Annotated in this window: 52 protein-coding genes (2 of these 52 only partly in view); 12 read left to right on the forward strand and 40 right to left on the reverse strand. The window is 61.3% G+C overall.

The annotated features are described in order from the left end of the window. A protein-coding gene (gene tssH / locus P3T20_RS13420; protein ID WP_429287076.1) for a type VI secretion system ATPase TssH crosses the window boundary here: on the forward strand, positions 1-393 show its 3' portion. It extends 2,352 nt beyond the left edge of the window; only the last 393 of its 2,745 coding nucleotides appear in the window; the start codon falls outside the window, past its left edge; the stop codon is at positions 391-393. 132 nt (positions 394-525) lie between these two features. Here tssH and P3T20_RS13425 read toward each other — a convergent pair whose 3' ends face one another. The 4 genes from P3T20_RS13425 to P3T20_RS13440 all read right to left on the reverse strand — a co-directional run bounded on the left by P3T20_RS13425 (position 526) and on the right by P3T20_RS13440 (position 4,636). After that, on the reverse strand, positions 526-1,344 hold the full coding sequence (locus P3T20_RS13425) for an ABC transporter permease subunit (RefSeq protein ID WP_074264359.1): 819 nt from the start codon (positions 1,342-1,344) through the stop codon (positions 526-528). Further along, positions 1,344-2,273 (reverse strand): ABC transporter permease subunit, encoded by a 930-nt coding sequence (locus tag P3T20_RS13430; RefSeq protein ID WP_074264358.1) that lies wholly within the window; start codon positions 2,271-2,273, stop codon positions 1,344-1,346. Before P3T20_RS13430 ends, P3T20_RS13425 begins: the two co-directional genes overlap by 1 nt. Then, the gene (locus tag P3T20_RS13435; RefSeq protein WP_429287077.1) at positions 2,270-3,436 is read right to left on the reverse strand and encodes an ABC transporter ATP-binding protein; all 1,167 of its coding nucleotides are present in this window, start codon (positions 3,434-3,436) and stop codon (positions 2,270-2,272) included. Before P3T20_RS13435 ends, P3T20_RS13430 begins: the two co-directional genes overlap by 4 nt. Positions 3,437-3,535: 99 nt before the next feature. Continuing rightward, entirely contained in the window at positions 3,536-4,636 is a 1,101-nt protein-coding gene (locus tag P3T20_RS13440; protein ID WP_074264356.1) for a polyamine ABC transporter substrate-binding protein, read from the reverse strand. Between the two features lie 422 nt (positions 4,637-5,058). On the opposite strand from P3T20_RS13440, the gene P3T20_RS13445 reads away from it, so the two are divergent. Continuing rightward, positions 5,059-5,262: a DUF1289 domain-containing protein gene (locus P3T20_RS13445; RefSeq protein ID WP_074264355.1), complete on the forward strand. Its 204-nt coding sequence runs from the start codon at positions 5,059-5,061 to the stop codon at positions 5,260-5,262. 81 nt (positions 5,263-5,343) lie between these two features. On the opposite strand, the gene P3T20_RS13450 is transcribed toward P3T20_RS13445, so the two are convergent. The 7 genes from P3T20_RS13450 to P3T20_RS13480 all read right to left on the reverse strand — a co-directional run bounded on the left by P3T20_RS13450 (position 5,344) and on the right by P3T20_RS13480 (position 13,109). Next, positions 5,344-6,000: an OmpW/AlkL family protein gene (locus P3T20_RS13450; protein WP_429287078.1), complete on the reverse strand. Its 657-nt coding sequence runs from the start codon at positions 5,998-6,000 to the stop codon at positions 5,344-5,346. A gap of 69 nt (positions 6,001-6,069) precedes the next feature. Beyond that, the gene (locus P3T20_RS13455; RefSeq protein WP_429287079.1) at positions 6,070-7,260 is read right to left on the reverse strand and encodes an NAD(P)H-dependent flavin oxidoreductase; all 1,191 of its coding nucleotides are present in this window, start codon (positions 7,258-7,260) and stop codon (positions 6,070-6,072) included. 28 nt (positions 7,261-7,288) lie between these two features. Continuing rightward, a complete protein-coding gene (cyoD, locus tag P3T20_RS13460) occupies positions 7,289-7,621 on the reverse strand; it encodes a cytochrome o ubiquinol oxidase subunit IV (RefSeq protein WP_429287080.1) in 333 nt (110 codons plus the stop codon). After that, positions 7,622-8,230, reverse strand: a complete 609-nt coding sequence (cyoC, locus tag P3T20_RS13465; protein ID WP_074264352.1) for a cytochrome o ubiquinol oxidase subunit III — start codon at positions 8,228-8,230, stop codon at positions 7,622-7,624. It abuts the gene before it with no gap. Continuing rightward, entirely contained in the window at positions 8,230-10,239 is a 2,010-nt protein-coding gene (cyoB, locus tag P3T20_RS13470) for a cytochrome o ubiquinol oxidase subunit I (RefSeq protein WP_429287081.1), read from the reverse strand. Before cyoB ends, cyoC begins: the two co-directional genes overlap by 1 nt. 3 nt (positions 10,240-10,242) lie before the next feature. Then, positions 10,243-11,136: a ubiquinol oxidase subunit II gene (cyoA, locus tag P3T20_RS13475; protein WP_429287167.1), complete on the reverse strand. Its 894-nt coding sequence runs from the start codon at positions 11,134-11,136 to the stop codon at positions 10,243-10,245. 380 nt (positions 11,137-11,516) lie between these two features. Continuing rightward, positions 11,517-13,109: an ABC-F family ATPase gene (locus P3T20_RS13480; protein ID WP_074266035.1), complete on the reverse strand. Its 1,593-nt coding sequence runs from the start codon at positions 13,107-13,109 to the stop codon at positions 11,517-11,519. Positions 13,110-13,309: 200 nt separating this feature from the next. Here P3T20_RS13480 and P3T20_RS13485 point away from each other — a divergent pair, with 200 nt between their 5' ends. Beyond that, a complete protein-coding gene (locus P3T20_RS13485) occupies positions 13,310-13,516 on the forward strand; it encodes a dodecin (protein WP_074264349.1) in 207 nt (68 codons plus the stop codon). Positions 13,517-13,652: 136 nt separating this feature from the next. Here the strand turns inward: P3T20_RS13485 and P3T20_RS13490 are convergent, their stop codons facing one another. The 4 genes from P3T20_RS13490 to P3T20_RS13505 all read right to left on the reverse strand — a co-directional run bounded on the left by P3T20_RS13490 (position 13,653) and on the right by P3T20_RS13505 (position 18,650). Continuing rightward, the gene (locus tag P3T20_RS13490) at positions 13,653-14,747 is read right to left on the reverse strand and encodes a BMP family ABC transporter substrate-binding protein (RefSeq protein ID WP_074264348.1); all 1,095 of its coding nucleotides are present in this window, start codon (positions 14,745-14,747) and stop codon (positions 13,653-13,655) included. Between the two features lie 116 nt (positions 14,748-14,863). Further along, positions 14,864-15,793, reverse strand: a complete 930-nt coding sequence (locus P3T20_RS13495) for an ABC transporter permease (RefSeq protein WP_074264347.1) — start codon at positions 15,791-15,793, stop codon at positions 14,864-14,866. Between the two features lie 29 nt (positions 15,794-15,822). Then, positions 15,823-16,929: an ABC transporter permease gene (locus P3T20_RS13500; RefSeq protein WP_074264346.1), complete on the reverse strand. Its 1,107-nt coding sequence runs from the start codon at positions 16,927-16,929 to the stop codon at positions 15,823-15,825. Between the two features lie 119 nt (positions 16,930-17,048). After that, the gene (locus P3T20_RS13505) at positions 17,049-18,650 is read right to left on the reverse strand and encodes an ABC transporter ATP-binding protein (protein ID WP_074264345.1); all 1,602 of its coding nucleotides are present in this window, start codon (positions 18,648-18,650) and stop codon (positions 17,049-17,051) included. A gap of 254 nt (positions 18,651-18,904) precedes the next feature. On the opposite strand from P3T20_RS13505, the gene P3T20_RS13510 reads away from it, so the two are divergent. Next, entirely contained in the window at positions 18,905-19,837 is a 933-nt protein-coding gene (locus P3T20_RS13510; RefSeq protein WP_012433318.1) for a LysR substrate-binding domain-containing protein, read from the forward strand. A 96-nt stretch (positions 19,838-19,933) separates the two neighbouring features. Here P3T20_RS13510 and P3T20_RS13515 read toward each other — a convergent pair whose 3' ends face one another. Beyond that, the gene (locus P3T20_RS13515) at positions 19,934-21,340 is read right to left on the reverse strand and encodes an 8-oxoguanine deaminase (protein WP_074264344.1); all 1,407 of its coding nucleotides are present in this window, start codon (positions 21,338-21,340) and stop codon (positions 19,934-19,936) included. Positions 21,341-21,947: 607 nt separating this feature from the next. Here P3T20_RS13515 and uraH point away from each other — a divergent pair. The 4 genes from uraH to P3T20_RS13535 all read left to right on the forward strand — a co-directional run bounded on the left by uraH (position 21,948) and on the right by P3T20_RS13535 (position 25,730). Continuing rightward, positions 21,948-22,301 carry a hydroxyisourate hydrolase gene (gene uraH, locus P3T20_RS13520; RefSeq protein ID WP_074264343.1) on the forward strand — a complete coding sequence of 118 codons (354 nt, stop codon included), beginning with the start codon at positions 21,948-21,950 and terminating at the stop codon, positions 22,299-22,301. A 328-nt stretch (positions 22,302-22,629) separates the two neighbouring features. Then, a complete protein-coding gene (locus tag P3T20_RS13525; RefSeq protein ID WP_074264342.1) occupies positions 22,630-23,823 on the forward strand; it encodes a urate hydroxylase PuuD in 1,194 nt (397 codons plus the stop codon). Between the two features lie 276 nt (positions 23,824-24,099). Continuing rightward, positions 24,100-24,369 (forward strand): helix-turn-helix transcriptional regulator, encoded by a 270-nt coding sequence (locus P3T20_RS13530; RefSeq protein ID WP_074264341.1) that lies wholly within the window; start codon positions 24,100-24,102, stop codon positions 24,367-24,369. Then, the gene (locus P3T20_RS13535) at positions 24,366-25,730 is read left to right on the forward strand and encodes a type II toxin-antitoxin system HipA family toxin (RefSeq protein ID WP_429287082.1); all 1,365 of its coding nucleotides are present in this window, start codon (positions 24,366-24,368) and stop codon (positions 25,728-25,730) included. The genes P3T20_RS13530 and P3T20_RS13535 overlap by 4 nt, the downstream gene beginning before the upstream one ends. Before the next feature lie 94 nt (positions 25,731-25,824). On the opposite strand, the gene P3T20_RS13540 is transcribed toward P3T20_RS13535, so the two are convergent. The 10 genes from P3T20_RS13540 to P3T20_RS13585 all read right to left on the reverse strand — a co-directional run bounded on the left by P3T20_RS13540 (position 25,825) and on the right by P3T20_RS13585 (position 34,926). Continuing rightward, entirely contained in the window at positions 25,825-26,337 is a 513-nt protein-coding gene (locus P3T20_RS13540) for an ureidoglycolate lyase (protein ID WP_429287083.1), read from the reverse strand. Continuing rightward, positions 26,337-27,347 (reverse strand): allantoicase, encoded by a 1,011-nt coding sequence (gene alc, locus P3T20_RS13545; RefSeq protein ID WP_429287084.1) that lies wholly within the window; start codon positions 27,345-27,347, stop codon positions 26,337-26,339. The genes P3T20_RS13540 and alc overlap by 1 nt, the downstream gene beginning before the upstream one ends. Positions 27,348-27,447: 100 nt before the next feature. Then, complete coding sequence (gene uraD, locus P3T20_RS13550) at positions 27,448-27,969, reverse strand: 2-oxo-4-hydroxy-4-carboxy-5-ureidoimidazoline decarboxylase (protein WP_429287085.1); 522 nt, start codon at positions 27,967-27,969, stop codon at positions 27,448-27,450. Next, positions 27,966-28,916 (reverse strand): allantoinase PuuE, encoded by a 951-nt coding sequence (gene puuE, locus P3T20_RS13555; protein ID WP_429287086.1) that lies wholly within the window; start codon positions 28,914-28,916, stop codon positions 27,966-27,968. Before puuE ends, uraD begins: the two co-directional genes overlap by 4 nt. A 226-nt stretch (positions 28,917-29,142) precedes the next feature. Further along, on the reverse strand, positions 29,143-29,916 hold the full coding sequence (locus P3T20_RS13560) for an aspartate/glutamate racemase family protein (protein WP_074264335.1): 774 nt from the start codon (positions 29,914-29,916) through the stop codon (positions 29,143-29,145). A gap of 23 nt (positions 29,917-29,939) precedes the next feature. Beyond that, a complete protein-coding gene (locus tag P3T20_RS13565) occupies positions 29,940-31,433 on the reverse strand; it encodes an NCS1 family nucleobase:cation symporter-1 (protein ID WP_074264334.1) in 1,494 nt (497 codons plus the stop codon). Positions 31,434-31,809: 376 nt separating this feature from the next. Then, positions 31,810-32,526, reverse strand: a complete 717-nt coding sequence (locus tag P3T20_RS13570; RefSeq protein ID WP_429287087.1) for a GntR family transcriptional regulator — start codon at positions 32,524-32,526, stop codon at positions 31,810-31,812. A 316-nt stretch (positions 32,527-32,842) separates the two neighbouring features. Beyond that, on the reverse strand, positions 32,843-33,769 hold the full coding sequence (gene ldcA / locus P3T20_RS13575) for a muramoyltetrapeptide carboxypeptidase (RefSeq protein WP_429287088.1): 927 nt from the start codon (positions 33,767-33,769) through the stop codon (positions 32,843-32,845). A 30-nt stretch (positions 33,770-33,799) separates the two neighbouring features. Next, positions 33,800-34,516 (reverse strand): tRNA adenosine(34) deaminase TadA, encoded by a 717-nt coding sequence (tadA, locus tag P3T20_RS13580; protein WP_429287089.1) that lies wholly within the window; start codon positions 34,514-34,516, stop codon positions 33,800-33,802. Next, the gene (locus P3T20_RS13585) at positions 34,513-34,926 is read right to left on the reverse strand and encodes a DnaJ family domain-containing protein (protein ID WP_429287090.1); all 414 of its coding nucleotides are present in this window, start codon (positions 34,924-34,926) and stop codon (positions 34,513-34,515) included. Before P3T20_RS13585 ends, tadA begins: the two co-directional genes overlap by 4 nt. 595 nt (positions 34,927-35,521) lie before the next feature. On the opposite strand from P3T20_RS13585, the gene P3T20_RS13590 reads away from it, so the two are divergent. Further along, positions 35,522-36,898: a hypothetical protein gene (locus tag P3T20_RS13590; RefSeq protein WP_429287091.1), complete on the forward strand. Its 1,377-nt coding sequence runs from the start codon at positions 35,522-35,524 to the stop codon at positions 36,896-36,898. Beyond that, positions 36,899-37,990 (forward strand): phosphoserine transaminase, encoded by a 1,092-nt coding sequence (locus tag P3T20_RS13595; protein WP_429287092.1) that lies wholly within the window; start codon positions 36,899-36,901, stop codon positions 37,988-37,990. Positions 37,991-38,054: 64 nt separating this feature from the next. On the opposite strand, the gene P3T20_RS13600 is transcribed toward P3T20_RS13595, so the two are convergent. From P3T20_RS13600 to P3T20_RS13610, 3 genes are all read right to left on the reverse strand, one after another. Beyond that, complete coding sequence (locus tag P3T20_RS13600) at positions 38,055-38,516, reverse strand: hypothetical protein (RefSeq protein WP_429287093.1); 462 nt, start codon at positions 38,514-38,516, stop codon at positions 38,055-38,057. A gap of 76 nt (positions 38,517-38,592) precedes the next feature. Then, the gene (locus P3T20_RS13605; protein ID WP_429287094.1) at positions 38,593-39,255 is read right to left on the reverse strand and encodes an HAD family hydrolase; all 663 of its coding nucleotides are present in this window, start codon (positions 39,253-39,255) and stop codon (positions 38,593-38,595) included. Positions 39,256-39,420: 165 nt separating this feature from the next. Next, the gene (locus P3T20_RS13610) at positions 39,421-40,530 is read right to left on the reverse strand and encodes a nitrilase-related carbon-nitrogen hydrolase (protein ID WP_429287095.1); all 1,110 of its coding nucleotides are present in this window, start codon (positions 40,528-40,530) and stop codon (positions 39,421-39,423) included. Positions 40,531-40,623: 93 nt separating this feature from the next. On the opposite strand from P3T20_RS13610, the gene P3T20_RS13615 reads away from it, so the two are divergent. Continuing rightward, the gene (locus tag P3T20_RS13615; protein WP_429287096.1) at positions 40,624-41,502 is read left to right on the forward strand and encodes a LysR family transcriptional regulator; all 879 of its coding nucleotides are present in this window, start codon (positions 40,624-40,626) and stop codon (positions 41,500-41,502) included. Positions 41,503-41,564: 62 nt separating this feature from the next. Here P3T20_RS13615 and P3T20_RS13620 read toward each other — a convergent pair whose 3' ends face one another. The 6 genes from P3T20_RS13620 to P3T20_RS13645 form a co-directional block, all read right to left on the reverse strand. Then, positions 41,565-42,782 carry a PepSY-associated TM helix domain-containing protein gene (locus tag P3T20_RS13620; RefSeq protein ID WP_429287097.1) on the reverse strand — a complete coding sequence of 406 codons (1,218 nt, stop codon included), beginning with the start codon at positions 42,780-42,782 and terminating at the stop codon, positions 41,565-41,567. An 88-nt stretch (positions 42,783-42,870) separates the two neighbouring features. Beyond that, positions 42,871-45,051: a TonB-dependent siderophore receptor gene (locus tag P3T20_RS13625; RefSeq protein WP_429287098.1), complete on the reverse strand. Its 2,181-nt coding sequence runs from the start codon at positions 45,049-45,051 to the stop codon at positions 42,871-42,873. Positions 45,052-45,339: 288 nt separating this feature from the next. After that, positions 45,340-46,098, reverse strand: a complete 759-nt coding sequence (locus tag P3T20_RS13630) for an OmpW/AlkL family protein (protein WP_429287099.1) — start codon at positions 46,096-46,098, stop codon at positions 45,340-45,342. Positions 46,099-46,172: 74 nt separating this feature from the next. Further along, the gene (locus P3T20_RS13635; RefSeq protein ID WP_429287100.1) at positions 46,173-47,963 is read right to left on the reverse strand and encodes an acyl-CoA dehydrogenase C-terminal domain-containing protein; all 1,791 of its coding nucleotides are present in this window, start codon (positions 47,961-47,963) and stop codon (positions 46,173-46,175) included. A gap of 14 nt (positions 47,964-47,977) precedes the next feature. Beyond that, entirely contained in the window at positions 47,978-48,925 is a 948-nt protein-coding gene (locus tag P3T20_RS13640) for an electron transfer flavoprotein subunit alpha/FixB family protein (RefSeq protein WP_429287101.1), read from the reverse strand. Positions 48,926-48,941: 16 nt separating this feature from the next. Further along, a complete protein-coding gene (locus P3T20_RS13645) occupies positions 48,942-49,691 on the reverse strand; it encodes an electron transfer flavoprotein subunit beta/FixA family protein (RefSeq protein ID WP_429287102.1) in 750 nt (249 codons plus the stop codon). Between the two features lie 388 nt (positions 49,692-50,079). On the opposite strand from P3T20_RS13645, the gene P3T20_RS13650 reads away from it, so the two are divergent. Further along, positions 50,080-52,833: a LuxR C-terminal-related transcriptional regulator gene (locus P3T20_RS13650; RefSeq protein ID WP_429287103.1), complete on the forward strand. Its 2,754-nt coding sequence runs from the start codon at positions 50,080-50,082 to the stop codon at positions 52,831-52,833. 32 nt (positions 52,834-52,865) lie between these two features. On the opposite strand, the gene P3T20_RS13655 is transcribed toward P3T20_RS13650, so the two are convergent. The 5 genes from P3T20_RS13655 to P3T20_RS13675 form a co-directional block, all read right to left on the reverse strand. Continuing rightward, a complete protein-coding gene (locus tag P3T20_RS13655; RefSeq protein ID WP_429287168.1) occupies positions 52,866-54,146 on the reverse strand; it encodes a DUF445 domain-containing protein in 1,281 nt (426 codons plus the stop codon). Between the two features lie 5 nt (positions 54,147-54,151). After that, the gene (gene phaZ, locus P3T20_RS13660; RefSeq protein ID WP_429287104.1) at positions 54,152-54,994 is read right to left on the reverse strand and encodes a poly(3-hydroxyalkanoate) depolymerase; all 843 of its coding nucleotides are present in this window, start codon (positions 54,992-54,994) and stop codon (positions 54,152-54,154) included. 79 nt (positions 54,995-55,073) lie between these two features. Next, the gene (locus P3T20_RS13665) at positions 55,074-55,496 is read right to left on the reverse strand and encodes a phasin family protein (protein WP_429287105.1); all 423 of its coding nucleotides are present in this window, start codon (positions 55,494-55,496) and stop codon (positions 55,074-55,076) included. A gap of 59 nt (positions 55,497-55,555) precedes the next feature. Next, positions 55,556-57,283, reverse strand: coding sequence for an alpha/beta fold hydrolase (locus P3T20_RS13670; protein ID WP_429287106.1), 1,728 nt, complete (start codon positions 57,281-57,283; stop codon positions 55,556-55,558). 47 nt (positions 57,284-57,330) lie between these two features. Then, a protein-coding gene (locus tag P3T20_RS13675) for a MaoC family dehydratase (RefSeq protein ID WP_429287107.1) crosses the window boundary here: on the reverse strand, positions 57,331-57,494 show its 3' portion. The gene runs 301 nt beyond the window's last position; the window shows 164 of its 465 coding nt (coding positions 302-465); its start codon lies off the right edge, out of view — the gene reads right to left on this strand; the stop codon is at positions 57,331-57,333.

Genomic DNA, 57,494 nt, shown 5'->3' on the forward strand with positions numbered 1-57,494 from the left:
CTGCTTGCCCGCTTCCAGACGCTGGTCTACCGGCCGCTCGATGCTACAGCGCTCGCATCGATCGTGCGGCTGAAGGTTGAGAAGGTCGCCGAACGTCTGCACCGTCTTTACGACATCGAGCTTACGTGCGACGACGCGTTGACCGGGGCGCTCGCGCAGCTTTGCCTCGCACGCGAATCCGGTGCACGCAATGTCGACGCGTTCCTCAACCAGCGCATCCTGCCTGCTGTTTCGCGCGAGCTTCTGACGCGGATGGCCGGAGGCTCGCTACCGGTTGAGTGCCGACTGTCGATAGCCGCCGACGAAAGCCTCGTCATTGACTTCCTGGATCGCCACAACGCACCGTCTTCTGCCAACGCAACCGCTGACAATCTGGCTATGGTCGCTAAGTGAAGGAGTATGTGACGCCAGTCGGCCCTTCGCTGTACTTTTTGGGCCGCCTGGCTGCATGTGCGCATGCGTATTGAGCGTGAGCGTGAGCGTTACGCCAAACGAAAAGACGTCGCGCAAGACAAACCCAAAAAATCAAACCGCCAAAGCCACCCTCTTCCTCTCGCTCCGCTGCATAAAATAATTAGCAACCACGACCCCAACAGTCACAAAAGCAATAAACAGCGTAGCAAGCGCGTTCATCTCAGGATTAAGCCCCAACCGAACGCGAGAAAAAACCACCAGCGGCAAAGTCGTCGACCCAGGCCCCGACAAAAACGCCGACAAAACCAGATCGTCGATAGACAAAGTAAACGACAGCAACCACCCAGCCACAAGCGCCTGCGAAATCAGCGGCAATGTAATAAAGAAAAACACCCGCAACGGCGTAGCTCCGAGATCGAGCGCTGCCTCTTCCAGCGACGGATGCAACTCCCTCACCCGCGACTGCACAATGATCGCCACATAAGAAATACACAACATCACGTGCCCGATCCAGATCGTGAGCAACCCACGCCCGGCAGGCCATCCCAGCCATTTAGCCATTTCGATGAACAGCAGCAGCAGCGAAATCCCCTGAATCACCTCGGGAATCACCAGCGGTGCATTGATCATGCCGGTGTACAAAGTGAAGCCGCGAAACCGCCCCATCCGCGCCAGCACAAACCCCGCCCATGTGCCGATAAACACCGATGCAAACGCCGTCAACAATCCAATCTGCAACGACAACCACGCCGCCGAGATCAGTTCATCGTCGCCCAGCAGCGCCGCATACCAGCGCGTCGAAAAATGCGTCCACACGGTCACCAGTTGCGATTCGTTGAACGAATACACCACCAGGCTCACAATCGGGATGTATAGAAACAAAAACCCAATCCCGAGCGCGAAAATCTGCAAGAACCTGTTCGGCTTCATCAGCGCCTTTCCTCCAGCGCCTTCGCCTGCGCATACTGAAACAGCGCCATCGGCACCAGCAGCAGCAATACCATCGCGCATGTCACCGCGGATGCCATCGGCCAGTCGGCATTGTCGAAGAACTCATTCCACATCACCCGGCCAATCATCAGCGTATTCGCCCCGCCCAGCAATTCCGGAATCACATACTCACCCACCGCCGGAATGAACACCAGCAGACAGCCCGCAATAATCCCGTTTTTGGACAATGGCAACGTTATCTGCCAGAACGCCTTCCAGGGTTTTGCGCCAAGGTCATAAGCCGCTTCCAGCAGCGTCATGTCCATTTTCACAAGGTGCGCGTACAGCGGCATCACCAGAAACGGCAAGTACGAATACACCATGCCGATATAAACCGCGGTATTCGTGTGATACAACTCAATCGGCGTATGAATCAGGCCAATCGACATCAGAAAGTTATTCAGCAAGCCATTATTCTTCAGGATGCCGATCCATGCGTACACGCGAATCAGAAACGACGTCCAGAACGGCAGCATCACCGCCATCATCAGAATATTGCGCGTGGCCGGGTTCGAGCGAGCGATGTAATACGCCATCGGGTAGCCCAGCAACAGGCACAGCAGCGTCGACACTGCCGCCACCACCACGGAATTCACATACGTCGCAAAGTAAAGGCTGTCCGTTAGCAGGAACGCGTAGTGCGACAGGTCCAGCGCAATATGCAGCACGCCGTCCTGGAAACTCGTCAGCTCGGTGTACGGCGGAATGCCCAGCTGCAGGTCGGCGAAGCTGATCTTCACCACCAGCAGGAACGGGACAAGGAAAAACATCAGCAGCCAGATGAACGGTCCGGCCACGACGGCGGTGCGGCCGGTCAGGCCAAAGCGCCGCACCGGCCACGACGCAAATGAACTCAGCGCGCTTTTCATGACGTCAGCACCACTCCCGCGGAAGCGCTCCAGCGCACGTACACTTCGTCGCCCCACGTCGGCGATTCGATTTCGGAAAGCGCGAGGCTCGTGACGTTCGCCACCACCATCTTGCCGCTCTCGAGCTTCACGTGGTACAGCGAATAGCCGCCCATGTACGCGATATTCGTGACGACGCCCTTGCCCCAGTTGTACGCGCCCTCAGGTGGCTTGCGCGTGAGCGCGATGCGCTCGGGCCGCACGGAAATCGTCAGCGGCATGCCAAGCGGCCCGGTGATGCCGTGATTCACATAGAGGCGAACCGGCAGATCGGAGGTTTCGACGAACACGTGATCCGGTTCGTCCTCGACTACCGTGCCGTCGAACAGATTGGTCGAGCCGATAAACTCGGCCGAAAAGCGGCTGTTCGGATACTCATACACTTCGTGCGGCGTGCCGAGCTGGACGATCTCGCCTTCGCTCATCACCGCGAGCCGGGCGGCCATCGTCATCGCCTCTTCCTGATCGTGGGTGACCATGATGCAGGTGACGCCGACCTTGTCGAGGATGTTGACCAGCTCGATCTGCGTGCGCTGGCGAATCTGCTTGTCGAGCGCGGACATTGGCTCGTCGAGCAGCAACAGCTTGGGCCGCTTGACGAGGCTGCGCGCCAGCGCCGCCCGCTGCTGCTGTCCGCCCGAAAGCTGATGCGGTTTGCGCTTGGCAAAGCGCCCCATCTGCACGAGATCGAGCACTGCCTGTACGCGCTCCTGCAGTTCGGCCTTCGGCACGCTCTCCTGCTTCAGGCCGAAGGCCACGTTCGCCTCGACGGTCATATGCGGAAACAGCGCATACGACTGGAACATCATGTTGACCGGGCGCCGATACGGCGGCATCTGCGCGAGGTCTTCGCCGTCGATCAGGATCTTGCCCGAAGTCACGGTCTCGAGTCCCGCCAGCATGCGCAGGAGCGTGGACTTGCCGCAACCGGAACTGCCCAGCAATGCGAACAGCTCGCCCTTCTTCACCGACAGGTTGACCTGCTTGACCGCAACCGTCTCGCCAAACTTCTTGACGACATCGACGATCTGCACGAAGTTTTCCGCTGCATCGCCCGCAGCGGCATAGCTGCCCGGAGGCAGCGTGCCGGCCGCCGCCAGCACACCCGACTGGTCACTGCTCATAATGTGGTACTTCGCTCCTGCATTTGACGAACAAAGCCCCCGGTGAACGCCGGGGGCTTGGTGGACATGCCTTGCTATCGACCATTCAATCCGCAGACTTTAACGGCCGGACTTGAATTCAGTCCAGAGCCGCGTCTGCAGCCGCTGGATTTCCGGCGGCAGCGGCTTCAGCAGGAACAGCGTCTTGATGACTTCAGGCGGCGGATAGACGGCCGGATCGTTCGCCACGTCCTTGTCCACATATTTGCGCGATTCGAGGTTCGCGCTCGGGTAGTAGACCTCGTTGGTGATCGCGGCGTGGACCTGCGGCGTCTCGATGTAATTGATCCATTCGAGCGCCGCTTCCTTGTTCTTCGCGTCCTTCGGAATCGCCATCACGTCGAACCAGACCGGTGCGCCACCCTTCGGAATGTAATACTCGATCTTGTACGGCTTCTTCGCCTCGACCGCGCGGTGCTTCGCGATCACCACGTCGCCCGACCAGCCGTAGGCGAAGCAGACGTCGCCGCCGACCAGGTCGTTGATGTAGCCCGACGAGTTGAACTGCGTGATGTACGGGCGGATCTTCTTCATCATGTCGAGCGCGGCACGATAGTCCGCCGGGTTCGTGCTCATCGGATCCTTGCCGATGTAATGCAGCGCCGCCGCGAACATCTGGTCAGGAGCGTCGAGCACCGAGACGCCGCACGCCTTCAGCTTCGAAATGTTTTCGGGTTTGAACAGAATGTCCCAGTTGTCGAGCGGGACGTTCTTGCCGAGGATCTGCTGGACTTTGGTGACGTTGTAACCGAGACCCGTCGTACCGTAGGCCCACGGGTCGGCGTATTTGTTGCCCGGATCGGCGCCGGCGACGAGCGCCATCAGCGAAGGATCGAGGTATTTCTGGTTAGGCAGCTTCGATTTGTCCAACGGAGCGAAAATGCCCGCGGCAATCTGCTTGCCGGCGTAGTTGCTGGTCGGCACCACGATGTCATAGCCGGAATTGCCGGTCAGCAATTTGGCCTGCAGCGTGTCGTCGCTGTCGTAGTTGTCGTATTTGACCTGAACGCCGGTCTGCTTGGTGAAGTTCGGGATCGTGTCCTTGGCGATGTAATCGGACCAGTTATACACGTTCAATTGCGTATCTTTTGCGCCGGCCGTAAGCCACGGCGTAGCACACAGCATCAGCGCTGCGAGTTGACGCACTACCAGTTTTTTCATCCCGTTCTCCGATCCGTCGGCCTCGGCCGACCGTCCACTCCACGTGCCGCAGCGCACCGCCCGCGGCTCTCCTGAAAAACCCGAAAACTACCACTAATTATTGCGCGCTTCAAAAAAACCGCGAAGCTGTCGCGCAAAGGGTACAGCGCAGCCGGTTCGCGCGGACGCGCCAGCCTGTTCGTTCGATACAAAATTGCGCGCAATTTTAGCGGGTTATGGCCGCCTGTCCACCGGGAAAAAAAGACCGTCCGCGGGTGGTTTGCCATGCACGGGTTTCGACAGGAAGTGAAGTCTATTTGTAAGGAAGTGTGGCGCAGGGATACGACGATGCCAAGGGCGACGGTGTGGAGGCACGTTCAGAGGGAATCCGCAGCATCGGTTAACATAGCAGTACCTCCCTGCTTCTCGTCCCAAGGTTTTGAATGGCTTCGAATCTCCACGCTCTTCCAGACAGCCCGTGCATCGGCGTCTGCTCTACGCTCTTCGACGAAGTCTGCAAGGGCTGCGGGCGCACAGCTACCGAGGTTTCCAACTGGGTTTTCCTGAGCGACGAGGAAAAACGCGCGGTGTGGGTGCGCATCGAACAGGAAGGCACCGCGATGCGTTTCAAATACGACAAGCTGTGACAGCGAGACGGCCCGGTTCATGACAGTTCTGCAAGAAACGGGCGCGGCATGAAAAAACGCCGGGAAACCCCGGCGTCCTCATCAGAAGCGCATCCCGACACCGAGTCCCACCACGACTGGATCGATGTCCAGCCGGCCCAGCGATGCCCCGCCGAGCGAGGCATCGGTTCTCATCCAGATTTTCTTGATGTCCGCATTGACGAACAACGACTTCGTGATCTGCACGTCGACGCCGGCCTGCACAGCCGGCCCGAAGCTGTGGTTGGTGATCGAAATCGGCTGGCCGTTCACGTTCAGCCCGTTGTTGTAGAAATACGTGTAGTTCATGCCTGCGCCGAGGTACGGCCGGATGCGCCCCTGGTGGTTGAAGTGATATTGCAACAGCAGCGTGGGCGGCAGCACGTTCACCCCGCCCAGATTGCCGAGGCTCGACGTCAGTTGATGCCGCGACGTCCCCAGAATCAGTTCGACGCCCAGATAGTCGCGGATCATGTAGGTCAGATCCAGTTCCGGCACGATCGCATTGTTGACGTTTACGTTCAGCGCCGACAAGGTGTTGTTCGTTGATACGTTCGGAATGATGCTGATGGCCCGCAAGCGCACGAGCACGTCGCCCGCGTGAATGCCGTTCATCTCGTCGCCGCTCTCAGCGCGGGCCTGAGACGCCGCGAGTCCCATGCCCAGCAGACACGATACGATGACCGCGGCTTTGATTCGATTGCTGATGCTGTGCTTCATTCTGTTCCCCGTTTGGTTGATGATTGCGGGGATTGTCGAAGCTTGAAGCGTCAGTCGCGTTGACCAGCGTCAACCGAGCGAATACGCCCATCGCCCTGCGACAGCAGGTCGCGCCGAACCCGTCAGCAGCAACTCGATCAGGTCGCGTACGCTGCGAATGGCCGTGCCAAACGGCAATGTCTCGCGGCCGCGGAAGAACAGGCCATTGGCCACATCACCGCGCAACGCCGCGGCGAGTCGCGTATCGATACAGAAGTGTCCGAACTTTTCGATGCCGTCGCGCAGACCGCACACGCTCAGACACTCGAGCGCCGTCGGACACGCGTTCTTGAGCGTGCCGATCTTGTCGCGAATGCGTGTCTCGTTGCGCAGGTAACGCATCAGCCAGGGCGTTTTCACGGCGCGCGCCGGCAGCCCCGTGACGCTGACGAATTCGACGATGTCTTCAGGGGTCGCTTCAGCAAGCACACGTTTGAAGTTGGGATGCGCGTCACCCTCTTCCGTGACGGCAAACGGGGTGCCAAGCTGCACACCGTTGGCGCCCGCCGTGAGGCACGTCCGCACGGCCTCGTGGCTATTGATGCCGCCCGCGACGATCAACGGCACATCCCGCCGGTTCAGGCCGAGCGACGCAAACACCGGTTCCAGTTCCTCGAACACTCTCGCGAAATCGAAGCGCCCGTCCTGCATGTCCGCCAGATTCGTTACGCCGAGGTGGCCACCGGCGTGGGCAGGATGCTCGATCACGATCGCGTCGGGCAAGCGTCCCTTCTTCATCCACTTCCTGAGCACGAGCGCAATGCCACGGGCGTCGGACAGAATCGGGATCAAGGCGATATCGTGATCTCGCGTCATATCGGGCAAGTCGAGTGGCAGACCGGCACCCATGACGATCGCATCCGCGCCGCTTTCGCAGGCAACCCGCACATAGTCCGCGTGCGCATTGACCGCCTTCATCACGTTGACGGCAATCATGCCGCGCCCTTCGCTCAAGGCACGGGCTGCGCCGATCTCACGCGCCAGCGCCGTGAGGTTGGCGGCCTCGAGCGTGGCGCGGCTGGGATTGACGCGGCACTCCTCGACCAGATCCGCGTGATGGTGACGCAGATCGATGCTGGCGATTGTACCGAGCGCGCCCTCGCGCGCCACGCTGCCGGCTAGCCGGTGCGCGGATACGCCAACGCCCATGCCGCCCTGCACGATCGGTAACAGCGTGCGGCCGCGGATCATCAGCGGCGCAAACGAATGAGATGGGTGCATGAGGTCTCCAGGGGAACGCTGCGCGCAATTACCGCGACATCATGTTCATGCTGACGTTATGCATCACCCACATCGTGCCGCCGATCAGAATGATCGCGGCCACCGCGGTGTAGCAAAACGCCATCACATTCCAACGTTGCCCGGACGACGTATTCAGGTGCAGGAAAAACACCAGATGAACGACGATCTGCACCAACGCCAATACGGCTAGCGCGATCATTGCTATCTGCTGCGGGAGAACGCCGCGCACGACGAGACCAAACGACGCGGCCGTCAGCAGCACCGCCAGCACGAAACCTGCGACGTAGCCGGATACGCTGCCGTGCGATTCTTCTTCATGAAGCGATTGGGTATGAGCCATTTAGAGCACGCTCCCAAGATAAACAAACGAAAACACGCAGATCCACACGATGTCGAGAAAATGCCAAAAGAGACTCAGGCACGCGAGCCGCGTAACCTCGCGCTCGGACATCTCAGGCTTGAGGACGATCTGCACGGCCAGCACGACCATCCAGATGAGGCCCACCGTGACGTGCAAGCCGTGCGTGCCGACCAGCGTGAAAAAGGACGAGAGGAACGCGCTGCGGCTCGGCCCGGCGCCTTCAGCGATCAGGTGCGAGAACTCCTGCACTTCGAACCAGAGAAACGCCAGACCCAGAACAAAGGTGATCGCGAGCCAACCGAGCACGACGCCCGACTTGCGCTTATGCGCACCGAGCATGGCGAAGCCGTAGGTGATACTGCTCAGCAAAAGTACCGCCGTCTCCAGCGCGACGCCCGGGATATCGAACAGATCCTTTCCGGTGGGACCGCCTGCGAACTGCTGCGCCATCACGGCAAACACCGCGAACAGCGAGGCGAACAGCACGCAGTCGGTCATCAGATAGAGCCAGAACCCGAATACCGAATGGGACGGCGCGTGCTCGCTTTCCAGCGCGCCAGGTGTAGCAAGATGAGTTGTATGTGACATCAGTTGACCTCCGCAGCGGCAAGCCGCTCGTCATGCTTCGTTTCGCCTGCCCTGCCGCCCTCCTCTTCGATCCTCCGGACCGTCTCGGCGGGGATCATGTAGCCGTCGTTATCGCCGAAGCTGCGCCCGATCACCGTCGCCATGATGGCGACCAGCGCTGCCACCGCGAGCCACGTGATATGCCAGACTCCGGCGAAGCCCAGCAACAGGCTGAAGATGCCAATAAAGAGGCCTGCGCTCGTATTCGACGGCATATGAATGTCGCGGTATACCGCCACCTTGCCGAGGCCCTGCCCGGTTTCCTTCATATGCGTGAAGGCATCGAGTTCATGCACCACCGGGATCGTTGCAAAGTTATAGACGGGCGGCGGCGACGCCGTGGCCCATTCGAGCGTTCGGCCATCCCACGGATCGCCCGTCGCATCGTGGTATTCGGGCAGCTTGCGGTTGCGCACGCTGACGATCACCTGCAGAACCTGGCAAACCACACCCAGCGCAATAAACACCACACCGCAAGCCGCGGCGATCAGCCACGGATGCCATGCCGGGTTGTCGTAGTGGTTCAGACGTCGCGTCATGCCCATGAAGCCGAGCACATAGAGCGGCATGAACGATACGTAGAAACCGACAAACCACAGCCAGAACGCGGCCTTGCCGAGTTTTTCGTTCAGCTTGATGCCGAACACCTTCGGGAACCAGTAGTGAACACCGGCCAGATAACCGAACACCACACCGCCGATGATGGCGTTATGGAAGTGGGCGATCAGGAACAGGCTGTTGTGCAGGACAAAGTCCGCCCCGGGGATGGCCATCATCACGCCGGTCATGCCGCCGATCGTGAACGTAATCATGAAGCCGATCGTCCACAGCACCGGGGCGGTGAATTCGAGGCGTCCACGGTAGATCGTGAACAGCCAGTTGAACACCTTCACGCCGGTCGGGATGGCAATGACCATGGTCATAATGCCGAAGAACGCATTGACATCCGCACCCGAGCCCATCGTAAAGAAGTGATGCAGCCAGACGAGGAACGCCAGTACCGTGATCACACACGAGGCGTAAACCATCGTCCGGTAGCCGAACAGCGGCTTCTTCGCAAAGGTCGCGATGACTTCCGAATAGATGCCGAAGGCCGGCAGAACCAGAATGTAGACCTCGGGGTGACCCCAGGCCCAGATCAGGTTCAGATACATCATCGCGTTGCCGCCGCCATCATTCGTGAAGAAGTGCATGCCGAGGTAACGGTCCAGACCGAGCAGCGCGAGCGCAATGGTCAGGATCGGGAACGTCGCCATGATCAGCACGTTCGAGCACAACGCGGTCCACGTGAACACCGGCATCTTCATCAGCGACATGCCCGGTGCGCGCATCCGGATGATGGTGACAAAGAAGTTGATACCCGTGATCAACGTGCCCACGCCCGACAGTTGCAGACTCCAGATGTAGTAGTCCACCCCCACACCCGGACTGAACTGCAGTTCGGAAAGCGGCGGATACGCGAGCCAGCCAACCTGCGCAAACTCACCGATCACCAGCGACAGGTTGATCAGAATCGCGCTGATCGCGGTCATCCAGAAGCTGAGCGAGTTCAGGAACGGGAACGCGACGTCACGCGCTCCGATCTGCAGCGGCACGATCAGGTTGAACAGACCCACCATCAACGCCATCGCCATGAAGAAGATCATGATGACGCCGTGCGCCGTGAAGATCTGGTCGTAGTGATGCGGCGGCAGATAGCCCGGCGAGTGATAGGCGAGCGCCAGTTGCAGGCGCATCATGACCGCGTCCGCAAAGCCGCGCAGCAGCATCAATACCGCAACCACGATATACATGACGCCGATCCGCTTGTGATCGACGCTGGTGAGCCATTCGCTCCACAGCCATTTCCATTTGCCGAACCACGTCAACGCGCCGAGCGTGGCAAGGACGAGGACCGCCATCAGGGCGCCCGCGCCCATGATGATGGGCTGATCGAACGGAATCGCCGATAGTGTCAGTTTTCCGAACATGTGTTACCCCTTCGTACTGCAATTGCTGTTCTGCAGATCGAGAACGTTGCCGTTGTTGTACTTCGCAATGATGTTGTGGAACAGCTTCGGATCGACCGATGAGAAGTAGCGCACGGGCGCCTTCTCGCTGGGCTGTGCCACGGTGTTGTATTCGTTCATGTCGAGCCGGCCCGACGACGCCTTGACCTTTTCCACCCACGCGTTGAACTGCTCGGGATTGGTGGCGAGTGCCCGGAACTTCATGTCGGAGAAGCCCTTGCCGCTGAAGTTGGCCGACACGCCGGCATAGTCGCCCGCTTCATCGGCGACGAGATGCAACTGGGTCTGCATGCCCGCCATGGCGTAGATCTGGCTGCCCAGACGCGGAATGAAGAACGAGTTCATGACCGAGTCCGACGTGATCATGAAATTAACGGGCGTACCCACCGGGAAAGCCAGTTGATTGACCGATGCGATGCCGAGATCCGGATAGATGAAAAGCCATTTCCAGTCGAGCGCCACGACCTCGACGTTGATCGGTTTCACCGCCGATTCGATGGGCTTGTAGGGATCGAGCTCGTGCGTGGTCTTCCACGTCAGCACCCCGAGACACAGGATGATGATGGACGGTACCGTCCAGATCACCACTTCGATCGCCGTGGAATGCGCCCATTTCGGCGCGTAGGTCGCGCCGCGGTTGCTGGCCCGGTAGCGCCAGGCGAACCAGAGCGTCATCAGAATGACCGGCACCACGACAATCAGCATCGTGTAGGTCGCTGTGCCGATCAGCGACTTTTCCGCCGCGCCAATGCTGCCTTTCGGATCGAGCACATCGAGCTTGCTGCAACCGGAAAGGCATGCAGCCAACGCGCCCCCCAGGGGTATCCATACCCTGTTGTTAAGGACTCCCTTGTTCATCATATTTGCCTGCTTTTCATTGAACCACCCCTGAAATCCGCTGCATCTTCGCAACACGCAACCCACGCAGTTAAATGCGTACGCCGCCGGATTCTACGAGTGAAAGCTCAGGCGAAATTTGATCTCCGCCAAGGAAAACGCAGAGCGGATGTCATTTTTTGTGGAGGCGGGGACGGCACGCGGGACCGAGCGGGGAAACAGCGAGCAACGACGCGATTGCCGGCAAGCTGCCGGGCATTCGTGGGGAGATAGAAGAATGGAAAACTGGGGGAGATCGAGGCGCGATCGAATCGCGTTACTGCGGGAATCGCGTTGTAACCATCGTCAGATCAGGATGGCTACAACGCAAGTTACATCGTGAAGCGGCAAGCGCCTCTTGCTTACTGCACACCCTGGCTAGCCAGGAAATCCTCGTAATTGCCACCGAAGTCATACAGCGTGCCATCCGTGCGCACTTCGATAATCCGGTTCGCCAGCCCGCTCACAAACTCACGGTCGTGCGACACGAAAATCAGCGTGCCATCGTATTTGTCGAGCGCGATCTGCAACGATTCGATCGACTCCATGTCCATGTGGTTGGTCGGCTCGTCCATCAGCAGCACGTTGTGGCGGCCCAGCATCAGCTTGCCCCAGATCATGCGGCCCTTCTCGCCACCCGAAAGCACCTTCACCGACTTGCGGATGTCGTCCGCATTGAACAGCAGCCGGCCCAGCGTGCCGCGCACCATCTGCTCGTCGTCGCCTTCCTGGCGGTAGCCGTCGATCCAGTCCATCAGCGTGATGTCGTCCGGAAACTCTTCGTACGTGTCCTGCGGCATGTAACCGACATTCGCGTTTTCGGCCCACTTCACCGTACCGTGCTCAGTCTTGATGCCACCCTGCAGTGAACGCAGCAGCGTGGTCTTGCCGGCGCCGTTCTGGCCGATGATGGCAATGCGCTCGCCCGGCTGCACGCTGATGCTGAAGTTGCTGAAAATCGTGCGCTCGTACTTCTTCGTGATGCTGTCGGCCACCACGGCGATGTTGTGCAGCTTCTTCTCGTATTCGAAGCGGATAAACGGGTTCTGCCGCGACGAGGGCTTGAATTCCTCGATCTTGATCTTGTCGATCATCTTCAGACGGCTGGTGGCCTGGCGGGCCTTCGACTTGTTGGCCGAGAAGCGGCGTACGAAGTCCTGCAGATCGGCGACACGTTCCTTCGCCTTCGCATTGGCATTCTGCTGACGCTCGCGGGCCTGCGTGCTGGCCAGCATGTAGTCGTCGTAATTGCCCGGATAAACCTTCAGCGTGCCGTAGTCCATGTCTGCCATGTGAGTGCAGACCTGGTTCAGGAAGTGTCGATCGTGCGAGATGATGATCATCGTCGAGTTGTACTGGTTGAGCACGTCTTCCAGCCAACGGATCGAGTTGATGTCCAGGTTGTTGGTCGGCTCATCCAGCAGCAACACGTCCGGCTTCGAGAACAGCGCCTGGGCGAGCAGCACGCGCAGCTTCCAGCCAGGCGCCACGTTGCTCATCGGGCCGTTGTGGTCTTCGATCGCAATGCCGATACCGAGCAGCAGTTCGCCCGCACGCGCTTCGGCCGTGTAGCCGTCGTACTCGGCGAACTTCGCTTCGAGTTCGGCGGCGTGCATGTAGTCGTCATCTGTAGCGTCCGGATTCGCGTAGATCGCGTCGCGCTCGGTCATGGCGGCCCACATTTCCGCGTGGCCCATCATCACCACGTCGAGCACGCGCACGTCTTCGTATGCGAACTGGTCCTGGCGCAATTTGCCCAGACGCACATTCGGTTCGAGCATCACGTTGCCCGAACTCGGTTCCAGATCGCCGCCAAGAATCTTCATGAAGGTCGACTTGCCGCAGCCGTTTGCACCAATCAGGCCATAGCGGTTCCCTCCCCCGAATTTGACGGAGATGTTCTCGAAGAGGGGCTTCGGCCCGAATTGCATGGTGATATTGGCGGTAGACAGCACGGCGCGTCCTTTGAATGAATATGCGGCGAACAACCCAATATTTTAGCAGGTTATCAAGATGTTAGCCCGCGCATAGCCGCTTTTACCGCCTTCGGAGACCACTCCGTCCCGGGCATGCCATGTGCGGAACAACCCAGCAATGCGAATGGGGCGCGATTGCCTATACTTTTTTCACTAACCCGAAGATGAAGGAGGAGATGATGAAAGACCACGTATACAAGCAGATCGAACTGACCGGATCGTCTGAGAAATCGAGCGACGATGCGATTCGCACCGCCATTGCAAAAGCGTCCAAGACCCTGCGCAATCTGCATTGGTTCGAAGTGACAGAGACGCGGGGTCACATCGAAGACGACAAGGTCGTGCACTGGCAGGTGACCATCAAGGTCGGTCTGCGGATCGAATAAGTAAAAAAAGCTGCGTCCGTGAGGACGCAGCCCTTGAAAGCAGCGGTTGCTAAACCGCCGCCTGGTCGACTGTCTGCGTTGACCGGCACGCGGCGCCGGCAGTCACCCGCGTCGCACCCGCCAACGCGCGTGGCGATTACTTCGGCAAGTCGCCGTCCACGCCTTCCACATACCAGTTCAGACGCTGCAGTTCCGGATCGGCCAGCGTCTTGCCGGCCGGCACCTTCACGTTGCCCGACTGGTCCTTGATCGGACCTGCGAACACATCCCACTTGCCGCTTGCGATCTGGTCGCGCTTCGTTGCGACATCCTTCAGCGCATTGGCCGGAATCGCCGACGTGTTCAGGTCATCCAGGCTGACGGCCTTCTGCGGAATGCCCCACCACACCGGATCGTTCTTCCACTTGCCATCCAGCACCTGCTGGACCACCGCCGTGTAGTACACGCCCCAGTTGCCGACCACCGAACCCAGGTGCGCGTCAGGACCGAACTTCTTCATGTCCGAATCCCAGCCGAATGCATGCACGTGCTTTTCCGAAGCCGTGGCCAGCGTGGCGCTCGAATCGGTGTTCTGCAGCAGCACGTCGGCGCCCTGGCCGATCAGCGTTTCCGCGGCCTGCTTTTCCTTGCCCGGATCGAACCAGCTGTTGATCCAGATGACCTTGGTGTGGACCTTCGGATTGACCGAACGCGCGCCGAGCGTGTACGCGTTGATGTTGCGGATCACTTCGGGAATCGGCACCGATGCCACGAAGCCGAGCGTATTGGTCTTCGTCACGTAGCCTGCGGCGACGCCGGCGAGGTACGCGCCCTGATACATGCGCACGTCATAGGTGCCGAAGTTAGGCGCCTTCTTGTAGCCGGTGGCGTGCAGGAACACGGTGTCCGGGAAATCCTTCGCAACCTTCAGTTCGAAATCCTGATAGCCGAAGCTCGAACCGATGATGATCTTATTGCCCTTGTTCGCCAGATCGCGGAACACGCGCTCCGAGTCGGCCGATTCCGGCACGTTCTCGACGCGGGTGACCTTGATCTTGCTGCCGAACTTGGCCTCGACTTCCTTCGAGCCCTGATCGTGCGCATAGGTCCAGCCGGCATCCCCTGGGTTGCCGAGGTAGACGAATGCGACGCCGGGCACATCGGCCGCCTGTGCCGGTTGCGTCAGCGTGACGCCGAGACTGAGCGAAAGCGTACCCAGCGCCGCGGCGGTCAGCAGATTTCTTCTCTTCATGTTTTCTCCTGTCGTGTGATTGATTCGTTCAAGCCGTGAAGCGGGTTTGTACATACTGCATATGGAGTGAATCTGAAACCTGATTTGAAACTCGAGCGCGCGTGGCGCGCTGATCCCTAGCCCGCCGCAAAGAACGGCTTGCCGAGCGAGGCTGGCGCGTTCAGGCGGATCGTGTTCGGATTGCGCGAGATCAGCACCAGCACCACGATCGTGGCGACATAGGGCAGCATCGCGAGGAACTGGGTTGGAACCGGCACGCCAATCGCCTGCGCATAAAACTGCAGGCCGGTCACTGCGCCGAACAGCAACGCGCCGATCAGGAGACGCCCCGGGCGCCACGTCGAGAACACCACCAGCGCAAGCGCGATCCAGCCGCGGCCGGAAGTGAGCTGCTCCTGCCAGAGGTGCAGATTGACGATCGAGTAGTAGCCGCCGGCCAGACCCGCCATGCCGCCGCCGAATGCAACCGCGCCGTAACGCACACCGATCACGGGAAAGCCCACCGAATGCGCCACCTGCGGCGACTCACCCACCGAGCGCAGCACGAGGCCGGCACGCGTGCGGTAGAGAAACCAGCCCACAACAGCGAACATGATGAAGGCGAGGTAATCGAGCGGCGTCAGACTGAAGAATGCGGGCCCAAGCACAGGAATCTTCGAGAGCAGAGGAATCGTCCACGTATCGATCGACGCGCGCACCGCCGCCGACGTGTACGGCTTGCCGACATAAGCGGACAAGCCGATGCCGAAGATCGTCAGCGAAAGACCGGTGGCAACCTGATTGGCCAGCATCGTCAGCGTGAGAAAGCCGAATAGCAGCGACATGGCGAGCCCGGCCGCAATCGCCGCCAGCACGCCGAGCCACGGACTACCGGTGACGGCAGTGACTGCGTAACCGCTGACGGCGCCCATCAGCATCATGCCTTCCACGCCCAGATTCAGGACCCCCGATTTCTCGGTGACGAGTTCGCCGGCGCCCGCAAACATCAGCGGAATCGCGGCGGTGACGGCGCTCGAGGTGAGCGCGCTAGCTTGTTGAATATCCATAAGACCGGGTCGGGGAAAATCAGTGGGCTTTAGTTCGCGTGAGCGGTCGTATTGCGACGGCGCACGCGGTAATTCACAAACAGGTCGGCACCCAGCAGGCAGAACAGCAGCAGCCCCTGGAACACGCCGGAAAGCGCCTGCGGCAACTGCATCGAGGTCTGCACCGCCTCACCGCCGAGATACAGCAGTGCCATCAGCAGGCTCGCCAGCACGATCCCGACAGGATGCAAGCGCCCCACGAACACGACGATGATCGCGGTGAAGCCATAGCCCGGCGACCAGGTGGCCTGCAACTGGCCAATCGGCCCGGAGATTTCGCCCATGCCCGCCAGCCCGGCGAGACCGCCGCTGATCAGAAGCGAGGTCCAGATGGTTTTCTTGTCGGAGAAGCCGGCGTAGCGCGCGGCTAGCGGAGCGAGGCCGCCCACGTTCATACGGAAGCCGGCAAAGCTCTTGCGCATGAACAGCCATACGAGCGGGATCGCCACGAGCGTGACGAAGATCGACGCATTCAGACGCGTGCCGCGCAGGAATTTCCAGTGCCAGTCGCCGGAGAACGTCGGATACAGCGCGTCGCCGCTGAACATTTCGGAGAGCGGAAAATTCATGCCCTGCGGATCGCGCCACGGACCGCTCACCAGATAGATCAGCAACTGGGCCGCGACGTAGGTGAGCATCAGGCTCGTGAGAATCTCGTTGGTGTTGTAGCGGCTCTTCAGGAACGCGGGAATCGCCGCCCACACCATGCCGCCGGCGATACCCGCCAGCATCATGGTCGGCAGAATCCACCAGCCACTCGCCTGATCGAAATAGATCGCCACGCCGCTCGCGGCAATACCGCCGAGCAGCATCTGCCCTTCGGCGCCAATGTTCCAGACGTTGGCGCGATAGCCGATCGCGAGACCCAGTCCGATCAGGCACAAGGGCGACGCCTTGAGCAGCAGTTCGGACCAGCCGTTCACATCGGACAGCGGTTCGATAAAGAACGCGTGCATCGCCTCCAGCGGATCGCGGCCGACCAGGCCGAAAATCAGGAAGCCGAGCGCAAGCGTGAGCACTGCGGCGATCAGCGGCACAGCGAGCTGCATCGAGCGTGAGGGCGCAGTGCGGGCTTCGAGTCGATACGGAAAAATCATAAGTCTGCGTGGGGTCGTAAGTTGAGGCGTGGGGCTGCTATAGGTGTTGTTTCGGATGTCAATCTACGTGGACTACGCCTGCCGTAAGGCCCGCAGTTGCGCCGTGATCTACGCCACACTCAGGCGTGCGCCGGTTGTCCGGGCGAAGGCGCCGCGCCCTCTTCCCGCGCGCCGAACAGGCCTGCCATCCATCTGCCGATCTCCTCGGCGTTGGTCTCGCCGGTGACGCGCACGGGCGACAGCCGGCCGCGCGCGAGCACCGCGATGCGGTCGCATATATCGAACAGCTCTTCCAGTTCTTCCGAGATCACCAGAATCGCGACGCCGCGTGCCGACAGATCGAGCAACTGCTGTCGAATGAACGCGGCGGCGCCGACGTCGACACCCCAGGTAGGCTGCGCGACCACGAGCACCTTAGGCGCCTGCAAAATCTCGCGTCCCACGATGTACTTCTGCAGATTGCCGCCCGACAGGCTCTGCGCGATTGCTTCGGTACCGCCACAACGCACATCGAAGGCATCAATGCATTTCTTCGCGAAGCTGCGCATCGCACCCGCCTTGATCCAGCCGGACTGCACCATCTTCTGGCGATGCCCCGTCAGCAGCGCATTTTCGGCAAGTGTCATGGCCGGCACTGCGCCGCGTCCCAGGCGCTCCTCCGGGACGAAGCCGAAGCCGAGCGAGCGGCGCCCGCCTGCGCCGAGTCTGCCCGCGGCCTTGCCGCAAATCGTGATCGCGTCGGCGCGTGCGCCGCGTTGCTCGCCGGAGAGCGCCGCCAGCAACTCGGCCTGGCCGTTGCCCGACACACCTGCAATGCCGAAGATTTCGCCGGCATGCACGCTGAACGAGACGTCGTCGAGCGAGGTACCGAACGGATCGTCGCTCGCCGCCGAAAGATGCTTCACGTCGAGCAGCACATCGCCCGGTGTGTGAGCGCGACGCGTGTAGTCGGGCAATGAATGCCCCACCATCAGTTGCGCCAGCGACGCGTGCGTCTCTTCGCGCGGCTTCACATGACCGGTCACGCGCCCGCCGCGCATCACCGTTGCCGTGTCGCATAGCTCCTGGATCTCGTCGAGCTTATGGCTGATGTAGAGGATGCTGCAGCCTTCGGCGGCGAGACGTCTCAATGTCTCGAACAGCTTGCGGACCGCTTGCGGCGTGAGCACCGAAGTCGGTTCGTCCATGATCAGCAGACGCGGGTTCTGCAGCAGACAACGCACGATTTCAACACGCTGCCGCTCGCCCACTGTCAGGCTATGCACATGACGCTGCGGATCGATATCGAGGCCGTAATCCGCCGACACTTCGCGGATGCGTTTGGCGAGCGTCTTCAGGTCGAACGGTTCATCGAGCGCGAGCGCGATGTTCTCGCCTACCGTCAACGTCTCGAACAACGAGAAGTGCTGGAACACCATGCCGATGCCGAGCTTGCGCGCCGCAGCCGGGCTCGCGATTTCGACCGTCTGTCCTTCCCAGCGAATTTCACCGGCATCAGGCCGCACCGCGCCGTAGATGATCTTCATCAGCGTGCTCTTGCCCGCACCATTCTCACCGAGCACAGCGTGGATTTCACCAGGCGCGACAATCAGCGTCACGTCGTCGTTGGCGCGCACGGCCGGATATTGCTTGCTGATGCCTGCCAGCACGAGGCGCGGCACGACGGCCGGCCCACCTGCGGGGTGCGCGGCGTCGCCGTTATAAGAAGAAGAGTCGCCCATGAGTTTCCGTAATACGCCAATGACTGTCTGTTGCAACGAGGCGGCGCGCCCCGGCCGAATGCGCCGTGCCTTCGCTATATCGAAATGACGATACCTAATTCGACCCTGTCAGTCGAGCCGCCAAAATTCCCCGCAAACCCGCGCCAGCGCGTGCTGTGCGGGTATCCCTCTCTTGACGCATCTTTCTGTTCATATTAAAAGTCATATACCCAAAGGCCCGTTCGATCAGCCACAACATATATTTCGGAGAAGTCATGAGCCAGCAACGCGAGGCGATCGACACATATTTATTACGCGTCTTGCACACCCTCCTGATGGAGCGCAGCGTGACGCGCGCCGCCGTCAAACTCAACCAGTCCCAGCCCGCCATCAGCGCGGCGCTGCGGCGTCTGCGCGACATCACCGGCGACCCGCTGCTGGTGCGCGGCAAGTCCGGCATGGTCCCGACCGAGTACGGGCTGCGTCTGCTCGAACCGGTGCAAAACGCCCTGCGCGAAATCGAGCGCATCAAGTTCCAGCAACACAATTTCGATCCGGCCACTTCGATCCGCTGCTACCGGATTGGCTGCCCCGATTATCTGAACGTGCTGTTCGTGCCGACCGTGGTGGAGCGCTTCCGCCAGGCGGCGCCCAACGCGACGCTTGAGTTTCACTCGCTCGGGCCGGCGTTCGACTATGAACTGGCGCTCGAGGACGGCAAGCTCGATATCGTCGTCGGCAACTGGCCGGAGCCGCCCGAGCAGCTGCATCTGTCGAACCTGTTTGTCGACCAGATCGTCTGCCTGATGAGCAACGCGCATCCGTTCGCCAAGCGCGGCGGGTTGACGCTCGACCAGTATCTGAATGCTCCGCATCTTGCGCCTACTCCCTATTCGGTGGGCCAACGCGGCGCGATCGACGTGCACCTCGCGCGCGAGCGCTTAAAGCGTCATGTCGTCGTGACTCTGCCGTACTTCAACCTCGCGCCGTATGTGCTGATCAAGTCGGATCTGATCTTCACGACAACGCGGCTCTTCGCCGATTACTACGCTAAATTTCTGCCCCTTACTGTGGTGCCCGCGCCACTCGATTTCCCGCCGATGCAGTACTACCAGTTGTGGCACGAACGCGTGCATTACTCCGATGAAGTACGTTGGTTGCGAAGCCTTGTTGCCGAGGCGACCAAGACCTTGATCGATAAACCCTGATGCTTGCCGGCCCGCGTCGCAGGACGCGGAACGGTTGTGCGTGTTTGCATTTGCCTTCGTTCTGCGTCAGGCCTGCGTTGACCGAAACAAAACCTGTCAGGCCGCAGCCTGATACAACGTCTTTGCCAACCGGTTGTGCTGCTCGATCACCGGACCCAGCTCGACGGTAGTCAACTGTCCGTCCTTCACCACCACCTTCCCGCCAATCACGCTATGCGATACCTGCGACGGCGCACAGAACACCAGTGCCGCCACCGGGTCGTGCAGGGCGCCAGCAAACAAAGGCTGACGCAGGTCGAACGACACAAAATCTGCTGCCATGCCCGGCGCCAATGCACCGATATCGTCACGGTTGAGCACCTTCGCGCCGCCCAGCGTCGCGATCTCCAAAGCTTCACGCGCGGTCATCGCATCTGGACCGAAACCGACTCGCTGCAGCAACAATGCCTGACGCACTTCGGCGACCATCTGCGCGCCGTCGTTCGATGCCGAACCGTCCACACCGAGACCCACCGGCACGCCGGCCCACCGCATCCGCTTGACCGGAGCGATGCCTGAGGCGAGCCGCATGTTCGAACACGGACAATGCGCAACGCCCGTCCCAGTGCGCGCAAACAGTGCGATGCCAGCATCGTCCAGTTGCACACAGTGGGCATGCCATACGTCATGGCCCACCCAGCCCAGATCCTCCGCATACTCCGCCGGCGTCATGCCGAACTTCTCGCGGCTATAAGCAATATCGTTGACGTTCTCCGCCAGATGCGTGTGCAGCGACACACCGTATTGACGCGCCAGCACCGCCGACTCGCGCATCAGATCGCGGCTCACCGAAAACGGCGAGCAGGGCGCGACCACCACGCGCAGCATCGCGTAACGCCCGTCGTCGTGATACGTCTCGATCAGACGCTGCGTGTCCTTCAATATGTCTGGTTCGCGCTCTACAACCGAGTCGGGCGGCAAACCGCCGTCCTTCTGTCCCACGCTCATGCTGCCGCGCGCCGCGTGAAAGCGCATGCCGATCCGGCGCGCTGCCGCAATGCTGTCGTCGAGCCGGCTCCCGTTCGGGTAGATGTACAAGTGATCGCTCGAAGTCGTGCAGCCGGACAGCATTAGCTCCGCCATCGCGGTCAGCGTCGAGACTTCGATCATCTCCGGCGTGAGGTTCGCCCACACCTTGTACAGGTTCGTCAGCCAACCGAACAATTCGGCGTCCTGCGCGGCCGGAATCGCCCGCGTCAGGCTCTGATACATGTGGTGATGCGTGTTGATCAGGCCCGGTATCACCAGGTGCCCGCGCATATCCAGTACTTCATCGGCCGTTTGCGGCAACTCTGCGGTCGGTCCGACTGCGACGATCCGGTTGTCCTCGATATACAGGCCGCCGTCGCGCAACTCGCGCCTTGCGCCATCCATCGTGACCAGCACGTCTGCGTGCTTTACCAGCATTGTCTTGCCGTGCCTGTTTGCGCCCGCTTGCGCGCCTGCCTGTTGCGTCATCGTCATTCGTTTTCTCCGCTCTGTTGCTGCCGCCGCGGTGCGCCTTCGCTCAGGCCGGCCGTGACGGCGAGGCTGATACCGGCCGTGCCGGTACGCCATACCGTGTGCAAAGTCGTTCGAATGCGATGCGGCGCACACGCTACCGTGCCGCCGCGTTCATTCGAACGCCGTTGGCCCGGTTACCCAGCGTGCTACGCCGTCTTCGGGGTGCGCGGCATTGCTGCTGCGCACAGACGTAACCTTCGACGGCCAAAATAACGCTGACAACTCACGCCGTTGCGATACCCAACCTCACGCAGCCGATATAGTGAGCTTTTTTGGCACCGGTAGGATCGGGACAAACGGTCATCCAGGTCTCGTGGTCGCGGGGCAACGGTTTGCACGGGTCTTACGGGTTATCACCACGAGTCTTACAGCAGGCTGTCATGCGCCAGGTATTATCTTTCCTATCGCTCGCGCGCGGACGGGAACATCCTTTTTACAATGGCTGCCACGGCGCTCGCTTTCATTCGCCGACGGGTATGTAGCCACTGACGTGGAGCCTCGATCCGCCGCAACGTATTCTGGATCGGGCCGCCGCCGAAACCTCGCATTCACATAAGGAAAATTGCGAATGGGAAAGCTCACTACCCACGTGCTCGACACGGCCAATGGCCGTCCCGGCGCGGGCATCAAGGTCGAACTCTTCGCGCTCACCGGCGACACTCGCCGTGCGCTGAAAACCACCCTCACCAATAACGACGGCCGCTGCGATCAGCCGCTGCTCGAAGGCGATGCTCTGGTCGCAGGCGAATACGAACTCGTGTTCGGCGCGGGCGACTACTTCGCTTCGATCGGCACGAAGGTGCCGGAGCCTCGCTTCGTCGATCGTGTCGTGCTGCGCTTTGGCGTGGCCGATGCCAGTGCGCACTATCACGTGCCGCTACTGGTATCGCCGTGGTCGTACAGCACGTATAGAGGCAGCTAAAAGGCACGTGCGACGCCACGGGCACAGGATGGAGACCGGGCCAGGCTCACGCCCAACCGACATCGCCACCGCTGCATTTCGCAGATGACTGGAGACACCTGCGAAGCGCAGCCAATGCGATCCCCCTGCCCGCAACCCGTCGCTGAGACCGATGACATTGAACCGATAACCCGCAATACGGCGCTGTGCGAACTGAGCGCACCGCGTCCCCTAACAGCAGTTTGCGCGAGTCGCGCATGGCAGATGAATAACCCGGCCGTCATCTTCATTGACCCGGCATCGAGCCACCGCCCGCCGCGCAGACAACGAATCAGAAGTGGAGGAGTTCATGGAAGGCTTTATCACTGACTGGCTGAACCTGGCATTGCGCTGGTTTCACGTCATCGCCGCGATCGCCTGGATCGGCGAGTCGTTTTATTTCGTCGCACTCGACAACAGCCTGAAACCACCGACGGATCCGAACCAGCGCCGGCGTGGCGTGTTCGGCGAGCTGTGGCACGTGCACGGCGGTGGCTTCTACAACATGCAGAAGTACACGGTCGCGCCGCCGGAAATGCCGGACGACCTGCATTGGTCGAAGTGGCCGTCGTACACCACCTGGTTGTCGGGCGCGAGTCTCTTCACCGTGCTGTATCTGTTCTCACCGAGCACTTACCTGATCGACACGAGCGTGATGGATATGGGCCCGGTGGTGGCCGTGTTCTCCGCGCTCGGTTTTCTGGCCGCAGGCTGGATTGTCTACGACTCGCTGTGCCGGATGCTGGGCAACAAGGACAAGGTGCTCGGTATCTGCGTCGGCATCTATGTGCTGATCGCAGCATGGCTCGCGTGCCATATCTTCGCTGGTCGTGCGGCGTACCTGATCGTCGGCGCGATGCTCGCGACCATCATGTCGGCCAACGTGTTCTTCGTGATCATTCCGGGCCAACGCAAGATGGTCGACGCGATGCTCAAGGGTGACACGCCGAACCCCATCTACGGCAAGCGCGGCAAGCAACGCTCGGTGCACAACACGTACTTCACTTTGCCCGTGGTGTTCGCGATGCTGTCGAACCACTACGCGATGACGTACACAAACCAGTACAACTGGCTCATCCTCGCGATGATCATGATGGCCGGTGCGCTGATCCGTCAGTTCTTCGTGATGCGCCACCGTGGTCAGGTGCTGTGGTATCTGCCGCTGGTCGGGATTGCGTTCATGTTCGGCGCCCTTTTCTGGACGATGCCGAGGCCGGTGGTGCCGCAGGCGGAAGCAGCTAATGCGCCGACGCTGAAGGTCGCGGACATTGCGCCGATCCTGCAGCAACGTTGTGCCGCGTGCCACTCCGCCCATCCGACCTTGATGGGAGCCGCGCCTGCGGGGGTGATGTTCGATACGCCCGAGGAGATCTCGCAGAATGCGCAGCGCCTGTATCAGCAAGCCGTGACGCTGAAGGCGATGCCGCTCGGGAACGTGACGCATATGACTGACGACGAGCGTCAGAAGATTGCGGCGTGGTTCCAGGCTGGGGCGGAGAAGTAGTGGGTTAGTTGAGGCTGGCCGCTGCGGCGGCCGGCCGTTTCGCCTGGTGGGGTAACAGTTAGCTTAGGCAGCGGGCTTTTCGCGGGAGCGGAAAGCCCGCTTTTTCTTATGGCGCTGCCTGCTGGAGTCAGGCATGAAATTATATCCCTTGGGCTACAAAAACAAGGGTTTTGGCCTATTTTGTAGCCCAAGAGATACAAAATAGAAGTTGCGATTTGTGCCTTTTGGGCTACAATAATTGCTCATTCTCGGCATTTTGATGCCTTGGGGCTACAAATGACCACGCTCGCCGATGTCTCGGACATGTTAAAGGAAGTGCGTCGCGAAGCCAGCCTATCGCAGGAAGAACTGGCACAGCGCGCCGGCGTTGCGCGCACCACCGTCGCACGAATGGAAACGCTCGCAAAAAATGACATGAGCGTATCCGTACTCGTGCGCTTACTCGAGGCAGCAGGTTACGATCTCAAGGTTGTTGCACACGGCCATGGCCGGACACTTGAAGACATCCTTGCCGAGCAGCGTGCGGCATCGGGATCTAACCCATGAAGCTTGATGTTCAGGTCCAAGGCCGGAAAGTCGCAACGCTTTTTCGCGAGCGCGACGACTACGTCCTTCAGTACGAACGGGACACAGCCCCCAGCGATTTCGTCAGTCTGACGATGCCCGTACGACAGGAGGCGTGGCGCTGGCCACGCGACCTGCACCCGTTCTTTCGTCAGAATCTGCCCGAAGGCTATTTGCTTAATCTGATTCGGGAACAATTTGGACCCTTGCTCGACGGCACCGATCTGTCGTTACTTGCGGTGGTGGGTGCAATGGGGATCGGACGTGTCACCGTGACGCCCGAGGGCATCGAACCCGGCACCGAGTTGCAGGCATTGGATGTCAAAGATATCCTTCATGGCGACAACACGACGGAGCATTTCGCCGCGCTGGTTCGCGATTACGCGCGCGCAGCCATCTCGGGCGCTGTGCCAAAGTTCATCGCTCCGCAAAAGAGCTCGACTGACACCCCCACTTTCGACACCCCACTTGGCAAACCCACCATTCGAACGAGCCGATATATTGTCAAAGGTTCGGACGAAAATACGCCGTTCCTGGGGTTCAACGAGTTCTACTCGATGCGTGTGCTAGAACGTCTCGGTGTAGCGCCTGTAGCGCACACGCAGATGTCGGACGATGGCCGGGCACTCGTCGTCGAACGCTTTGACGTGAACGCGGAAGGGTTTCCCATGCATGGCGTCGAGGACATGTGTGGATTGCTCGGACTGCCGCCGCATGAGAAATACAACTCGACCACAGAGAAAGTGCTTAATGTCGCGAAAGCCTATTTGCTGGACCGGACCAGCATGCGGCAACAGCTAGAACAACTAAGCTGGCATCTGCTTAGCAACTACGTGGTACGCAACGCGGATTGTCACACCAAGAACATCGCTCTTTTCTATACGTCCGTCGACGACGTCGCTTTCACGCCGGTCTACGACATTGTGACGACGCAAGCCTATCCGCGTTTCGCGGCGAACCCTCCTGGACTGCCAGTCGACGGCCGCAAGACATGGGCGGCAGGCAAGGCGCTCGAGCGTTTTTTTAATTCTCGCGTCGGCATCGCACCACCCAAATATACGGCGATGGTCGAAGCACTATGCGACTCTGCGGTATCGGTCGGCTACGAACTGATCGAGGCGGCAAAAAACGAGCCTCAATGGCGTGGGGTAGCAAAACAGATGCTGCACGCGTGGAATGAAGGCATGGAGTCGCTGCGCACCCCGAGGAAAGGCATTCTGTCTAAAAGCCTCAAGCCCGTGATCGAAGCAGCCGGCTTTTCGGCGCCAGAGCCTCCGGAAAGGTCGCGCGAAATTATCGGTCAGTCGCCGTTGCTTGCTAAACGCGGACGCTCGAGAGGCTGACGTACGATGCAAAAACGCCCGAGGCTCATGCCCCGGGCGTTTTGTGTTTCCTGCGACTGACGCAATCGCGCCGTATGCGTGATCTGCTACCCCATCAAACCGTTGCCACGCTCAACGCATCCTCGGTCAACCATAGCGACTCAGTGAGATCCTGCTCGTTGAGATTGAGCCCATCGCCGCCGCGATCCACGACGATGAAATCGCTCACCTCACCAAGTGCGATCAGCGGGTGATGCCACACGCCTTTCGCGTAGTTCACGCCCTGCCAGCCGCTCGTCACGAACGCACGAATCTGCGCGGCATCAAGTTCGCCAGCCGGCGCAACCACAACCAGGTACGGCTTGTCGTTCAGCGGCACAAACGCCTGGCTGCCGAGCGGATGGCGCTCGAGCATCTTCACTTCGAACGGCAGCACGCGCGGCTGACCGCGAAACAGGTTCACCAATGTGCGGCCACCCTCGTCCGTCACATCCACTTTCGCGAGATCGTGATAACGGATCGTCGTGCCGAGGTTGATCGGAATCTGCTTCGCGCCTTCGAGTTCGATCACGTCGCCGAACGGGGCGAACGCTTCCTTCGTCAGCGGTTCGATAGCGAGCGTTTTCATTATGCGAGCGTACCCCACAGACGCAGACGCGAAACCCCGCCGTCCGGAATGATGTTAAAGCGCACGTGTGTCACCGGGCCGAGCGCCGCTACTTCGCTTTCGAAATAGTGCTGGTTGTCCATCTTCAGCTTCTGCTCGCCCAACAACACCGGCCAGAACATGGCCTGCGTGACCAACGAACTGTCGGTACCGCCCGTCACATACGCCGCCTGGATCGAGCAGCGGTCCGGATAGTTACCCTTGAAGTGCGCAGTATCCACTTCGATTTTCCTGATCACACCCGGTTGTGCGAGGGCAACAATCGCCCAGTCGTTGCCCGGTTCGCGGCGGCGGCGCGTTTCCCAGCCGTCGCCCATGTTCACGCCACGGCCCGGCATCAGGATGGTCGACGCTGCACCGAAGTGCTGGTTGTTTGCTGCGACCAGGTACGCACCGTTTTCCATCGCAGCCAGATCGAACTGCTCAGTGCGGCTCGCGCCGGCCCAGTCCACTTGCGGCTGGCCGTAGACGCGCAGACGTGCGATCCCGCCGTCCGGGTAGATGTTGACGCGCAGATGCGTGTACGCATTGGCGTCGCTGACTTCGTGGTAGTGATGGCTATTGCCTTGCAGTGTGGTCGACGGGACGATTTCGGTCCACTGGGTCGACTGGTTAGGCTGGCCATCCACCACACGCGCCGCTTCCACCGAAGCCGCCGGCGGGAAGTTACCCGTGAAATGGCTCGTATCGAGGTCGAGACCTTTGATTACGCCCGGACGCGCGAGCTTCACGACGCACCAGTCGTAGCCGGAGATGCGCTTGCGGCGCGTTTCCCAGCCGTCCATCCACTTGCCGTGATCGTCGTACTTGCCCGGAATAAAGACAGCGGGATCCGGATTCAGCATCCGTTCCTTCGGCGCGAAGAAATCGTCGCTAGCCTCGAGCGCCTGCGCGCCGAGACGCGGGTCCGCCAGGTTCACATAGCGGCGGGTGAAGTCCGGTGCGTTGGGATCGAGAATCGGGAGTGCCATCTTTGTCTTCCTCTTTAATAATGCTAAAAAAACGCTTCGGCTCGCGGGTTGCAGCGGCGCTTAAGAGAGCATGCGCCTGCGTGCTGATACTGACGCGCGGTTACGCGTCGATCAGGTCGTCGAGCCTGAAGCGTGCGATACGGTAGATCTGGTCGAGGCTCGCGCGCAATTCGTCGGCGCGGCTATTGTTCACGCGCGCTTCGAAGTTGGCGATAATGCCGTGGCGGTCGTACCCGCGCACCGCGAGAATGAATGGGAAGCCAAACTTCTTGCGATACGCGGCGTTTAGCGCCACCAGTCTGTCGAATTCTTCCTGCGTGCATTGCGACAGGCCCGCTCCGCTCTGCTCGCGGGTCGATTCGGCCGTCAGTTCACCGCGCACGGCAGCTTTGCCCGCGAGCTCCGGGTGGGCGTTGATCAGCGCGAGCTGCTTTGTTTCGCCTGCCGTCTCGACCGCGTTTGACATCGTGCGATGCAGCGCGTCGATGCTGGCAAAAGGCCGTTGCTCCGCTGCGAGTTCCGCCACCCAGGGCGAGTGCTCGAAAATGCCCGACAGCGCCGCGACGAACGCGTCGGTGGAAATGCTGTTGAGTTGATTCAGAGAGTATTGCATCGCCTTCATGCCGCATCCCCGCGGTGATTTTGTTGGTAAGGATGGTGCTCGCGCCAGTGCCGTGCAATATCGACGCGCCGCGTCACCCAGACGCGGTCGTGCTGTTCGATATGATCGAGGAAGCGTTGCAGCGCGCGGAAGCGGCCCGGGCGGCCCAGCAGACGGCAATGCATGCCGATTGAAAGCATCTTCGGCGCTTCGTCGCCCTCCTCGTACAGCACGTCGAAAGCGTCGCGCAGATAAGTGAAGAAGTGATCGGCGGTATTGAAGCCTTGCGGGCTCGCAAAGCGCATGTCGTTGGTGTCTAGCGTGTACGGCACGATCAGTTGCGGCGATTTCGCGCCGCCGCTGACTTCGACGTCCATCCAGAACGGCAGGTCGTCGCCGTAGTAATCCGAGTCGTACAGGAAGCCGCCGTATTCGGCGACGAGGCGATGCGTATTGGGACTGTCGCGGCCGGTGTACCAGCCAAGCGGACGCTCACCCGTCACGCGTTCGATCGCTTCCATGCCGAGGCGCATATGTTCCGCCTCTTTCTCCGGCGACACGTCCTGGTAGTGAATCCAGCGGTAGCCATGGCAAGCAATCTCGTGCCCCAGTTCGACAAACGCACGGGCGAGATCCGGATGACGCTCGATAGCCATGCCGACTCCGAAGACCGTCAGCGGCAGGCCGCGCTTTTCGAATTCGCGCAGGATGCGCCAGACACCGGCGCGCGAGCCATATTCGTAGATCGACTCCATGCTCATATGACGCGCCGGATAGGCTGCCGCACCGACGATCTCCGAGAGGAACTGCTCCGAGCCCGGGTCGCCGTGCAACACGCAGTTTTCGCCGCCCTCTTCATAATTGAGCACGAATTGCACCGCGACGCGTGCCCGTCCGGGCCAGTTTGCCTGCACCGGGTGGCGGCCGTAGCCGATCAGGTCACGTGGATAGTTCGAGTCGAATGGCATGGTTTGACGAATGCGTGCTGACAAAAAGGGAGTGGTGGAACTTAAAACTCACCTGAATCTCGCCGCGACGCCGGCGGAAACCGCCGAAAATGCCCGCCTGATCCGCCCAGCGTCTGGTGGAACCAGTGTAACGAAAACGTCCGGGTGCGCCCATACACCCGGCCAGATAGTGCGTGTCAGAAGGAATGTATGTGGGCGGACGGGGAGCTGACTGGCCTCGGGCGCATCAGCGCCCGAAACGTGACGGGGGCCGGATGGGATGCACCTCTGTCGGACTAAACGCTTCGAAGGCACCGTCATAGCGTTTCAGCAGCGGCCGGGCGTAATCGCCGCGCTTGGCCGTGCCCAGCCGCAGCGTGACCAGCGCCTCCACCCATTTCACCGCCGCGGTCACACCTTCGACCACCGGCACGCCCAGTTCGCCCTGAATCTCCGCGCACAACTCGGCCATCCCGGCACAGCCGAGCACGATCGCCGACGAGCCGTCCTCATCGAGCGCCCGGCGGCATTCGTCGAGGATGATGCGGCGCGCTTCCGAGCCAGGCTGATCGAGTTCGAGCACGGCCACGTCGGTCGCCCGCACGTTGTTGCAGAAGCGCGTCATGCCGTAGCGCTCGGCCAGATGCCAGGCCATGCCGCAGGTACGCGCGAGCGTCGTCACGACCGAAAACGACGGTGCCAGCACGCTCGCCACGTGCATGGCCGCTTCGGCAATGCCAATCACGGGCCCACGCGCCAGTTCGCGAGCCGCATACAGACCGGGATCGCCAAAGCACGCAATCACGTAGCCGTCGCAGCCTTCGCGCTCGCCCGCCGCGACCTCGGCTAGCAGGCCTGGCGTGGCGATCGCTTCGTCGTAGTAGCCTTCGATCGACGGTGGCCCCATGGTCGGGCTGACCGCGATCACCTCGGTGCCAGGCGCCACGACCTCCCTTGCACAGCGCCCCATCGCGTCGGTCATACGCTGGGTCGTGTTCGGATTGATCAGTTTGATACGCATTTCGAACTCCTGTTGCAGCACGCTTACCGGATAGTCAATGCACGGTAGAACACGGCGCCAAGCGCAGCGCCGATAAACCACGAGAAATTCGCCATACCGTTCAACGACGGCACCATCACGCAGATCACCGCGATCACTGCCGCGGGCAACAATGCAGCGACGGCCTTGTAGTTCACGCCATTGCGATACCAGTAGCTACCTGTTTCGGACACGGTGTAAAGATCGTCCAGGACAATTTTCTGGCGCTTCACCAGGTAGAAGTCAACGATCAGGACACCATACAAAGGCCCGATGAAACTGCCCAGCACGTCGAGTGTGTAGTGAATCACGGCCGGGTTGTTGAACAGATTCCACGGCGTGATGAAAATCGACGCGACCGCTGCCAGCATCCCGCCCATGCGCCAGCTGATCAGACGCGGCGCGACGTTCGAGAAATCGAAGGCCGGCGAGACGAAGTTAGCCACGATATTGATCCCGATCGTCGCAATCGTAAAGGTCAACGCGCCGAGAATCACCGCGGTCGGATAGTCGATCCGGCCGACCGTTTCCACCGGATCCGTAATCAGCTGGCCAAATACCGGCAGCGTGGCGGCAGTCGTCACCACGGTCACCAGCGAGAACGCAAGGAAGTTGACCGGCAGGCCCCAGAAATTGCCCTTTTTTACGCTGCGAAAGCTCTTGCCGTAGCGCGAGAAGTCGCCAAAGTTAAGCATGGGACCCGAGAAGTACGATACCACCAGCGAGATCGCCGTGATCATCACCGGCACGACTTCAAGTCCGTGATATTTGACACCGCCCAGATTGATGCCGATGTTCTGCCAGCCGGCGCGCCACACCATATAGCCCGCGAGGATGAACATCACGACGTACACGGCCGGCCCCGCGAAATCGATAAACTTCTTGATCGTTTCCATGCCGTGCCAGAACACCAGTGCCTGCAGCACCCACAGCAGCATGAAGCCGCCCCAGCCGAGCGCGGACAACCCCATGAAACCATGCTGGTGCACGTCCGCATACGGCAACCATTGCGGAACAAATTTGAGCACGACGATCACGAGCGCGCTCGACGCAAGGTACGTCTGAATGCCGTACCAGGCGACCGCGATCAAACCGCGAATCACCGCAGGAATGTTCGCTCCCAGCACGCCGAACGTCGCACGGCAGGCGACCGGATACGGCACGCCGTTCTGCTGGCTCGGCTTGGCGATCAGGTTGCACAACACGTTGACGATCGTGATCCCGACCAGCAGGGCAATCAGCACCTGCCAACTCGTGAGGCCGAGCGCGAACAGACTGCCGGCGAACACGTAGCCGCCCACGCTATGCACATCCGACATCCAGAACGCGAAGATGTTGTACGCGCTCCAGGTTTGGTGGCGTAGCGGCGCCAGGTCTTCGTTATACAGCCGTTCGCTGTAGCCTGCAGGCACGCCGGGATCGCCCGACGAGCCTTCGTCGCCGAAGGTCGAATTCGGAGGAATAGCAGGATTACCCGGTACCGCGCTGAACTGAGCCATGACTTCTCCTTGGGTGTAGGGGGCCGTCGATTTGCCGTCGACGGGCACTGCATCTGTCACGCGCAACCTCTTCCCTGTCGGGATGGATCGTGCCCGTACGACATTCCCGCGGTTGTCCCTGTACCTCGATGCCTAGTCGTTCAAATAAGCATAACTAAGTACTTATCGTTATCGCTTCGCCACTCACCGCGCACTCGCGCCGAAGCGTTCTCGCGTGCATGCGGCCCGGTTCAGCCGGCCGCGTGCAAAGCGTATGGACGTACTTGCCCACATCGCCGGTTCGCGATGATTCGTCAGTTCAAATTCAGTGCAACGCGTGCCCCTCGCAATTCCTGCTCCGTGATGCGCGTCGATCGACGCGCACAGGCAGGCTGCCTCAGGACGACGCGGTTTTTACCGGTCTTGCGCCAAACACTTCGTGCAGATCCGCTGCGCCGCGTGCCGGCCTGTCGAGCATCTTCAGTTCGACGCTTTGCAAGTGGCGCGACATCAGGGCCGCTGCCTCCTTCGCATCGCCGGCGTCGAGCGCGGCGAGAATCGCTTCGTGGTCTTCGAACGAGCACGGACTGCGGCCGAGCGACTCGTACAAAGCCGAAATCAAGGTCGAGCGTGCAACCAGTCCGTTCAGGCAGTTACACAGCACCGTGTTGCCGGTGAGCGACGCCAGCTCCGTGTGAAACTCACCCGAGAGCCGGATCCAGGCCGAAAAGTCACGCGTTTCGAACGCTTTGCGCTCGCGGCCGATCATGCTGCCAATGTTCTTCAGCCGGCGCGGGCCATGACCGGCGCAGATCTTCTCCACCACGGCAAGTTCGACAATGCGGCGCATCTCGAACACCTCGTGCACTTCCTGCAACGACGGACTCGCGACAAAAGCGCCGCGGTTCGGTTCGAGATCGACGAGGTGATCGGTCGCCAGCAACGCGAGCGCCTGGCGGATCGGCCCGCGCTTGACGCCAAATACTTCGCACAACTGCGCTTCTGTCAGCTTGGCCCCAGGGGCGAGTCGATGCTCGAGGATCGCAGCGCGAATACGCTCGGCGAGCGCTTCGGGTTTTGAACCATTCGCAGTGGCAGAGGATGGGGTCGACATGATGTCCGTTCCGTTATGTTGCTCATCATAGGATGGACACAATGATTGTCAACAATTTCAATATTGAATTTTCAACGATTGTGGTTCGACCTCAGGTTGGCGGACTTCTTGATCTGGCCAGAACGCCCGCCACGCTTGCTACACGCTTCTGTCTGAGGAAATCGGGCAAATTTTTAGACGAAAATTTTGTCAACAAAATCTGTCACATCAACCCTGCTTCGCCACCACCGTCACCAACAAAGTCAGACCGTTAGTTGCGTTACTGACGCAAAAATAAAGCGGGCAGCGCCCGCTTCACCCCTGGATGAATCATCCGTCAGCTCAGATGAGGGTACTCCGACACCGTCATCGTAAAGCCGTGCGGATCTGAGACAAGGTGCGCATCCGCGCCGACCGGCAGCGTCACCAGGTTAGGGATATGGCCGAACTCCAGGCCCGTGATCACCGGAATGCCGATCACCGAGCGCACATGCTCGATCATCGTATTCAGATCGTAGCCGTTGTCGTATTCGAACGGCTTGCCGCCCGAGAAATCGCCAATCATAAGGGCCTGTTGCCGTTCGAGAATCCCGGCCAGATGCAGTTGATAAAGCGTGCGCTCGAGCCGGAACGGCTGTTCGTTGACGTCCTCGACGAACAGGATGCCACCGTCCACCGGCGGCATATAGGGCGTGCCGACCAGCGAGGCCAACACCGCCAGATTGCCGCCCCACAGCATCCCGCTGACGTCGACCGTCTGCGCTTGAGGCACGGTGCTCGTTATCGTGAAGTTCGGCCTGGTCAGCGCCGCCCAGAAGTGCTGCATGGTGAATTCGCTCAGGTCCGGCGCGCCGAAATCACCCATCAGCATCGGACCGCCGAACGTTTTCAGCCCGGCGCGCGCCAGCAGCGCCATCTGTATGGCCGTGAAATCGCTGTGTCCTACCAACGCCACCGGCTGATCGGTGAGCCGCCGCTGCAAGCCATCGTAATCAAGGCCGTGCAGGATACGCACCGCACCATAGCCGCCGCGCACTGCCAGCACGATGTCCGGCAGCTTGCGCGACGGGTCGGCCAAACGGTTCAACTCGGCCGCGCGCTCGCCGTCGGTGCCGGCAAAACGCTGATAACGGCGCTCCGTAGCACTGACGCCCTCCACACGATGTCCCTCTGCATGCAGCCGGTGCAGAGCGCGGTGAATCGCGTCGGGATCATGTGGATAGCCTGACGGCGCGACCAGTTCGAAAGTGCGATGGGCGATCATGATCGACGCCGATGAGGGGAATGATGGATTTTAGAGCGATTCGGCAGGCGGCGGTTCGATTCTCGCGGCGTCGAGCGCAGCGCGAGCCTCGCGGGCTTCCCGCAAAGCGCGACGCCGGTCGGCAAAGAAGGACTTGAGCGCGGCGGCGCATTCGTCTTCCAGCGCACCACCCACCACGGTCGTGTGATGATTGAGCTGCGGATTGGCAAACGCATCGACCACGCTGCCACAAGCGCCCGTCTTCGGATCGCGGGCGCCGAACACCACGCGGGCAATCCGCGCGTGCATGATCGCACCGGCACACATCAGGCAAGGCTCGAGCGTCACGTAGAGCTCGCAGCCAGGTAAACGGTAATTCTCGAGCGCCTGCGCGGCAGCGCGCAGCGCCACCATCTCGGCGTGAGCGGATGGATCGTGCGCACCGATCGGATGATTGAAACCCTTCGCAATGACCTCGTCGCCACGCACCAGCACCGCGCCGACCGGCACTTCTCCGGCCGCACGCGCTTCTTCAGCGGCAGCTTGCGCCAACTTCATGAAATGCAGATCGCGTTGCGGGAAAGAGACGGGAGCAACCGGGAGTTTGTGAGCCGTCGGCGCCTGGCCGGGCTCAAGGAATGCGCCGTGGGCACCGGTTGAATCATCGGGCGCGGCAGGTATAGACGTTGCGCTGGCAACAGGTTCGGGCGCATCGGATGAGGCCGCCGAACCTGCAAGCGCTGCAGTGTTCGAGAGCGGCCCGCTCACTGCGGCCCCGGCTCGCCGGAAAGTGCACCGGCCGCATCACCCGCCGCTCGCTCGGAGAGGCGTTCGGCAATCCGCCGGCAATATTCGCGCGGCAGAACCAGCGGACCACCGCGCAGCGATTCGAGCGCCATGTGCAGCGCCAGCATGCGCGCGTGAAGACGACAACGGGTGGCGCGGTCGCTGACCGCATTCAGTTCGTCCTGCAGATCGCTCAGCGCCCGCAGCTGTTCGACGGCCGGCGGCACGAAGCCCGCATTTTTCAGGATGCGATTCGCCGCGTGCACTTCCTGAGGAACCTGAGCATCGTCCCCAAGGCCAGGCGCGACGCCCGTTCCCGGCAAATCGTTGAGCTCACCGCGTGCTGCCGCGGCGGCTATACGCTGTTCAACTAATGCATCAAGCAATCTCATCTGCAGTCCACTACGTTGCGGCTCACGCATTCTATCAGCGAGGCAGGTGTAAGGGTCGACCATGAAGCTGACAATCCCCTCTGATTTTCGGATTCAGCGTATTTGAAGCGCGCATGGTGCTGCGTTAGGGTCGTGGCACCGTGGTTACCCAATCTCGAAGATTACGACTTGCTTTCGAATGACGGTATCCACGCCCATCCTTGTCATTCCATTCAGAGTTCTTATGCGCTTCACCCTGTTCAGTTCATCCCATGCGATCCGTTCATTACATACCCTTCCCGACGCGATGCGTGCCGGGTGGCGTCCCATGGACACCGAGCGTTCGCAGCGCCGTCGAAATCGGTCGACCCTATTGCGCGCCGGGTTAGCCGGCATCGTACTGGCCGTTTCGCTCTCGGGCTGCGGCGTCTTCTGCGGCGCTGGGGGAGGCAGCGGCGGCGGTTTCGCGGGTGCCTGCTCCACCGGAATGCGCTTCTGATCGTCTGCGTAAATTTCTGTAACGAGCGCGCGAACGGCTGTAATCTGGATCACTCGCGCGCCCACTATCCTTCGGACGCGCAGTGGCGCATCGCCACGACGCTCATTTCGCAGGAATATGACCCGAGATCCAGAACATTCAGACGGCCACCCTGGTCCCCGTGCAGGTGCACTACTCGCAGATCCGGCACCTGCTTTCCCGCTCGATCCCGCTTCGCATCGCGCCCTCGCCGACGCCAGGCGCGCAACCGGCGACGAGCTCGGCGCCGTCGCCCATCTGATCGCCGCCCACACGCTGGATGTCTACGCGAGCGGTTCTGCCGAGGCGAGCGCAGCGAATCTGTGCGACGTCGCCACCGGTTACTTCATGAAGGGCGATCTGGAGATCGCAGCAGCCTGGTACCAGCTTGTCCTGACGCTCGACCCGAACGTCGCGGTTGCCTGCCAGAATCTCGCCGCAATCCACGCTTCGGCTGGACACACGGCCGTGGCCGACGCGTATCGCGAACGCGCCTATCGGATCCAGCGCGTCTTCGTGGAAGAAGCGCCCGGTCAGGTGCGCCGGGTACTGGTGCTCTGCTCCGCGCGCGCCTCGGGCAACGTGCCGTTCGAGGGCTTGCTGCCGGGCGCGGTCAACTGCCGGATCAAGTACGCCATCGACTACGCCGCCGACCCGGAGGACAAACAGCTGCCGCCGTTCGATCTCGTGTTCAATGCCATCGGCGAAGCGGATATCGCAGCACCGCTCGCTGCGCGGCTCGAGCGCTTCACGTCTCGCGTCGCCCAGCCTCTGCTCAATCCGCCCGCGGCGATCGAGCGAACCGCTCGCAACCGAACCCCGACCTTGCTGGGCGGTCTGCCCGATGTGCAGACGGCAGCGTGCGCGCGTATCGACACCGCGCCATCTTCGGACGTCACACTCGCCGGCCTGCTCGCAGATCACGGCATCGCACTGCCGGTGTTGGTCCGGCCCACCGCCACGCATGGCGGCGAAGGTCTGGTCCGCTGCAACGATCTCGCGGCGCTGCAGGCGCGGCTTCACGAGAGCCAGGGCCCGCAATATCTGACCGCGTTTCGCGACACCCGCTCGGCCGACGGCTACTATCGCAAATACCGGATGATCTTCGTCGACCGCGAACCGTTTCCGTATCATCTGGCGATCTCACCGAACTGGATGGTCCACTACTTCTCCGCAGACATGGAAGGCCACGCGTGGAAGCTCGACGAAGAACGACGCTTCCTGCAGGATCCCACCGCCGCATTGGGCCAACGCGCGCTACAAGCGATTGCGGAGATCGGCCGCCGGCTCGATCTCGACTACGGCGGCATCGACTTCACCTTGCTGCCCGGCGGCCAGGTGTTCGTCTTCGAGGCCAACGCTACAATGCTCGCCCACTATGAGCGCAGCACCGGCGCATTGGCCCACAAGAATCCCTTTGTCCAACATATCGTCGACGCATTCGAGCGGTTGATGAAGCGTCGCACGGCGGCCTGAATGAATAACGCAATGAATTTTTCCGGGGGGCCAGGCGCCCTGCCGGCCTCAGTCCTGCGCGAGACGCGCGATGCCATCGACGCGCTGCCGGAGACCGGTCTCTCGGTACTCGGCATGAGTCACCGCTCGGAATGGTTTCGCGGCGTGCTCGACGAAGCCGAGCGCAATCTACGCGCGCTGCTCGGCATCCCGGCGCACTATCACGTGCTGTTCATGCAAGGCGGCAGCAGCCTGCAATTCTCGATGTTGCCGATGAATTTCCTGCGCGCAAGCGGCCGCCACGCCGAGTACATCGTATCCGGTTACTGGAGCGCGAAGGCGCCGGTCGAAGCACGGCTCGAGGGCGATACGCGCGTATTGTGGGATGGCCGCGCCGACGGTTATCGGCGCCTGCCTGCGGCCGAAGAACTGCAGCTCTCGCAAGACGCGGCCTACCTCCATTACGTGTCCAACGAGACCGTCGAAGGCCTCGAATTCACCGGCGCGCCAGGCTTGCCTGAAGTGCCGCTGGTGTGCGACATGTCATCCAACCTGCTGGCCGCGCCGATAGACATCGAGCGCTACGCGATGATCTATGCGCACGCGCAGAAGAACCTCGGGCCGGCTGGCGTCACGGTGGTGATCCTGCGCGACGAATTCGCCCAGCGCGCGATTACTGGCTTGCCCACCCTGCTCGACTACCGCACGCATATCGCAGCGCGTTCGGTCTACAACACGCCGCCCGTCTTCGCGATCTACGTGCTGATGCTGGTGACGCGCTGGCTGCGCGACGAAGTCGGCGGCGTGGAGGCGATGGCCGCGATCAACCACGCCAAAGCCCACGCGCTGTACGGTGCGCTCGACGCGCAGCCCGGGTTCTATCGCGTGCATGGAGAACGGTCCTGCCGTTCGACGATGAATGTGGCGTTCCGCCTGCCCACGCCGGAGCTGGAGGCCCACTTCCTCGAAGCGGCGCGACGCGAAGGCTTTCACGGTCTCGAAGGTCACCGCTCGATCGGCGGCCTGCGCGCGTCGCTCTACAACGCCGTGTCGCTCGACGCGGTCACCGCGTTGTCGGAATGGCTCGGCGAGTTTCGCCGCCGCGAAGGTTAGGCGGTGAAGCGGGTTGCCGACGGCCATTCTGAAATGCCGACAACCCGTAACCGTCGTTCAGCTGTCAGTTAGCCGACGTATGTTGCTCGAGGTACAACGCGAAACCGTTCTGGGTCGTCGTGATCTTCTTGACGCATTCGTCGTAGTCCGAGCCCATCGCATGCTCTGGGCCGTACATGCCGCGGCATTGCGCATACAAGGTAATCGTCGCGCCGCTCCCCTTCGCCACGCGGGCGGCCGAATAGACCGCGTGACCCGAACTGCCCGGCACGTCGGACTCGATCGAGGTCGCATCCGCACGGATCACCGGCTCTTCCGAATGCTGCGTTACGTAGTTCTTCGTCAGTTGCCAGGCCTGATCGCATTGCGCCTGATCGCGACAGTTTATGGTGGCGTTGGTCTGCGCCGCATCGAGCCGGCGTTCCGAATGGGCGAAGTCGTTGTCGCGCGCCGCTTCTTTGTCGGCGGCGGACCCGCAGCCCGTCAAGGCGAGTGCAAGGAGAGCGACGGCAATGGTCGTTTTCACTGGTTGGATGTCCCGAGTCGAAGTCGACGAAGATTATAGACAAGTGCGGAACCCGGCCGCAGTTTTTGAGGATGCCTCAGGGCACATGTTCCTGCAGCCGCGCGAGCAGGTCCGGCAATTCGCTCAAGCTGGAAATGGTGTGCCCGATGTTGAGGTCAGCCCGCGCGGACGATTGAATCACCGCCCACGGTCCGCGCCGCAGGAAGATACCTACCATCCCGGCGCGTGCCGCGGGAATGACGTCGTTGTCCAACCGGTCGCCGACGTAGGCGATTTCGTGCGGTGCCATGCCTTCGGCCGCCTCGATGATTTTGTCGAAAAACGCTTGTGACGGCTTCTCGACGCCCCACGTCTGCGACGATGCCACGATATCGGCAGGCACGCCAAGCGAAGCTAGCGCGTCTTCGATGGCAGCCGGCTGATTCCCCGCAATGCCAACTCGCATCCCCCGAGCCTGCAGCTCTCTTAGACAAGGCACGGAGTCTGGATACAGATCAACCGCCTGAAGTGCGTAGGCTCGCCCCTCTGCCTGACGCTGCGCTTTCAGCGTGGCGAAATCGCAGCCCGGACGAATCAGTTGAAAGACCTCGCGGTGATGCTGTCCGCGATTGATCACGGCGCCCAAGGCCGCGAACAATGTCAGACGGGTGACGCCAAGGTAGTCGGCCCATTCGCCCCAATCGCGGGTCTCGTCGACCAAGGTCTCGCCGACATCGAAAAAGACTGCTTTCAGTGCCATGGGTATGTTGGTGCTGGAGGAACGAGGCTGACATAGTGGTGCATTCAGCGCTTGCTGTCGAGCGGATGCAAACCGTCCGCGGCTGGCAGCTATCCGGTTGCGGTGATACGGACTCCTTGCGGTGACGCAGCATCACATAGGCTTCACTTGGGCATGGCCGGTGTCTTACCGACGGCTGACCTGTGCAAAGCTCACCGCAATTGAGCCACGTGAGGTCATTCCGCGCGATTCGAAAACGGTTGTGTCACGATCCGCTCGCCCCAAAGGCGCATAAAGATCCGGCCGGCGCGCCCGTAGCCATTGCTGCCCTGCGCTCGTGGCAATCTGGCCTGGATCAACGTTAGCAGCGACGATGACGCCCTCCGCAGAGGTGTCGATAATGCAGGCGTCGCTTACGCAGACGCTCTCGGTCAGAATGCGGCCGCAGGGATCGACGATCATCCCAGCTCCGGGTGCGAACTCGTTGTTACCCAGCTCAAGCCCATCGCAGAAGACGGCGAAGATGCCGTTATCCGCTGCCCGCGCGGGCAGCCACGCACGTAACCAATCCTCCGCGTCGCGCCGTGCCCGCACACCGGCCTCACCTGCAACGTCATCAGTAAGCGTAGCGCTTGCGGTCCGATCACCAATCGCGCCGCCCGTGGCCCTCGCTGCACCCGCCTGCGCCCCGCGATGCCGCCATTGTTCCGCCGACACCGGCTGCAGGACGCGTCCCGCTCCGCGCTGCGCTGAGTAACTCCGGTGTGGCGCAACGAGCAGCGTAGCGCCCATCAGTGCGGTCATGCGCACGTTCTCGATCAGATAAGCATCGCCACCAATCAGGACTCCGACGCGAACACCCCACGCCGTATCGAAGACGGTGAAACGATCTCCGCTCACAATGCGTCGATGTTCGTATGCATGCAGCTTACGGTGGCAATGACGGACGCCACCGGGCAGGCACACCGCATAACTATTGAACAGACGGCCATCCTGTGAGCGCTCGATGAAGCCCACGCCAGCAGCCACCCCTGTGCGCTCGACGGCATCTGCCACTGCGCCCATCATTGGCCCGTCGAGCGGTTCAGCGAGTGCTTCGAGTTCATCGCGATGCAACTTCGCGAGGCTGCCATAGCCCACAAGACAGGCCTCCGGAAACACGGCGAGGTCAACCTTGTCACGAGCCGCAAGCGCCAGCCACGCAGCGATCCGCGCGACGTTCTGCGCAGGCTCTCCGCGACGGGACCGCAATGGAATCGATGCAACGCACAGCATGGGACTAGACGAGGATGACATCGCTACCACCTGAAAAGACAGAACGGTTCCATTGGACCGCCGGGCATTCGATAAGTAAAATGAATATTCCGATATGTTCGATTACTTTACAGAATGGAACTGAAACTGCTGCGCGCCTTTCTCACCGTGGCCGAACTGCGCCACTTCGGCCACGCCGCGGAGGTCCTGTGCGTGAGCCAACCGGCGCTTAGCAAACAGATCGTCGCGCTGGAAGACAGCCTTGGCGCACGGCTTTTCGAGCGCGGCCGGCACGGCGCCGAACTCACCACTTTCGGCGCCGGATTTCTACCCGACGCTCAGTCGCTCGTGCGCGATGCCGATGAGGTTCTCACCCGGGCGCGCGAATCGAGCAGCGGCACGCGCGGTTATTTGCGAGTCGGCCTCGGACTCTCGACCTTGACGCTCGCACCGCAACTGATTGCCGAGTTCCGCCGGCAGTATCCGAAGGTCAACGTCACGTTGAACGATCTGTCGTCCGCGGAGCAAGGCAGACGGCTGCTTGCCGGCAAGCTGGACGTCGGCTTCCTGCGTTTACCGGCAGACAGTGGCCTCGACGCCTTTCCGGTGCTGGACGAAGCGCTCGCGCTAGCGGTGCCGCAACACGCGCGCTGGAAACGCATCCCGGCCAATCTCGAGGAATTGAATGAGCAGGGGTTTATCGGCCTTGCGCGCGGCCGTGGCCCGGGACTCGCGGCGCAGATTGACCGCTGGTGCAGCGAGCATGGCTTCGTGCCGCGAGTGACCCAGCAGGCTGACGATATCCAGACCGTTCTTGCTGCGGTCGCGGCGGGAGTCGGCGCGGCGTTTCTACCCTCACGCACGCAATACCTGCTGCGCGATGCGCGTGTGCTGCCACTACGCGGCACGGCAGCACAATGGCAGGTTGGCCTCGCGTGGCCGGCGGAACGGGATGATCCGGTAATGACGCGCTTCATTGAATTCGTGCGCGCGACCGTGAAGTATCGGGCTTGAAGCAGCAAAGCACGGCGCAACCGCGCACACTGCACACGACTAAAGCGATCCTTCCAAACGCGCTATCGCAGCACCGCCGGCCTGACCGTCTTCACCCGCTGCGCAGCACTGCGGCGAGCCATGAGCTTCTTGAACCAGATAACAAGGCCGGTCGCACTCAGCAACGCCACCATCACACCCATGAAGCTGACCAGAATGCGTCCCGGTAGTCCAAAGATGCGCCCCGAATGCAGTGAGAACTGCGCCTGCATAAAGGTATCGCCAGCGGTTCCACGACCCGGCACCGCCCCCCCGACTTCATGTCCAGTCCTCGCGTCCCAGTAGAGCCAGGCATTGCCGAGACTGCCGTCCGCATAATCACCGCCGGGTTTAAAATAGCCCACCCCGTACAGGTTGAGCGAAGCAATCTCAAACGTCGCACCGGGTTCGGCATTCAGCTTCATCCGGTGTCCGGTAGCGCTCGCCAGTTCGACAATACGCTCGCGACTCAGGGGCTTCGCGCTGGCCGGATGCGGTGCTAGCAGTTCGGGATTGGTTTCCGGTCCGGGTGTTAGTCTGGAAAAAATCGACACCACCGGACGCATGACGGGCCGTTCGAGATTCATCGAAATCGACGTCACCGCAATCACGCCCAGCAGACCCCACACCCATACCCCACCTGAGCGATGCAGGTCGAACACCAGCGCATAGCCGCCGCGGCGCACGCGAAATGCAAACGACTTGCGCCACGTCCTGAGGCTCGGAAACGCGAGCACCAACGCAATCACGCTATCGAACAGCCAGACAATGGCGACGACCCCCAGCAGCCATACGCCAATGGCAATCCCGCTACCGGTGATGGGTAAATAAAGTGTGTAGTGGAACTGATAAAGGAACGGCATCAGGTTGAGCCGCCTGAGCGACAACGCGCCCCAGTCGCGGCGGCCCTGAATGATCCCTGTGGCCGGATCCACCGCGATCTGATTGAAGCCCAGCGTATAGGGCTGACCCGTTGCGGGATCGGGCCGGCCCTCGACACGCATCAGAAGCGTTCGGCCGGGCACCACGCCCAGCGGCAGATAGGTCACATGCACGCGAGGGTCAGCGGCTTCGACACGATTCGCAAGTTCAAGCGACGACAACGCAGGCGCCGGGGAGCGCGCGTAGAAGAACCCGGGGTTCAACGCCGCATCGAGTTCCTGGTTCCATGCGATGACGGCGCCTGTAAGACCGGAGACGAACAGGAACAGCGCGGTGCCGATGCCGAACCAGCGGTGCAGGCGAACAAGTATCGGTCTCATAGACGTAACGTCGGATGCATGCGGGCGCCTTGTTGCCGTGGCGCGAAAGTTAGCGCGCCCTCGCGTTGCAAAACGCCGGCCACCGCATCTAGAACTGCATCGTGGCGCTGGCCACCGCGGTACGCGTCGGCGACGGCGCAACGTAATAGCCCCACGCCGTGGTCCAGTAGCGGCGGTTGAGCAGGTTGTTGATCCCCGCGCGGAACGTCACGTCCTTGCCGGCGATCCGCGTTTCGTACTTGCCGCTCACGTCGTACGTGACGTACGACGGCACGAACTGCGTATTGGCTGCGTCGACGGCCATGTTGCCGACGTACTTGCCGCCGAACGCAAGCGTGAGCGGGCGCAGATACGACGGGTTGTATTCGATCCGACCTGTCGCCGTGAAGCGCGGCGCACCGTAGACGCGCTTGCCTTCGATACTCGGGTCGTCGATATCCACCGCCTTTGCGTCGAGCCACATCACACCACCGAGCACACGCCACTCGTTCGTGAGTGCCAGCCAGCCGCTCGCATCGACACCGGTGTAGCGTTTCGTGCCGTCCTGCACGTAGACGTTCTCGCTGTTGGTGTAGTCGTAACCTTGATCGACACGGAACAGTGCTACATCGGCGCCCCATTTCTTGTGATCGGTCTTGAAGCCGACTTCATACTGCTTGCTGCGCAACGGCCCATACGTGGCGGGATAATTGACGTTGGTGTTCGACGACGAACCGCCCTGCTCCAGCGACTCGACATAGCTCGCATAAATTGTGGAGTACGGATCAGTTTTGAACATCAGCGCGACAGTCGGCGTGACCGGATTGGCGCTGTATTGCGATGACACCGCACTGCTCGGATCGTAGACGTTCTCGCGGAACTGCGTGTAGCGCAAACCGAGCAGCGCGGAAAAGCGCGAGGTGAACTGCACGGTGTCGCTTGCATACAGCGCGGCCTGAGTCGTGCGCGACTGCCGGTAAAGATCCTCGCCGATCCCGACCTCGGCATTCGTCAGCAAGCTGCTGCTATACAGATTGCCCGTGCCGAGGCTGTAGCCTTCGTTCCAGCCTGTGCTGTTGCTGTACTCGCTCGTCTGCGACTGGAAGCCCGCACCGATGACGACATCGTGTTTGATGCTGCCAGTGTTGAACTGACCCTGCACCATCGCATCGACGTTCTGGTAGAAGTAGCGCGTCATCGCCGCATACAGCGTGTTCGAATAGTCACCGGCGGCATCGGTCACGTACAGCAGACTATCGGAATTGGTGCGGTTCTCCTTGGCAAAGCGGTACTTCAGGCTCGCATGCCAGTTCCCGGAGAGACGATAGTCGAGGCCCGTGCCAAACGAAGCCATCTCCGTCTCGTAGTAGTTCTGCGGTTGCGTGAGGTCGTGCGTGATCGTGCTGGCGTCGGGAATGCCGAGCCCCGAGCCGAACATCAGGCCGAACAGCGTGCCGTTGGTTTTGCGCTTCTGGTAGAACGCGTCGGCGCTCCACGTCAGATCCGGGGTGATACGGAAGTCGAACGCGAGCGACGCCACCTGACGACGCACATGACCATTCGCCTCGGCGGTTTTGCCGTCCTCGTTCACCAGGTTCAGGCGGTAACCGAAGCGGTCGTCGTTGCCAAAGCGGCCGCCCAGATCGACCTTCTCGCTGAACACGCCGGCCGACTCATAGCCGACCGAAATGCTGCGATAAGGCTCGTCGGTCGGCCGCTTCAATACGTAGTTGACGATCCCGCCCGGCGAGCCGAAGCCATACATGAACCCTGACAGACCTTTGAGCAGTTGCACCTGTTCGAACGGTTCGAGCGAAAGATCCGTGTCCCAGGATGGAAAGCTCTGGCCGTCCACCTTGATGCCGTTGAGCGTGTCGATCGGCAAACCGCGCACGGTGAACATCGAGTTTTCGCTGATCCGGTTGCTGCTGCTGACCGATGTGGCCGGATCGTACGCGAACAGATCGTTCGCTGTCGTTGCCATCAGGTCCTCAGCCTCTTCGCTCGTCACGACGTGGGTAGAGAACGGCGTGTCCACCTGTTTGCGCGTGCCCAGCGCGCCGGCGCTGACGCTGTCGGATTGCGTGGCCGGGTCGACCGCGGCGGTCACGGTGACGGCGGGCAGCGTCGTGACTGCGTCCGACGCGGCGACGGTTTGCGCCCAACCGGGCGTCGACAGCGTGGAAAGCGAAAGGCCGACGCTTGCCAGGAGTGCGGCGCTGAGAAGCGAGGTGGTACGGGTCGAGCCGCGGACAAACGCCAGATGGCTGGCAGTGGACAGGTTCTGCATGTTCTTTTGGTCGAGCGCAGGCGCAGGCCGACGCCCATGCAGCATGACTGCGCGGGACGCAAGCGCCTGTAGCGGGTGGTTGTTAAGCGGAAACAGAAATCTATAACGCGAATGATAATGCGAGTTATTCTCATCTGCAAGAAAAATCTTGCAGAGAGCTTTCGGAGGGTGTGATGGGAATGCCTAAAGGCAAAGGGAAGCCGGGAGGAAGGCCTGGAAAGCTGGGGGGTACATCTTGATGTGTCTCGAAGGCCACGCAGCGCGGCCTCCATCTAGCACATCGAGTCCTTAGAACCGGTATCCCAGCCCCAGGAAAACGATCACCGGATCCGCCGTGATGCGCGTCTTGTTGGACAACACCGTCTGACCATTGGCGGCCACGGCACTGACCGTCGCATTCGTCTTCAGAAACAGATACGTCACCGACGCAGTCGCGTACCAGTTCTTGCTGATGTTGTAAGACGCGCCCACATCGAACGCAGGGTTCCAAGACGGACTGAGCGAAGCCTTGACCTGTCCGCCCGGCCCGGCAATCTGCTGCAACGCGCCGCTGAATGTCGAATTGAGATTGGTGTGCGAGTACCAGGTATAGTTTCCGCCGACGCCGACGAACGGACGCAGCTTCGTCTGCGCGTCGAAGAAGTAGTACTTGAGGAACAGGATAGGCGCCCACGACCGGGTGGTGGCGAGCGGCGCCAGATTCCCCAGATTGAGGGATGGGCCGCCGGCGCCGAACGGCGTGGCGTTGCCTTGCGCATAGAGCTGGAGCTTGGGCGGAATACCCGTCGCAAGGTCGAATGCAATATTGTCGGTGATGAAATAAGTGGTCGAGAGTTCTAGCGTGAATGTGTTATGTATCTGACCACCCGTCCCCGATGATGTGAAGTTGCCGAAAGCCGAACTGCTCTGCAACGCTGTTGCGGAAGACGGACCAAAGTCGAGCCACGCCCCGCCTACGCTGGTAATGAGGCTCCCGGCGCTTTGCGCCATCGCGCCGGAACATATCGCGCTCGAGATTAACGCAGCGCATGCGATTTTTTTAAGCATATCTCCTCCATTTTATTTCGGATTACATATCAATAGTTTTACAACAATGATTTTCGCCGCCGTCCAGCCGTCGTTCAGAACTGCTCGATCGGGAGACTGGTCCCGCTCGACGAACCGCTGCGAATCGCCTCCAGAAGCGCATTCGCTTTGGGCAAGACCTTGTCGGCGTAGTAGCGCGCGGTGGCGAGCTTGGCACGATGGAAGTCCGGGTCTTCGTTTGCAGTGCCTTTCCGTGAAGCAACAAGTGCTGCGCGCCCCATCTGCCATCCGCCACACACGTAGCCGGTGAGCATCAGATAGTCGACGGAACTGGCCAGCGCTGCATCGGGTTCACTCGCCAATGCTTGCAGCATCCAGGCGGTGGCACTCTCGAGCGCGTCTACACCGGTCGCAAGCACCGCGCCGATGGATGCCACTTGCGTATCCTTGCTGTGCGCGAGTTCCGCCGCGGCCTGACGCATCTCCGCAATCAGGGCAGCCATCGCCGCTCCGCCATCCGAGGCAAGTTTGCGGCCTGCCAGGTCGGCGGCCTGAATACCTGTCGTGCCTTCGTAGATCGGCGCGATTCGTGCGTCACGCAGGAACTGGCATGCGCCCGTCTCTTCGATGTAACCCATCCCGCCATGCACCTGCACACCCATCGACGCAATCTCGACGCCCAACTCCGTACACCACGCCTTGAGCACCGGAATCAGAAGATCGACACGCGCCTGGCGACCGGCACGCTCACCGGCGTCGGGGTCCCGATGCGCACGGTCCATATCCGCGGCCATCACATACGCGAAAGCACGCATCGCTTCGATCTGCGACTTCATCGTCAGCAACATGCGCTGCACGTCAGGGTGATGAACGATGGCGACCGCACCACCCGATTTGCTGCTCGCGAGCCGTCCCTGAACGCGTTCCTTCGCGTATTCGCGGGCCTGCTGATAAGCGCGCTCCGCGATCGCGAGTCCCTGGATGCCCACCTTCTGGCGCGCTTCGTTCATCATCGTGAACATATGCGCGAGACCTTTGTTCTCCTGTCCTACCAGATAGCCGATCGCCCCTCCCTGGTCGCCGAAGCTCATTACGCAGGTCGGACTCGCGTGAATGCCGAGCTTGTGTTCGAGAGAGACGCAGTGCGCGTCGTTGCGCTGGCCGCTCGAGCCATCGGCATTCAGCAGGAACTTGGGTACGACAAACAGCGATATGCCGCGCACACCCTCAGGCGCATCCGGCGTGCGTGCGAGGACGAGATGAATGACGTTATCCGTCATGTCGTGATCGCCCCACGTGATAAAAATCTTCTGACCGTAGAGACGATAGTGATCGCCTTCTGGCACGGCCTTCGTGCGTACCGCAGCGAGATCCGAGCCCGCCTGCGGCTCGGTCAGATTCATGGTGCCCGTCCACTCACCGCTGATGAGCTTCGGCAAATAGTGTCCCTTAAGCTCTTCCGAGCCGTGCTGCCTTAGCGCCTCGGTAGCGCCCGCAGTCAACAAAGGACACAGCGCAAACGCCATATTCGACGAATTCCACATCTCGACAGTCGCCGCATGCAGTAACTCAGGCAGCCCCTGACCGCCGAACTCCGGGTCGCCGGAGAGCCCGCTCCAGCCACCTTCGGCAAACTGCCGGTAAGCCTTTGCAAAGCCGTCCGCAGCAACGACGCCGTCCTTCGACAGTTGCGCGCCCTGCTCGTCGCCGGACCTGTTAAGCGGCGCCAGCACTTCGGTCGCGAGCTTCGCCGCCTCGTCGAGCACAGCCTCGGCCAGTTCGGGACTCACGTCCTCGAAGCCCGGCAGCGAAGACAATTCGCCGAGACCGGCCAGTTCCGTCATAACGAAGCGCATGTCGCGCAGCGGTGCAAGATAGATGCTCATCATCGTCTCCAGAGTCAGTTTTGTTGCAGCTTGTCCAGCTCACCGGACAACTCCGGCAATACCTTGAAAAGATCGCCGACGATCCAGTAGTCGGCGACCTGAAAAATCGGCGCCTCTTCGTCCTTGTTGATCGCGACGATCACCTTCGAGTCCTTCATGCCGGCCAGATGCTGGATCGCCCCCGAGATGCCGACCGCGATATAGAGTTGCGGCGCGATGACCTTGCCGGTCTGGCCCACCTGATAGTCGTTCGGCACAAAGCCGGCGTCCACCGCGGCTCGCGACGCGCCGACCGCCGCGCCCAGCTTGTTGGCGATGTCCTCCAGCAGTGCGAAGTTTTCGCCTGAGCCCATACCCCGGCCGCCCGAAATCACCCTCTGCGCCGCAGTCAGTTCAGGACGCTCGGAGCGGGTCAGTTGCTGGCTCACGAAACGCGAACCGGCAACCTCGCCAGCTGGTGCGAGCAATTCGATTACTGCCGTACCGTCTTCGGCAGGCGCCGCCGCAAAGGCGGTCGTGCGTACGGTGATGACCTTGATGCGGTCCGCGCTTCGCACGGTAGCCAGGACGTTGCCGGCGTAGATGGGACGCACGAATACGTCGGCGGATTCGACCGCAATGATGTCTGAGATTTGTGCAACGTCTAGCAGTGCGGCCACGCGCGGCATCGCGTTCTTCGCGGTGGTCGTGGCGGGCGCCAGCACGTGGCTGTAATCAGGCGCTATCGTCGCGATCAGCGTGGCCAGATTCTCGGCCAGCGGATGTGCGTAGTGCGGCGCATCGGCGACCCGCACGCGCTTCACGCCGGCGATGCGTGCAGCCTGTTCGGCTACGCTCGTGCATTGCGATCCGGCGACGAGCAAATCGATCTCCTCGCCAAGACGCGCAGCAGCGGTGACGGTGTTCAAGGTCGCCGCCTTCAGCGTCTGATTGTCGTGTTCTGCAAGAACGAGTATGGACATGATTCCCTCTTCCGTTTCAGATGACGTGCGCAACGTTCTTCAGCTTGGCCACGAGTTCCGCGGCATCCGCGACCCGCATGCCCGCCTCGCGTTTCACCGGCTCTGCGAGCTTCAGCGTCGTCAGCCGCGGCGCGATGTCGACGCCGAGTGCTGCGGGCGTCACGACCTCGAGCGGCTTCTTCTTCGCCTTCATGATGTTGGGCAGCGTCGCGTAGCGTGGTGTGTTGAGCCGGAGATCGGTGGTCACGACAGCCGGCAGATCGACCTCGAGCGTCTCGAGTCCGCCGTCGATCTCGCGCGTCACGCTCGCCTTGCCTGCCTCGACGCACACCTTCGAGGCGAAGGTTGCCTGCGGCCAGCCGAGCAGCGCCGCGAGCATCTGGCCGACCTGGTTCGCGTCGTCGTCGATTGCCTGCTTGCCGAGCATCACGAGTTGCGGCTGTTCCTTGTCCACCAGTGCCTTGAGCAGCTTCGCCACGGCGAGCGGCTGCAACTCCGCGTCGGTCTGAACGAGGATGCCGCGGTCAGCGCCTGTTGCCATCGCCGTACGCAGCGTTTCCTGGCAGCCCTGCACGCCGCACGACACAACAATCACTTCCGATGCCGCGCCGGCTTCTTTCAACCGCACCGCCTCCTCCACGCTGATTTCGTCGAAGGGATTCATCGACAGCTTCACGTTCGCGATATCGACAGCGCTGCCGTCAGCCTTTACGCGGACTCTCACGTTCGCGTCGACGACGCGTTTGACGGGAACCAGTACTTTCATTGCCTGCTCCGATTGGATAAAGGACTCGCTCACACCGGCCATACGAAGCGGCCGTGCGAGGTTCCGTTCTGTTCGTCTGGGATACGCGCCGCCGACCCGGTTTTGTGCGCCGCAATGCGACGGGATGCGGTATACATGTCTCCTCCCTTAGGGCGGTTGGGCGTATCATTTCGTGAGCAAAACACCGGTTCACGCGAAGCCCGCCGAGGGGCTATCACCCGTGACCGGCCGGCCTGCCGCACCGTCGTCCAGTTGTGGAACTGCGCGTCTGCTCGCTGGAATCCATAGTGTCTGAGCGCAGCGCCGTGCAAAATCCCCCATAAAGGGGAGCACAACCACGTGGATGGGGGATAGCCGCCAGGGTCAACCCGAATGCCCGGAGCAGTTGATGCACGTGACAGAAGCGACAAAAGCGATAAAAACGCTGCCCACGCACAGGCCACCTCTCGTCCTTGCAACGAAGGTTTTTCCTCCTCGCCTGCCCGCCGGCCTGATCGATCGTCCGCGCCTCGCCTCTTTTGCTGCGCAGACCGAAACGAAGCGCCTGACGGTGATCAAGGCCCCCGCTGGATTCGGCAAGACCTCGCTCGCGCTCACCTGGCTCAACGCCCTCGCAACGAGCAGCGCGCGGGTCGCCTGGCTAGCGCTCGATGCCGACGATGACGAGCCCGCCCGCTACTTCAATCACCTCGCGCACGCTTTGCGGCAAGCCTGTGGCAACGTCGGCACCTCCGTGATCGGCCTGACCGCCGACGCCTCGTTTGTGCCGGCGAATTCGCTTGCGTCGACGCTGATCAACGAGCTCATTGACGTCGACGACGAGGTCTACCTTTTCATCGACGACTACCATCTGATCAGCGAGGCGCCGATTCACGAAGCGATGGCGCTCTTCATCGCCAATATGCCCTCGCAAGTCCACGTGGTGCTTTGCACACGCACCGATCCGCCATTTCCCACCGCCAGGCTGCGGGCACGAAACGACCTGCTGGAAATCGACGCATCGACCTTGCGATTCAACTTCGACGAGACGCGCCGCTTCGTCGAACGCGAATGCCCCGGCAAGCTCATCGTCGCGGACGTGAAGTCGCTATTCGCGACCACCGAAGGCTGGGCAGCGGCGCTGCGCATCTCCGCTTCGGTGCTGGCCCGGGACGATCGCCCCCGGGGTTGGCAGGCAAGTGCTCCTACCGGTGCATCGAGGCCGCTGGCAGACTACCTCGAAGATATTCTGCAATCCTTACCTGCCGGGATGTTCGAGTTCATGCTGCGTACGGCGATACTCGATCGTTTGAGCGCGCCACTGTGTGAGGCAATCACCGGCGTCAAACCGGGCCAGGCCATGCTGGATGCCATTGTTGCGCGCCAGTTGTTGCTGGAACCGCTGGACCTGGAAGGACACTGGTTCCGCTACCACCCGCTCATGGCCGAATATCTTCAACGCCGGCTGGAGGCTCTGTACCAGGGGGAAATCGCCGAGCTGCATCGCCGCGCATGTCAATGGTACGCAGGGCAGCATCAGTGGACCGACGCAGTCAGGCATGCCATCGCGGCCGGCGCAACCGACGATGCGATTCGCCTTATGGAACACTGTGCCAAGTCCCTCCTCAAAGGAGGCGATCTCCTCACGCTGGTCGGCTGGCAGCGTCAGTTCCCAGCCGACCTGATGCGCGCACAGACCACGGTCACGCTGGCCATCGCCTGGGGAACAGTACTCGCCCTGCGCTTCGACGATGCGGTGACGATGCTGGATTCGATCGAACGCGATGCCGCCGGCAGAGGCGCCGACGAAGACTACGTCCGCTGGGAGTGCGTCGCCCTTCGCTCGGCGCTGGCAGCATTGCAGGACGACCCGCGAACAGCGCTCATGCTCGCGCAACAATATCTGGAGCGGCCCTCGCGCGATTCGTGGACCACCAACGCGGTCTCGAACGTAGCGCGCTTCGCGCACTGGAAAGCGGGCGATTTCGAGGCCCTTCACGCCACTCCATGGATTCCCGATTCGGTCGAAGAAGACCAGCGCAGTGTATTTTCCACCGTCTATCGGCTCTGCCTGCTCGGCCATGTGGAGATGCAGCAACTGCGCCTGCCACTCGCGGCGCGCCGTTTCAACGAAGCCATGGAGCTCGCCGAGCATCATTCGGGTCCGCAGTCGATAGCCGTAGCGCTATGCGCCCCCATGATCGCGCAATTGCTGTATGAGCAGGGGCGGCTCGATGAAGCCGAAGCGCTGCTCGTCGAACACATGCCGGTTATCGACCTTGCCGTGTTTCTCGACAGCGTGCTGATCAGCTACCGCATCCTCATCCGGATCGCCGTGGCGCGTTCCAATTTTGCGCACGCGCAGTCGCTGCTCGACGCCGGCCAGGCGCTGGGGCAGGCACGTCACTGGGACCGGCTGGTGGCTGCTGCACTCTCCGAAAGAACCCGGCTCAATCTGGCAGAAGGCAGGCTCGCCGAAGCGGGCGCGTGCGTAACGCAGTTGCGTCAGTTGGCGAGCCCTGACGCCGCATCGTCCGCTCCGGTGTCGCTGGAGATCCTGAACTACCGCGACCTCGGCGCGGCGTGCCTCGCGATTCGGCGCCAGCAAAACGCGGAGGCGATCGGGATATTGAACGTTGCGCTGGAGCGTCTCGAGCAGCTCCACGGCACTTACCTTGCGCTGCGGCTGCGGACTCTCCTCGCGCTCGCGTGGCTGAACGCAGGCGAGCGCGAGCGGGCGTTAGAGATATTTCATGACGTTGCGACAGTCGCAGCGCCTGCTGGGCTTTGCCAGTCCATCATCGATCAAGGGCCGGAGATCGGCCCACTGTTGAAGCTCGCGCGCGACAGCGTACGTACCGCGGCCAGAGCAGCGGAAATCGTGACATGGCTAGACCGACTGCTCGACAGGTGGCGAGCCCAGCACGAACCCAGTAGCCAGCCCAAGCGGGACAGCGAGCCCGAGCGCCTCAGTTCGCGAGAGCGCGGCATCGTCGAGTTGATCGCACAGGGACAGTCGAACAAGGAAATTGCGCGCACGCTCGGGATCACACCTGAAACGGTCAAGTCGCACGTCAAAAGCATCTTTACCAAACTGGACGTCGACAAACGCGCTCAGGCCGTCGCGCGCGCGCAGGCGCTCGGCCTGGTCAAACAGGGCTAGGGTGCGCTCGCTCGAATCGGACACCGCCGGGCTTACCGCGCGAAAAGAAACACACATGCGTGGATCAGGACACCCACTGTGCCGCCCACGAAAGTGCCGTTGATTCGAATGAACTGCAGGTCCCGGCCTATTTCGGCCTCGAGCTTCCCACTCACCTCCTTCGCGTCCCAGCCTTTCACGACGTCTGTGATGAGCGCCGATAACTGATGGCGGTGGCGTAGCACGAGCAGGTTGGCAATATCAAGCCACCAGGCGTTCAACTTTTGCTGAATGGAGGGCTCGCTCAACACGCCTTTTCCCATGGACACGAAGGTGCTGGAAAGCATATCGCGCACGACCGAGTGTTTGTTGCCAAGATCGGCAAGCACATATGCACGGACGTGATCGAGCAGGACACCGTAATACCCGCCGTCTTCAAGATGCCGAATGCAATCGCGTAGCAACAGCCGGCCAAAGCGGCGATAGGCTGCTGAGCTCCTCATCTCGCCGGCCAGATCTTGCACCGCCACATCGAACCGGCGCCGAAGCTCGTGCTCCGGATTCGCCACGACCTCATGCATGAGCGCGATGATGCCCTCGACAAACTTGTTGACGATGTATGCATCCAGCGTCGGCAAGGTGAATTTCGAGGCCTCGCTGAACTTCGCCTTGATCAGGCCCACGTTGTTACTCAACCAGCTTTCCACGACGCTCAATCCGCGGTCCAGCAACGGCTGATGACGGTTGCCTTCGGTGAGGATATCCAGGACCTCGGCCGCCAGTCGCGATACGTCGAGCGTACGCAATTGCGGGATCACGATTCGATCGAAGAAGTGTTCGATGTCGGCTTCGTCCATATCATCGAGCAATCGCGGAAGCGAGCCTGCCACTACATCCGCGATCGTCGCGCTGTTTTCGCGTACTGCCAGCCACCCGGCCAGCGCCTGCGCCGCGTTGAAACCACTGAGCCGCCCGACGATGACTTCGGGCGTCAAAAAGTTTTCCTCGATGAAGCTGCCCAGACTCTCGGCGATGCGCTGCTGGTTCTTCGGGATGATGGCGGTGTGCGGGATCGGGATTCCGCATGGATGCCGGAACAACGCGACGACCGCATACCAGTCCGCGATCGCACCGACCGTACCCGCCTCGGCAAAAGCACGCGGCCACGCGAGCCACGGATGCGCCGTCTGCCAGGCCGTGCAGGCGATCAATAGCGCGATCATCGCCGCGAGCAGACAGGTTGCCGTCGTGCGCATACGCGTCAGCCGAACGAGCTTCTCGTCCGCAGTGGCTTGGGCCGTTGCACGCCCGGCATTCCCGTCGCTCCCAGTCACACGGTTCAACTGGCCTCCTGGCGCAGGAATCGTTTTACCGCCGGCGCAACTTCCCTGGCCCGCGTGATCAGGAACAGATGACCGTCATCGATCACTTGCAGCGTCGCGTTTCGAATCCTTGCTGCGAGGATCTTGGCGTTGGCGAGCGGCACGATCGGATCGTCGTTTCCATGCATGACGAGCGTCGTTTGCCGAAGCCCGCCCAGCCAGGGCAGGCTGCTCCAACCTGATGCAGCCAGCAACTGGTAGAGGTAACCGCGGCCGCGCGGCGCCTGGATATGACGGCTGTGTTCCTCGAGCAGCGCAGCGTCGTGCCGGTATGCGCCACCGTATATCTCAGCGCCGATCTGCTTCAGGTAAGACGGGTCGGTATAGCGCCGTGGCCCGACCAGTTTTGACAGTACCGACAGCCGCGCCGGCACCATGATCACGCCGGGGGACGTGGCGGCGAGAATCAACCTGCGGCAGCGTTTGGGGTAGAGGTGTGCAAACTGCTGGGCCAACGCCCCACCCCACGATACGCCGAGCACGTCGACAGGATCGGTGTACCCGAGCCGCGTCAGCAGCTTGTCGGCCAGCACGGCGAGCGTCGAGAACCGGTACGGCAGCAACGGAGCGGGCGAGCCGCCAACACCTGGGACATCGAAAACGATGACGGTCACGTCATCCAGCGCCGCAACGAACGGCTCAACGAGTTCGAGATTCGCGCCAATGCCGTTGAACAGGAGCAGCGGCGGCGAGGCATCGCTGCCCCGCCGGACTGCAACACGCAGCAACTGGCCGTCCAGGTCGATCGTCTGGATCTGCATGGCGTCGACAAACTCCGGGCTTGTTTGTAGGTTGGTCATCCGGTGGGTTCCATGGTTAGACGGTTCGCCTGGTTACGCCTGGCTATGTTACGACGGCGGCTCGCATAAGCCCGTTCGATCACTTCGTGGGCTGCACGAGTGCTTTCAGTTCCTCCACATGCTCCGCAAAGCGCTTCGTGACGACAGCGATACTATCGGTTTGCGCGCGGTATGCCGCATCCGCGAGTTCCTGCATGTCCACGAAGGCCTTTTGCAGCGCCTTTTGAACGCCCTCTCCCGTGGCCGTTGCGGATTCGCTGCCTGGCGTCCTCAGGCGGGTCACGAGCGATTGCAGTTCGTTCATCGTCGAACGCGCGATATCGACCTGCTTTTGACCGAGCTGCTGAACACCGGCGAGCGCCGTCATATTCGCCTCGGCAAGCGCTTCGATGTCCTTACGGCGCGATTCGAGGATGGCGGCAACGTCGACGCCCGGCAGCTTGAACTGCGTGATGAGCTTCGTATATTCGCCAAAAAGATTGTTAGGATGGGTTGCTGTCATGATGACTCCGTTAAGGTAGTTACAAAAAAATGGATTTCACTATCCGGCGATGACGCCGTTTAGGGTTCCAAAACATAGGTTCCAGGGGCTTTCACACCCGCCGGATGCCGTTCGCTGCCAAGGGCTGCTGGCGCTGCCCGTCTTTCACCGGACCGGGCGACCAGCCAGTCTCTCCAGTTACCCCACCAGGTGTCCGCTTCTGGCTTTGCGCCAGCGAGCCAGGCATCGGCGTTCGCGGGTAACTCGGGGTTGAGGTAGTACTTCGACTTCGGATTGCCGGGCGGGTTGATCAGGCTCTGGATATGGCCGCTCGAACTCAGGATGAAGCGGGTGTTGCCACCAAACGTCTTCGCGGTGTTGTACACGCCCTTCCACGGCGTAATGTGATCCGTCATGCCTGCCACCACGTACTTGTCGCAGGTGACCTGAGACAGGTCGATCGGCGTGCCCAGCACCGTCAGGGCGCCCGGCTTGCTGAAAAGGTTCTGCGTGAAAATGTCGAGCAATTGCCCATGCATCTTCGCCGGCAGCCGGGTCGCATCGTTGTTCCAGTAAAGGATGTCGAAAGCTGGCGGTGCGTTGCCCAGCAGGTAGTTGTTGACCCAGTAGTTCCACACCAGATCGTTGGGCCGCATCCAGGCGAACACACGTCCCATTTCCTCGCCTGCCAGCACCCCACGCGAGGTGCTGTGCTGCTTGGCCGCCGCAATGGCCTCAGGAGTGGCGAACAGACCAAGCTGCGAATCGGCGCTGTTATCGAGCACGGCCACCATCAGCGTCGCGGCGTTGACCGTCTTGTCGCCCCGGCTCGCGAGATGTCCGAGCAAGGCCGAAATGGCCATCGCACCCGAGCAGGCGCCGTGCAGGTTGACATCGACGCAGCCGGTGATCTCACGCACCGCCGCAATGGCTTCCACGAGTGCAGTGACATACGTGTCCAGATCCCAGTGGCTTTGAGCCGCGGTCGGATTGCGCCAACTGACGACGAACACCTGAAGCTCGTTTTTGACCAGATAGTCGACAATGCTCTTGCCCTCGGAGAGATCGAAGATATAGAACTTGTTGATCTGAGGCGGGACGATCAGTTGCGGCCGGCCATAGACCTGCTGTGTCGTTGGCGCGTACTGGATCAACTCCAGCACCTCGTTACGAAAAACCACCGCGCCCGTGGACGTAGCGAGGTTCTTGCCCACGCCGAAAGCCGTCTTGTTGACCTGCGCGGGCATGCCGTGATTCTTGAGCAGGTCCATCATGAGGTTGTTGCAGCCATCCATCAGGCTGGCGCCACCCGTATCGACAACCTTTTTGAGCGCCGCGGGATTGCCCAGCAACGTATTCGTCGGCGATGCCGCGTCCGTGAAGAGCGACATCACAAACTTCGCACGCTCCTTGTTGGCAGGATCCAGCGCCGAGCGCTCGACGAAACCCGCAAGCGCATCGCGCCACGCGAGGTAGCCTTGCAACGTCGCACGATACATAAAGTTGTTCTGCCACGCGGCGTCGGTAAAGCGTTTGTCGCCCTTCGGCGGCATAGCGTCGCCGCCACCCGAGAAAAGCTTCAAAACCTCGCGGGCGAAAGCCGCCTCCTGCTCCATGACCAACGCGGGTTGCCGCAACGCCTGCGTGCCGATTTTCTGCGCGGTGGCGACGATATCGCACGCCCGCAAACCGACAAAGGGATTGGGACCCAGCATGCCCTCCGCAGCTGACGCCGCGAGTTCATCGGGGGTCTCGTTTTGCGGGCTTTGCTTCGCGTTTTTCTGCGGGCTTTCAGTGGTTTTCGCCATTTTGCTGCTCCTTCAGGAAGCGCTTGCGCCTCGCCGAACGTCGTGGGTCACGCGATCAGCATCGCGAGGGTTTCTGCAATCAGGGCCGGCTTGTCTTCGCCGTCGATCTGCAGTTCGTTCATTGTCTTGATGAGGATGCGGCCGCCGCCCTTGCTCTCCGCCGACACGATCGTCACGCGACTGCGCACGCGCGCACCGGCCTTCACAGGAG

The sequence above is a fragment of the Paraburkholderia sp. GAS206C genome (assembly GCF_050435645.1).
Lineage (GTDB): Bacteria > Pseudomonadota > Gammaproteobacteria > Burkholderiales > Burkholderiaceae > Paraburkholderia > Paraburkholderia phenazinium_B.

Excerpts from the sequence above, each read along its gene's own strand:
- P3T20_RS13670 (WP_429287106.1), bottom strand. The coding sequence starts at position 57,283 with ATGGCGAAAACCACTGAAAGCCCGCAGAAAAACGCGAAGCAAAGCCCG.
- P3T20_RS13615 (WP_429287096.1), top strand. The coding sequence starts at position 40,624 with ATGGAACTGAAACTGCTGCGCGCCTTTCTCACCGTGGCCGAACTGCGC.
- ldcA (WP_429287088.1), bottom strand. The coding sequence starts at position 33,769 with ATGATCGCCCATCGCACTTTCGAACTGGTCGCGCCGTCAGGCTATCCA.
- P3T20_RS13590 (WP_429287091.1), top strand. The coding sequence starts at position 35,522 with ATGACCCGAGATCCAGAACATTCAGACGGCCACCCTGGTCCCCGTGCA.
- uraH (WP_074264343.1), top strand. The coding sequence starts at position 21,948 with ATGGGAAAGCTCACTACCCACGTGCTCGACACGGCCAATGGCCGTCCC.
- P3T20_RS13645 (WP_429287102.1), bottom strand. The coding sequence starts at position 49,691 with ATGAAAGTACTGGTTCCCGTCAAACGCGTCGTCGACGCGAACGTGAGA.
- P3T20_RS13535 (WP_429287082.1), top strand. The coding sequence starts at position 24,366 with ATGAAGCTTGATGTTCAGGTCCAAGGCCGGAAAGTCGCAACGCTTTTT.
- P3T20_RS13430 (WP_074264358.1), bottom strand. The coding sequence starts at position 2,273 with ATGAAAAGCGCGCTGAGTTCATTTGCGTCGTGGCCGGTGCGGCGCTTT.
- P3T20_RS13565 (WP_074264334.1), bottom strand. The coding sequence starts at position 31,433 with ATGGCTCAGTTCAGCGCGGTACCGGGTAATCCTGCTATTCCTCCGAAT.
- uraD (WP_429287085.1), bottom strand. The coding sequence starts at position 27,969 with ATGAAGGCGATGCAATACTCTCTGAATCAACTCAACAGCATTTCCACC.
- P3T20_RS13500 (WP_074264346.1), bottom strand. The coding sequence starts at position 16,929 with ATGATTTTTCCGTATCGACTCGAAGCCCGCACTGCGCCCTCACGCTCG.
- P3T20_RS13530 (WP_074264341.1), top strand. The coding sequence starts at position 24,100 with ATGACCACGCTCGCCGATGTCTCGGACATGTTAAAGGAAGTGCGTCGC.
- puuE (WP_429287086.1), bottom strand. The coding sequence starts at position 28,916 with ATGCCATTCGACTCGAACTATCCACGTGACCTGATCGGCTACGGCCGC.
- P3T20_RS13650 (WP_429287103.1), top strand. The coding sequence starts at position 50,080 with ATGCACGTGACAGAAGCGACAAAAGCGATAAAAACGCTGCCCACGCAC.
- P3T20_RS13665 (WP_429287105.1), bottom strand. The coding sequence starts at position 55,496 with ATGACAGCAACCCATCCTAACAATCTTTTTGGCGAATATACGAAGCTC.
- P3T20_RS13490 (WP_074264348.1), bottom strand. The coding sequence starts at position 14,747 with ATGAAGAGAAGAAATCTGCTGACCGCCGCGGCGCTGGGTACGCTTTCG.
- P3T20_RS13560 (WP_074264335.1), bottom strand. The coding sequence starts at position 29,916 with ATGCGTATCAAACTGATCAATCCGAACACGACCCAGCGTATGACCGAC.
- P3T20_RS13620 (WP_429287097.1), bottom strand. The coding sequence starts at position 42,782 with ATGAGACCGATACTTGTTCGCCTGCACCGCTGGTTCGGCATCGGCACC.
- cyoA (WP_429287167.1), bottom strand. The coding sequence starts at position 11,136 with ATGAACAAGGGAGTCCTTAACAACAGGGTATGGATACCCCTGGGGGGC.
- P3T20_RS13540 (WP_429287083.1), bottom strand. The coding sequence starts at position 26,337 with ATGAAAACGCTCGCTATCGAACCGCTGACGAAGGAAGCGTTCGCCCCG.
- P3T20_RS13450 (WP_429287078.1), bottom strand. The coding sequence starts at position 6,000 with ATGAAGCACAGCATCAGCAATCGAATCAAAGCCGCGGTCATCGTATCG.
- P3T20_RS13570 (WP_429287087.1), bottom strand. The coding sequence starts at position 32,526 with ATGTCGACCCCATCCTCTGCCACTGCGAATGGTTCAAAACCCGAAGCG.
- P3T20_RS13635 (WP_429287100.1), bottom strand. The coding sequence starts at position 47,963 with ATGAGCATCTATCTTGCACCGCTGCGCGACATGCGCTTCGTTATGACG.
- P3T20_RS13510 (WP_012433318.1), top strand. The coding sequence starts at position 18,905 with ATGAGCCAGCAACGCGAGGCGATCGACACATATTTATTACGCGTCTTG.
- P3T20_RS13610 (WP_429287095.1), bottom strand. The coding sequence starts at position 40,530 with ATGTCATCCTCGTCTAGTCCCATGCTGTGCGTTGCATCGATTCCATTG.
- P3T20_RS13455 (WP_429287079.1), bottom strand. The coding sequence starts at position 7,260 with ATGCACCCATCTCATTCGTTTGCGCCGCTGATGATCCGCGGCCGCACG.
- P3T20_RS13630 (WP_429287099.1), bottom strand. The coding sequence starts at position 46,098 with ATGCTTAAAAAAATCGCATGCGCTGCGTTAATCTCGAGCGCGATATGT.
- alc (WP_429287084.1), bottom strand. The coding sequence starts at position 27,347 with ATGGCACTCCCGATTCTCGATCCCAACGCACCGGACTTCACCCGCCGC.
- P3T20_RS13425 (WP_074264359.1), bottom strand. The coding sequence starts at position 1,344 with ATGAAGCCGAACAGGTTCTTGCAGATTTTCGCGCTCGGGATTGGGTTT.
- P3T20_RS13525 (WP_074264342.1), top strand. The coding sequence starts at position 22,630 with ATGGAAGGCTTTATCACTGACTGGCTGAACCTGGCATTGCGCTGGTTT.
- cyoC (WP_074264352.1), bottom strand. The coding sequence starts at position 8,230 with ATGTCACATACAACTCATCTTGCTACACCTGGCGCGCTGGAAAGCGAG.
- cyoD (WP_429287080.1), bottom strand. The coding sequence starts at position 7,621 with ATGGCTCATACCCAATCGCTTCATGAAGAAGAATCGCACGGCAGCGTA.
- P3T20_RS13440 (WP_074264356.1), bottom strand. The coding sequence starts at position 4,636 with ATGAAAAAACTGGTAGTGCGTCAACTCGCAGCGCTGATGCTGTGTGCT.
- P3T20_RS13485 (WP_074264349.1), top strand. The coding sequence starts at position 13,310 with ATGAAAGACCACGTATACAAGCAGATCGAACTGACCGGATCGTCTGAG.
- P3T20_RS13505 (WP_074264345.1), bottom strand. The coding sequence starts at position 18,650 with ATGGGCGACTCTTCTTCTTATAACGGCGACGCCGCGCACCCCGCAGGT.
- P3T20_RS13495 (WP_074264347.1), bottom strand. The coding sequence starts at position 15,793 with ATGGATATTCAACAAGCTAGCGCGCTCACCTCGAGCGCCGTCACCGCC.
- P3T20_RS13640 (WP_429287101.1), bottom strand. The coding sequence starts at position 48,925 with ATGTCCATACTCGTTCTTGCAGAACACGACAATCAGACGCTGAAGGCG.
- P3T20_RS13595 (WP_429287092.1), top strand. The coding sequence starts at position 36,899 with ATGAATAACGCAATGAATTTTTCCGGGGGGCCAGGCGCCCTGCCGGCC.
- P3T20_RS13435 (WP_429287077.1), bottom strand. The coding sequence starts at position 3,436 with ATGAGCAGTGACCAGTCGGGTGTGCTGGCGGCGGCCGGCACGCTGCCT.
- cyoB (WP_429287081.1), bottom strand. The coding sequence starts at position 10,239 with ATGTTCGGAAAACTGACACTATCGGCGATTCCGTTCGATCAGCCCATC.
- P3T20_RS13625 (WP_429287098.1), bottom strand. The coding sequence starts at position 45,051 with ATGCAGAACCTGTCCACTGCCAGCCATCTGGCGTTTGTCCGCGGCTCG.
- P3T20_RS13445 (WP_074264355.1), top strand. The coding sequence starts at position 5,059 with ATGGCTTCGAATCTCCACGCTCTTCCAGACAGCCCGTGCATCGGCGTC.
- phaZ (WP_429287104.1), bottom strand. The coding sequence starts at position 54,994 with ATGACCAACCTACAAACAAGCCCGGAGTTTGTCGACGCCATGCAGATC.
- P3T20_RS13515 (WP_074264344.1), bottom strand. The coding sequence starts at position 21,340 with ATGACGATGACGCAACAGGCAGGCGCGCAAGCGGGCGCAAACAGGCAC.
- P3T20_RS13585 (WP_429287090.1), bottom strand. The coding sequence starts at position 34,926 with ATGAGATTGCTTGATGCATTAGTTGAACAGCGTATAGCCGCCGCGGCA.
- P3T20_RS13605 (WP_429287094.1), bottom strand. The coding sequence starts at position 39,255 with ATGGCACTGAAAGCAGTCTTTTTCGATGTCGGCGAGACCTTGGTCGAC.